At 60.7% G+C, this 57,671-nt stretch carries 39 protein-coding genes and 3 pseudogenes (1 of these 42 running past the window's edge); 15 read left to right on the top strand and 27 right to left on the bottom strand.

Annotated features, from left to right (window positions below; translation table 11 throughout):
• The 10 genes from E4O98_RS19600 to E4O98_RS19555 form a co-directional block, all read right to left on the bottom strand.
• Positions 1 to 1,121 carry the 5' portion of an AMP-binding protein gene (locus E4O98_RS19600; protein ID WP_248131428.1) on the bottom strand. The gene continues 583 nt to the left of window position 1, outside the view, so only the first 1,121 of its 1,704 coding nucleotides appear in the window; it begins with the start codon at positions 1,119 to 1,121; the stop codon falls past the left edge of the window.
• A gap of 31 nt (positions 1,122 to 1,152) precedes the next feature.
• A complete protein-coding gene (locus E4O98_RS19595; protein ID WP_078821204.1) occupies positions 1,153 to 2,451 on the bottom strand; it encodes an acetyl-CoA C-acetyltransferase in 1,299 nt (432 codons plus the stop codon).
• The gene (locus E4O98_RS19590) at positions 2,451 to 3,338 is read right to left on the bottom strand and encodes a MaoC/PaaZ C-terminal domain-containing protein (RefSeq protein ID WP_032880814.1); all 888 of its coding nucleotides are present in this window, start codon (positions 3,336 to 3,338) and stop codon (positions 2,451 to 2,453) included. The genes E4O98_RS19595 and E4O98_RS19590 overlap by 1 nt, the downstream gene beginning before the upstream one ends.
• Before the next feature lie 4 nt (positions 3,339 to 3,342).
• On the bottom strand, positions 3,343 to 4,686 hold the full coding sequence (locus E4O98_RS19585; RefSeq protein WP_248136038.1) for a 3-oxoacyl-ACP reductase: 1,344 nt from the start codon (positions 4,684 to 4,686) through the stop codon (positions 3,343 to 3,345).
• 79 nt (positions 4,687 to 4,765) lie between these two features.
• Positions 4,766 to 7,291: an acyl-CoA dehydrogenase gene (locus tag E4O98_RS19580; RefSeq protein ID WP_248136035.1), complete on the bottom strand. Its 2,526-nt coding sequence runs from the start codon at positions 7,289 to 7,291 to the stop codon at positions 4,766 to 4,768.
• Positions 7,292 to 7,520: 229 nt separating this feature from the next.
• Positions 7,521 to 8,972 (bottom strand): outer membrane protein transport protein, encoded by a 1,452-nt coding sequence (locus tag E4O98_RS19575; protein ID WP_248136033.1) that lies wholly within the window; start codon positions 8,970 to 8,972, stop codon positions 7,521 to 7,523.
• Positions 8,973 to 9,092: 120 nt separating this feature from the next.
• Entirely contained in the window at positions 9,093 to 9,596 is a 504-nt protein-coding gene (gene praB / locus E4O98_RS19570) for an alkane oxidation protein activator PraB (RefSeq protein WP_228308462.1), read from the bottom strand.
• A gap of 134 nt (positions 9,597 to 9,730) precedes the next feature.
• Positions 9,731 to 10,225 (bottom strand): alkane oxidation protein activator PraA, encoded by a 495-nt coding sequence (gene praA, locus E4O98_RS19565; RefSeq protein WP_078821199.1) that lies wholly within the window; start codon positions 10,223 to 10,225, stop codon positions 9,731 to 9,733.
• Positions 10,226 to 10,350: 125 nt separating this feature from the next.
• A complete protein-coding gene (locus tag E4O98_RS19560) occupies positions 10,351 to 11,631 on the bottom strand; it encodes an alkane 1-monooxygenase (RefSeq protein WP_032880808.1) in 1,281 nt (426 codons plus the stop codon).
• A gap of 308 nt (positions 11,632 to 11,939) precedes the next feature.
• Positions 11,940 to 12,938 (bottom strand): alpha/beta hydrolase, encoded by a 999-nt coding sequence (locus E4O98_RS19555; protein ID WP_032881324.1) that lies wholly within the window; start codon positions 12,936 to 12,938, stop codon positions 11,940 to 11,942.
• Positions 12,939 to 13,229: 291 nt separating this feature from the next.
• On the opposite strand from E4O98_RS19555, the gene E4O98_RS19550 reads away from it, so the two are divergent.
• The 3 genes from E4O98_RS19550 to E4O98_RS19540 are packed head-to-tail and all read left to right on the top strand — an operon-like array spanning position 13,230 to position 16,513.
• Complete coding sequence (locus tag E4O98_RS19550; protein WP_248136031.1) at positions 13,230 to 14,768, top strand: NAD(P)/FAD-dependent oxidoreductase; 1,539 nt, start codon at positions 13,230 to 13,232, stop codon at positions 14,766 to 14,768.
• Positions 14,765 to 15,655 carry an SDR family NAD(P)-dependent oxidoreductase gene (locus E4O98_RS19545; protein WP_248136028.1) on the top strand — a complete coding sequence of 297 codons (891 nt, stop codon included), beginning with the start codon at positions 14,765 to 14,767 and terminating at the stop codon, positions 15,653 to 15,655. The genes E4O98_RS19550 and E4O98_RS19545 overlap by 4 nt, the downstream gene beginning before the upstream one ends.
• A 15-nt stretch (positions 15,656 to 15,670) precedes the next feature.
• A complete protein-coding gene (locus tag E4O98_RS19540; RefSeq protein WP_248136026.1) occupies positions 15,671 to 16,513 on the top strand; it encodes a metal-dependent hydrolase in 843 nt (280 codons plus the stop codon).
• A 28-nt stretch (positions 16,514 to 16,541) separates the two neighbouring features.
• Here the strand turns inward: E4O98_RS19540 and E4O98_RS19535 are convergent, their stop codons facing one another.
• Positions 16,542 to 19,178 carry a glucosidase gene (locus E4O98_RS19535; RefSeq protein ID WP_216091256.1) on the bottom strand — a complete coding sequence of 879 codons (2,637 nt, stop codon included), beginning with the start codon at positions 19,176 to 19,178 and terminating at the stop codon, positions 16,542 to 16,544.
• A 239-nt stretch (positions 19,179 to 19,417) separates the two neighbouring features.
• Here E4O98_RS19535 and E4O98_RS19530 point away from each other — a divergent pair, with 239 nt between their 5' ends.
• Positions 19,418 to 20,794 (top strand): VOC family protein, encoded by a 1,377-nt coding sequence (locus tag E4O98_RS19530; protein WP_005787810.1) that lies wholly within the window; start codon positions 19,418 to 19,420, stop codon positions 20,792 to 20,794.
• A gap of 139 nt (positions 20,795 to 20,933) precedes the next feature.
• Here E4O98_RS19530 and E4O98_RS19525 read toward each other — a convergent pair whose 3' ends face one another.
• On the bottom strand, positions 20,934 to 21,158 hold the full coding sequence (locus tag E4O98_RS19525) for a DUF465 domain-containing protein (protein WP_032880801.1): 225 nt from the start codon (positions 21,156 to 21,158) through the stop codon (positions 20,934 to 20,936).
• A gap of 175 nt (positions 21,159 to 21,333) precedes the next feature.
• Between E4O98_RS19525 and tkt the strand changes: the two genes are divergently transcribed.
• Entirely contained in the window at positions 21,334 to 23,391 is a 2,058-nt protein-coding gene (gene tkt / locus E4O98_RS19520; protein ID WP_248136024.1) for a transketolase, read from the top strand.
• Positions 23,392 to 23,449: 58 nt separating this feature from the next.
• On the opposite strand, the gene uvrA is transcribed toward tkt, so the two are convergent.
• The 6 genes and pseudogenes from uvrA to lexA all read right to left on the bottom strand — a co-directional run bounded on the left by uvrA (position 23,450) and on the right by lexA (position 33,527).
• On the bottom strand, positions 23,450 to 25,969 hold the full coding sequence (gene uvrA, locus E4O98_RS19515; RefSeq protein ID WP_248136022.1) for an excinuclease ABC subunit UvrA: 2,520 nt from the start codon (positions 25,967 to 25,969) through the stop codon (positions 23,450 to 23,452).
• Positions 25,966 to 27,677: pseudogene (locus E4O98_RS19510) on the bottom strand (ATP-binding protein). The gene uvrA and the pseudogene E4O98_RS19510 overlap by 4 nt, the downstream one beginning before the upstream one ends.
• 101 nt (positions 27,678 to 27,778) lie before the next feature.
• Positions 27,779 to 30,850: an error-prone DNA polymerase gene (locus E4O98_RS19505; RefSeq protein ID WP_223018841.1), complete on the bottom strand. Its 3,072-nt coding sequence runs from the start codon at positions 30,848 to 30,850 to the stop codon at positions 27,779 to 27,781.
• A gap of 22 nt (positions 30,851 to 30,872) precedes the next feature.
• The gene (locus tag E4O98_RS19500; protein WP_032880794.1) at positions 30,873 to 32,288 is read right to left on the bottom strand and encodes a DNA polymerase Y family protein; all 1,416 of its coding nucleotides are present in this window, start codon (positions 32,286 to 32,288) and stop codon (positions 30,873 to 30,875) included.
• A gap of 7 nt (positions 32,289 to 32,295) precedes the next feature.
• Positions 32,296 to 32,910, bottom strand: coding sequence for a translesion DNA synthesis-associated protein ImuA (gene imuA / locus E4O98_RS19495; RefSeq protein WP_032880793.1), 615 nt, complete (start codon positions 32,908 to 32,910; stop codon positions 32,296 to 32,298).
• The gene (gene lexA / locus E4O98_RS19490) at positions 32,910 to 33,527 is read right to left on the bottom strand and encodes a transcriptional repressor LexA (RefSeq protein WP_216091251.1); all 618 of its coding nucleotides are present in this window, start codon (positions 33,525 to 33,527) and stop codon (positions 32,910 to 32,912) included. Before lexA ends, imuA begins: the two co-directional genes overlap by 1 nt.
• Positions 33,528 to 33,636: 109 nt before the next feature.
• Between lexA and E4O98_RS19485 the strand changes: the two are divergent.
• Positions 33,637 to 33,826 (top strand): annotated as a pseudogene (locus tag E4O98_RS19485) (alpha/beta hydrolase); the annotation flags it as partial.
• A 191-nt stretch (positions 33,827 to 34,017) separates the two neighbouring features.
• Here E4O98_RS19485 and E4O98_RS19480 read toward each other — a convergent pair.
• Complete coding sequence (locus tag E4O98_RS19480; protein WP_032880790.1) at positions 34,018 to 35,178, bottom strand: alpha-hydroxy acid oxidase; 1,161 nt, start codon at positions 35,176 to 35,178, stop codon at positions 34,018 to 34,020.
• Positions 35,179 to 35,298: 120 nt separating this feature from the next.
• On the opposite strand from E4O98_RS19480, the gene E4O98_RS19475 reads away from it, so the two are divergent.
• Positions 35,299 to 36,081 (top strand): DeoR/GlpR family DNA-binding transcription regulator, encoded by a 783-nt coding sequence (locus E4O98_RS19475; protein ID WP_032880789.1) that lies wholly within the window; start codon positions 35,299 to 35,301, stop codon positions 36,079 to 36,081.
• A gap of 8 nt (positions 36,082 to 36,089) precedes the next feature.
• On the opposite strand, the gene acpP is transcribed toward E4O98_RS19475, so the two are convergent.
• From acpP to E4O98_RS19460, 3 genes are all read right to left on the bottom strand, one after another.
• Complete coding sequence (acpP, locus tag E4O98_RS19470; protein WP_228308470.1) at positions 36,090 to 36,329, bottom strand: acyl carrier protein; 240 nt, start codon at positions 36,327 to 36,329, stop codon at positions 36,090 to 36,092.
• A 303-nt stretch (positions 36,330 to 36,632) separates the two neighbouring features.
• Positions 36,633 to 37,064 (bottom strand): hypothetical protein, encoded by a 432-nt coding sequence (locus E4O98_RS19465; RefSeq protein ID WP_032880787.1) that lies wholly within the window; start codon positions 37,062 to 37,064, stop codon positions 36,633 to 36,635.
• 2 nt (positions 37,065 to 37,066) lie between these two features.
• Positions 37,067 to 37,276, bottom strand: coding sequence for a hypothetical protein (locus tag E4O98_RS19460; protein ID WP_032880786.1), 210 nt, complete (start codon positions 37,274 to 37,276; stop codon positions 37,067 to 37,069).
• A 197-nt stretch (positions 37,277 to 37,473) separates the two neighbouring features.
• Here E4O98_RS19460 and E4O98_RS19455 point away from each other — a divergent pair, with 197 nt between their 5' ends.
• The gene (locus E4O98_RS19455) at positions 37,474 to 37,977 is read left to right on the top strand and encodes a DUF4142 domain-containing protein (protein WP_248136020.1); all 504 of its coding nucleotides are present in this window, start codon (positions 37,474 to 37,476) and stop codon (positions 37,975 to 37,977) included.
• A 27-nt stretch (positions 37,978 to 38,004) separates the two neighbouring features.
• Positions 38,005 to 38,565, top strand: a complete 561-nt coding sequence (locus E4O98_RS19450; RefSeq protein ID WP_148853903.1) for a type 1 glutamine amidotransferase domain-containing protein — start codon at positions 38,005 to 38,007, stop codon at positions 38,563 to 38,565.
• A 60-nt stretch (positions 38,566 to 38,625) separates the two neighbouring features.
• Here the strand turns inward: E4O98_RS19450 and E4O98_RS19445 are convergent, their stop codons facing one another.
• On the bottom strand, positions 38,626 to 38,832 hold the full coding sequence (locus tag E4O98_RS19445; protein WP_005788888.1) for a hypothetical protein: 207 nt from the start codon (positions 38,830 to 38,832) through the stop codon (positions 38,626 to 38,628).
• Positions 38,833 to 39,119: 287 nt separating this feature from the next.
• Here E4O98_RS19445 and E4O98_RS19440 point away from each other — a divergent pair, with 287 nt between their 5' ends.
• From E4O98_RS19440 to E4O98_RS19425, 4 genes and pseudogenes are all read left to right on the top strand, one after another.
• Positions 39,120 to 39,596: a hemerythrin domain-containing protein gene (locus tag E4O98_RS19440; protein ID WP_032880783.1), complete on the top strand. Its 477-nt coding sequence runs from the start codon at positions 39,120 to 39,122 to the stop codon at positions 39,594 to 39,596.
• A gap of 177 nt (positions 39,597 to 39,773) precedes the next feature.
• A complete protein-coding gene (locus tag E4O98_RS19435; protein ID WP_248136018.1) occupies positions 39,774 to 42,383 on the top strand; it encodes a Tc toxin subunit A in 2,610 nt (869 codons plus the stop codon).
• 34 nt (positions 42,384 to 42,417) lie between these two features.
• The gene (locus E4O98_RS19430) at positions 42,418 to 47,133 is read left to right on the top strand and encodes a neuraminidase-like domain-containing protein (RefSeq protein WP_248136016.1); all 4,716 of its coding nucleotides are present in this window, start codon (positions 42,418 to 42,420) and stop codon (positions 47,131 to 47,133) included.
• Positions 47,130 to 51,572, top strand: a pseudogene (locus E4O98_RS19425) (SpvB/TcaC N-terminal domain-containing protein). The gene E4O98_RS19430 and the pseudogene E4O98_RS19425 overlap by 4 nt, the downstream one beginning before the upstream one ends.
• Before the next feature lie 51 nt (positions 51,573 to 51,623).
• On the opposite strand, the gene E4O98_RS19420 reads toward E4O98_RS19425, so the two are convergent.
• The 4 genes from E4O98_RS19420 to E4O98_RS19405 all read right to left on the bottom strand — a co-directional run bounded on the left by E4O98_RS19420 (position 51,624) and on the right by E4O98_RS19405 (position 56,328).
• On the bottom strand, positions 51,624 to 54,518 hold the full coding sequence (locus tag E4O98_RS19420; protein WP_248136014.1) for an RHS repeat-associated core domain-containing protein: 2,895 nt from the start codon (positions 54,516 to 54,518) through the stop codon (positions 51,624 to 51,626).
• 115 nt (positions 54,519 to 54,633) lie between these two features.
• Positions 54,634 to 55,185, bottom strand: a complete 552-nt coding sequence (locus E4O98_RS19415; RefSeq protein WP_032880778.1) for a cytochrome b — start codon at positions 55,183 to 55,185, stop codon at positions 54,634 to 54,636.
• Between the two features lie 151 nt (positions 55,186 to 55,336).
• The gene (locus E4O98_RS19410) at positions 55,337 to 55,882 is read right to left on the bottom strand and encodes a putative natural product biosynthesis protein (RefSeq protein ID WP_148853897.1); all 546 of its coding nucleotides are present in this window, start codon (positions 55,880 to 55,882) and stop codon (positions 55,337 to 55,339) included.
• A 62-nt stretch (positions 55,883 to 55,944) separates the two neighbouring features.
• Positions 55,945 to 56,328 carry a DUF2946 domain-containing protein gene (locus tag E4O98_RS19405; protein WP_005788904.1) on the bottom strand — a complete coding sequence of 128 codons (384 nt, stop codon included), beginning with the start codon at positions 56,326 to 56,328 and terminating at the stop codon, positions 55,945 to 55,947.
• Positions 56,329 to 56,508: 180 nt separating this feature from the next.
• Here E4O98_RS19405 and E4O98_RS19400 point away from each other — a divergent pair, with 180 nt between their 5' ends.
• A complete protein-coding gene (locus tag E4O98_RS19400; protein WP_032880776.1) occupies positions 56,509 to 57,117 on the top strand; it encodes an SCO family protein in 609 nt (202 codons plus the stop codon).
• The gene (locus tag E4O98_RS19395; RefSeq protein WP_032880775.1) at positions 57,117 to 57,599 is read left to right on the top strand and encodes a copper chaperone PCu(A)C; all 483 of its coding nucleotides are present in this window, start codon (positions 57,117 to 57,119) and stop codon (positions 57,597 to 57,599) included. Before E4O98_RS19400 ends, E4O98_RS19395 begins: the two co-directional genes overlap by 1 nt.
• The last annotated feature ends 72 nt before the right edge of the window (positions 57,600 to 57,671 follow it).

Here is a 57,671-nt window from a genome sequence, read left to right as displayed (position 1 = left end):
GGCGAACACTCGGTCAGCCCGTAGCCTTCGATGATCGGCAGCCCGGTCACCTCCTTCCAGCGCTTGGCCACCGCGGTGTGGGTGGCCATACCGCCGGCGATCACCAAGCGCAGGTCGGAAAAATCCCGCGAGCAGAATTCCTTGTTCTCCAGCAAGCCATTAAACAGCGTGTTAACCCCGGCAATCCCGTTGAAGCGCTCTTTGCGCAGGATCATCTGCACCCGCTTCACGTCCCTCGGGTTGGCGATGAGGATATTGCGCCCGCCCAGGCACATGAACATCAGGCAATTCACGGTCAGCGAAAAGATGTGGTAAAGCGGCAGCAGGGTCACATTGGTTTCCTGCTTGTGCTGGTCCAGTTGGTCGCCGACCCAGGCCTTGGCTTGCAGCAGGTTGGCAATGATATTGCGATGGCTGAGCATCACGCCCTTGGCATCGCCGGTAGTGCCGCCGGTGTACTGCAGGAAGGCCAGTTCATCGCGATCCAACGCAACCGGCAAGTGGTGCAACCCCCTGCCCTGTTCAAGCACCTGCTTGAAGCGCAGCGCGCCGGGCAGCTTGAAAGCCGGCACCTGCTTCTGCACGCGGCGCAGGATAAAGTTCATCGCCGCGCCCTTGAAGGTCCCCAGCAAATCACCGATAGCCGCGAGCACCACGCGCTTGACGCTGCTGCCGGCCATGGCTTTTTCCAGGGTGTGGGCGAAGTTCTCGAAGATCACCACGGTTTCGGCGCCGCTGTCCTTAAGCAAGTGCTTGAGTTCATGGGCGGTGTACAACGGGTTGACGTTGACCACCACGGCACCGGCCAGGATCGTGCCCAACAGGCAGATCGGGTATTGCAAGCAGTTGGGCATCATCAGCGCCACGCGGTCGCCCTTCTTTACGCCCTGGCCCTGTAACCAAGCGGCAAAGGCGATGCCCTGAACCCGCCAGTCGGCGTAGGTCATTTCGGTGCCGATGCTGACGTAGGCCACCCGCTCGCTGAATTTTTCAAGATGCTCCAGGAACACTTCACGCAGCGACGGATACTCCTCGATCCCGGTCTCGATATCGGCTGGAACGCCGGGCAGGTAAGTGTTCAACCAGATACGTTCGGTGTGTTCCAGGCTGATAGCGTTCATGGCAGTGTCCTTATTGTTGTTTTTAAAAGCGTTACTTTTCGACGATGGCGGTAATGCCCAATCCACCCGCCGCACAGATCGAGATCAGGCCGCGGCCACCACCGCGTTCATGGATCGCCTTGGCCAGCGCCGCCAATTGCCGACCGCCAGTGGCCGCGAACGGATGGCCGCAGCCCAGTGAGCCACCGTTGACGTTCATCTTGCTGCGCTCGATGGTGCCCAAGGGCGTCTCAAGGCCGAGCCGCTCGCGGCAATATTCAGGGTCTTCCCACGCTTTGAGCGTACACAGCACCTGGGCGGCAAACGCTTCGTGTATCTCGAATAAATCAAAGTCGGCAAAACTCAAGCCTTCCCGTTGCAACATGCGCGGCACGGCGTAGGCCGGTGCCATCAGCAGGCCCTCGGTGCCGTCGACAAAATTTACCGCCGCCGTCTCACCCGTGCGCAAGTAGGCCAGCACCGGCCAGCCATTGGCGGTGGCCCATTCTTCACTGGCAAGCAGCACCACCGAAGCGCCATCGGTCAAGGGCGTGGAGTTGCCGGCAGTGAGGGTGCCGTTCTGGCGGTCGAATACCGGCGACAGGCCCGCCAGTTTCTCCAGGCTGATATCGGCACGCAGGTTATTGTCGCGGGCCAGGCCGCGATGGGGACTGATCAGGTCGTCGAAAAAACCGCGGTTGTAGGCCGCGTCCAATCGTTGGTGGCTGGTAAGGGTCAACTCGTCCTGGGCCAGGCGCTTGATCTGCCAGCGCTTGGCCATTTCTTCGCAGTGTTCGCCCATGGACAGCCCCGTACGCGGCTCGCCATTGCGCGGCAGCAGCGGCTTGAACAACATCGACGGGCGCACGTTGAGGAGTTGCTTGAGCTTGTCGCCCATGCCCTTGGCGCGATTGGCCGCAAGCAAGGTATGGCGCAAGGATTCGTTGATGCCGATAGGCGCGTCGGAGGTGGTGTCGGCGCCACCGGCAATGCCGACTTCGATCTGGCCCAGAGCGATTTTATTCGCCACCAGCAGCGCAGCTTCAAGCCCGGTGCCGCAGGCTTGCTGCACATCATAGGCCGGGGTTTGCGGCGACAGTGTGGTGGACAACAGCGCTTCACGGGCCAGGTTGAAATCCCGCGAATGCTTGATCACTGCCCCGGCGGCAAATTCGCCCAGGCGTTGGCCATGCAGGTTGTAACGGTCGACCAGGCCCTGGAGAGCGGCGACCAGCAGATCCTGGTTGCTGTCATGGGCATACACCGTGTTGGAGCGAGCAAACGGAATGCGATTGCCGCCGATAATCGCCACGCGGCGAGTTGGCGCCGGGTTGAAGCTGTAGTCACTCATCACTGGTTCTCTTTCCAAATAAACAGCCCGCGCATATGGGGTTTGTCCCCGGCGAAATTGCGCACTTCGAACTCACGGCGTGGGCCAGTCACCGGGTGGCTCCACAGGGCGACCTGGCCAGGCAGGAAAATCGGCAACTTGAAATCGCAATGCGCTTGCGCCTGCTCCAGGCCACCGGGCGGTTGTTGCGCCGCCAATGCACGGCCCAGCGTCCACATGCCATGGGCGATGGCACGGCGAAAACCAAAAAGCCTGGCCCCAATGACCGAGGTGTGAATCGGATTGAAATCCCCCGAGACCTTGGCAAAGCGTCGCCCCAGGTCGGCGGGAAGCACCCAGCGCTGGGTGCGCAACAAGCCTTCCTCCTGCAATGGCAATGGGTCATTCCATGGCTCACCCACGGGGTTGTTGACGTTACGGCGCAGGTACAGGCTGTCGCTTTCCCACACCAGCGCGCCCGCACTGAAGGCACGGGTGGCGATACTCAATGCCTGCCCCTTGGGATGCGCGACCCAGCGCTCGCAGTACACCTCCACGCGCAACGCCTGGCCCTGGTGCAGGCGCTGGTGCTGACGAATACGATTGGCCAGATGCACCATGCCGCTGGCCGGGTACGGGAAGCTTGGCCGGGTCAGCAGCATCAAGTGCAAGGGAAAGGCCAATACATGGGGGTAGGACAGCGGCACGCCCTGTTCGGGACGAAAGCCACAGGCCCGTGCGTAAGCGGCGATACCCGCGGGGGAAAGCGCCACCGCAGCGCGCACCAGGCACGCCGTGGGTAACAGCGGCGCACCGTCGAGCTTGGGCTTGCGCATAGCGCGCATACCGTCGAGCAGCAACTGCGTGCGCGACGGCGGCGGGTCGATAATCTGCGTCACATAGTCCATCGCTTCAGGCTCCCAACAGGCTTTGGCCACACACTCGCACGACCTGGCCATTCACTCCGCCCGACGCAGGATGAGCGAGCCAGGCGATAGTCTCGGCCACATCAATAGGCTGCCCGCCCTGAGACAATGAATTCATGCGCCGCCCCGCCTCACGGATCATCAACGGGATCTTCGCGGTCATCTGGGTCTCGATAAAGCCGGGCGCCACCGCATTCACTGTGACCTGCCGGGCCGCCGCACGCGGTGCCAGACCTTGCACCAGGCCAATCACGCCCGCCTTGGAGGTGGCATAGTTGCTTTGCCCCAGGTTGCCGGCAATCCCTGAAATCGACGACACGCAGATGATGCGCCCACCGGCGTTTATGCCCTGGTTGTCGAGCAAGGCTTCACTGAGCTGCAACGGTGCCTGCAGGTTGACCGCCATCACGCTGCGCCAGGCGGCTTCGGTCATCTTGGCGATGGTCTTGTCACGGGTGATCCCGGCGTTGTGCACCACCACATCAAAGCCACCGTATTGGCTGACATGGGCTTGCAACAGCGCGGCGGTGTCGGCGGCGGTGATGTCCAGGGGCAACGACGACCCGCCGACGCTGGCGGCGGCCTGTTGCAAAGCTTGCTGGGCCTGGGGCACGTCCACGCACACCACATGGGCGCCGTCACGCGCCAGCACCTGGGCGATGGCCAGGCCGATGCCTCGGGAAGCACCGGTGACCAAGGCACGGCGACCGGCGAAGGGTTTGTCCCAATTGACGGTGGTGTTGCCATCCACAGGTCTTTCCAGGCGCACCACCTGCCCCGAGACATAGGCAGAGCGGCGTGAGAGGAAGAAGCGCAAACTGCTGTCCAATGCCTCCTCGGCACCCGGCGCCACATACAACAATTGTACGGTGATCGCCCGACGCAGCTCCTTGGCCAGCGAGCGCACCAAGCCCTCCAGAGCACGCTGAGCGATGGCCTGGGGCAAGTCCTTGCTGTGTTCCGGCGCAGTGCCGAGCACCACCACTCGGCCATGTTGACCGAGGCGCTTGGCGTTGGCGTGGAAGAACAGGTAGAGCTCGTCCAACTGTTGCAGATCGACCACGCCACTGGCATCAAACACTGCGCCTTGCACCTTGACCGTGGACGGCGCCTTGAGGGTTGCCGCCGTGGCGGCGACGGTGTCGGTGGCGCTGAAAATACGCTGCACCGACGCCGCCAGGCGCCCTGCCCCGGCGATGATCACCGGGTTGGCCAGCCCGGCCTGGCCGCTGCGATGACGCTGCAGCGGCAAGGGTTGCGGCAAGCCAATAGCCTGGGCCAGGCGACGGCCCCAGGGGGAGTTGACGAATGAAAGGTAGTTGTCACTCATGGTAAGCACTCACTCACGCCACACATTTGCCTTGTAAACCCAATCAAATGTGGGAGGGGGCAAGCCCCCTCCCACACTGTCAATTCACCGGGGCGTTTTCGCTTTGGCTGCTGCGCCGTTTGGCGGCCGGTTCGAGCGCCTGCTTGCGCTGCTGCAACGCCTCCAGCAAACCAAAATCCTGGGGGAAGTCATCCACCTGGATACCGTGATCGGCGTATTCCACATAGCGGCCCAGCAAGGCGTCCTCGTCGTCGCTGATCAAGTCCAGCGCCCGCGCCTTGACGCGCCATTCGGTAAAGGCCGTGGCCGAAATCGGCAGCGGGCCAAGCAAACCTTGCTTGATGGCGGGTTTAAGCCGAGCCTCGATCGACTCCACCTGTGGCAGTAAACGAAAGCCCAATTCGCCGTAGGCCAGCTTGTCGATTTCCGGGCGCGGGATGTAGGAATTGGCCAGCAAGCGGTCGCGGGTTTCCCCTGGGGTTTGCACCACATCGGCCACTTGCGCCAACAGACGATCCGACGGTTTGTGCAGGGGAATGCCAAACGGAAAACTCAACGCGCGCACCACCCTCGCCGCTGGTTTCGACGGGTAGTTGTCGAGCACCTCAGCCAAGGCTTCATGGGCGCGCAGCAACGCGTCCTGCGCCGCCCAATGCACCAGCGGCAGATCTGCCTGGGGCCGGCCGTCGTCCTCGAAACGCTTGAGCACGCACGACAGGATGTACAGCTGCGACAGAATATCCCCCAAACGCCCGGTGATACTTTCCTTGCGCTTGAGGGCACCCCCAAGCACGCCCATGGAAATGTCCGAGATCAACGCCAGCACCACCGACAGCCGATTGGCCTGACGGTAGTAGGACGCCAGCGCCGGGTCGGTCTTGGCAGGCGCGGCAAGCAGGCGCCCGCCAGTCAGGGAATGCACCGCTGCGCGGACGGTGTTGGCCAGTACAAAACTCACATGGCCGAACATCGCGCTGTCGAAGTCTTCCAGCGCCTTGCGCCGGTCCGGGTTGCGCGCCGCTTCCATTTCGCGCAACACATAGGGGTGGCAACGAATCAGGCCCTGACCAAAGATGATCAGGCAGCGGGTCATGATGTTGGCGCCTTCCACCGTAATGGCGATGGGGCTTTGCTGATAGGCACGGGCGAGGAAGTTATTGGGCCCCATGCAGATACCCTTGCCGGCAACAATGTCCATGCCGTCGTTGACGATGATGCGCGCGCGCTCAGTGACGTGGTATTTGGCAATGGCCGAGATCACCGAAGGTTTCTCGCCGGCATCCAGGGACGCTACCGACACCTTGCGCACCGCGTCGCAGGCATACAGGTGCCCGGCCATGCGCGCCAACGGAGCCTGCACCCCTTCGAACTTGCCGATGGGCAAGCCGAACTGCTTGCGCATCGCCGCATAGGCTGTAGTGCCGCGCACGGCGACCTTGCCCAGGCCAACGTTAGCCGAAGGCAGGGAAATCGCCCGGCCCGCGGCCAGGCACTCCATCAACATGCGCCAGCCGTTACCGACTTGTTCACGGCCGCCAATCACCCACTCCAGTGGAATGAATACGTCCTTGCCGGTGGTAGGACCGTTCTGGAACACCGCATTCAGCGGCCAGTGACGACGACCGCTGTTCACCCCTGGGTGAGAAGTCGGGATCAGCGCACAGGTAATTCCCAGGGAACCGGCCGCGCCAAGCAGGCCGTCCGGGTCTTCGGCGCGAAATGCCAGGCCCAATACCGTGGCAATCGGGCCAAGGGTGATGTAACGCTTGTCCCAGGTCACTTTGAAACCCAGCACTTCTTCGCCTTCGTGCAGACCTTTGCAGACAATGCCCAGGTCCGGGATCGCACCCGCGTCAGAGCCGGCATACGGGCTGGTCAAGGCAAAACACGGGATGTCTTCGCCCCGCGCCAGGCGCGGCAGGTAGTAATTGCGCTGGGCGTCGGTGCCGTAATGCAGCAGCAATTCGGCCGGGCCCAGGGAGTTGGGCACCATCACCGAAATCGCCGCCGCCGAGCAGCGAGTCGACAGCTTCATCACCACCTGGGAGTGGGCGTAGTGGGAGAAGCCTTTGCCTCCGTACTGCTTGGGAATAATCATGCCGAGGAACCCGGCGTCCTTGGTGTATTGCCAGCCTTCGGGGGACATGTCCTGCCAGACTTGGGTGGTTTCCCAGTCGTTGGCAATGTCGCACAGGGTTTCGACCTCATTGTCGAGAAAGGCTTGCTCCTCCGCACTCAGGCTGGCCGGCGCGGCTTGCAACAGGCGCTGCCAGTTGGGCTTGCCGCTGAACAGCTCGGCATCCCACCACACAGTGCCGGACTCGATGGCCGCACGCTCGGTGTCGGACATCGCCGGCATGATCGTGCGAAACAGGCCTAGGGCCTTGCTGGTCAACAGCGTGCGGCGCAGGGGTTTGAGCGCCAGCACCAGGGCCGGCAACACCACCAGTACCGCCGCGACGGCGGTGCCCAGGCCGGCCACGACGTTGAACAGGTAACCCGCTGCCAGCCAAACCAGGCCAGTGACCAGCCACAGGGTAGCGGCGGCTTGTCGATACGCCAGGGCAATCGCTGCTGCGAAACCCACCAATAACCAGATAAGCATAGGGATACCTCTACTTGATTCGAGATGTGGCCAAAGCACAGGCAGGTCGAGCTGCGCGGCGGCGTAAAACCACACTACAAACTTGAATGACTAAATTCAAATTTTGTTTTGAAATTTTTATTTAGTCATTGAGCGCAATAATTTGAGGCCGAACGAAGGCCTCAAAACAGTTATCAAAATCGTTGAGCAGCGAGCACCAGATGCTCTGGTACTCGCTGTCAGGATGGGCTCAGAACTTGTACGTGGCTGACAGGCTGACAATATCGCCTGAGGACTCGGCCTTGCCGTCAAGCCTGCCACCGCCCAGTCGGTCTACGTTCTGGGTCTTGATGTTGACCTTCTCGACAAATTGATGCGAGTACGCGGCGTCCAGAGTCAAGCCAGGAACGGCTTTGATATCGTAGCCCGCACCCAAAGAGAGAAAATAACGGTCACCGTCAGGAATACGCGGATCGCGCGTCGAATTGCGGGTTGGCGTTTGGTCATAGGCCACACCAGCGCGCAAGGTCAGCTCGTCCGTTGCCTTGAAATCTCCCCCCACCGAGTACATCCACGCATCTTTGTAGTTATAGGGAATGGCGACGATAGTCGAACCCTGAGACTTGAGCGTGAGGTCCTTGAAGGACGACCACTGGGTCCACATGGCGCTGACACCCAAGGTCCAGCGGTCGTTGAACTGGTGCACCCAGTCGAGCGCCGCGGTGGCTGGAATATCCAACTGAGTACTGGCATGGGCGCCACCGGGGTACAGCGTCAGGCCCGGATAAGCCGTTTCGACCAGCGTCTTGCCGTTACCGAAGATCGTATCGTCAGTCATCAGGCCATTGTTCAAGGCATCAGCCCGGACGCTGTATTTGCCTGTCAGCTTGTTTTTGATTTTGGCGTGATAGTTAAGGCCCAGCGAGTCTCGATCAGTCGGCTTCCAGACAACACCGGTAAACCAGCCAGTGGAGATGTTATCGACCTTCACCCGCATCAGCGCGGTGCCGACGCCCGCCGGAAATGCCCCGTTACCCAAGCCTGGTGAGACTGACGCGGCCGAAAACAGGTCAACATTCTGGCTGACGAAGCCTTGACTGCGCTGAACGATAAGGCCCCCGCCGATGGAGAAGTCGTCACGCACCTTGAAGGATAAGGAGCCCGTCAGACCGACGGTCTCGATTTTGGTGTCCACGGCGAAGTCGCGAAACTTGGAGTTTTCATTCCAGGTGGTGCGCATACCTTGCGGCACGACCTGACTGAGGCCGAATGCAAAGCGGTCACCGATTGGAATAACGAGGAAGCCGGTAGGCAACCAGGCGGTGAAACCACCCTGGCCGCCATCGTTGTTATTGAGTGCTGCAGTGCTGGGGTCAAAGCTGCCATCAGGCATTACCGCCGTATTACTGACCGGGTTACCGGTGTAATCATAGGCTTGGCCGCTGTATTTGATTTTGACCCGGGCATAGTCAACGGTCTGTTGAACCACGGACTGGTCGACGAACGCCATGGCCGCCGGGTTGTTGTAGGCAGAGCTTGGATCATTCTTGAACAGAGAGCCGCCGCCGAATGCCCGGCCCCAGCCTGGAGCACCATAAGTCGGCGTGGAGAAACCACCCGCCTGCACGGACGCAGTCGTCATCAAGCCTCCCAATATTGCAAGCCCCAGCAGTGTTTGAGCCTGTTGTTTCTTACTGATCATGCGGCACTCCTTATTATTATGCGCTCCCGGCATGGCCGGCTTTCCACGTCAGCCGGCACCTCTGGCGAGGTACCGGCCTTTCAGCGGGTGATCAACCCTTTATCCAGCAACAAGCAGCCGTTATGGATTGACGGTCAGGCCAGCAGCAGTGGTGGTCAGCGAGACCACGTTGCAGCCACCGCTCAGAGCCTGGTTGGCAGCCGTAAGCGTGTGAGTCGCAGCATTCCAGGCCACGCTGATAGTGGATGGACCGCAGTCGGTACCTGGGATTACGATGGTCTTTTTAATGGTGTAACCAACGTTCTCTACTTGGCCGGTAGTGCCCGACAAGGCCGTCAGCTTCCAGCCTGGCGACGGGATGCTTTTCAAGGTGGGCAATGCACACAGGCCACCGCCGGTCAGCGAGGCATTGTTGATAGTTGCAACGCCGCCGCTGACATTGCCGCTGAAGGTAATGCCACAGGTCACAGAGCCCCCGAACGACGACGGTGACTGCACCACGATGGAGCCTGCGGTCGTGGTGAAAGGGCCTTCCGGGCTGATTGAAGCCGCATTGGCCATCGAAGCAGCACCCATGCAAACAGCCAGGGCAGTCAACGACACGAGAGTTTTCAAGCTTTTCATTGTTTTTCCTCACATGTTATGGCGATTCATTTCGCCAGGGGTAATGGCCATGATCGAGAGGTCACGGTGAAACTGCAGAACTTCCCTTTCCAGCCAAATTTCAATGCATTTACCGCTGCAACAGTTGGAACGGTTTATTCGACCACTTTGAAGTTGGGCGGCATCTTGATGGATACCGTGTTGATCTTGCAGTCTTCGCCAATAGCAACATTGGCGGCTTCCAACTTGCCGGTGGCGTTATCCCAAGTACCGTCGGCGGTTGAAGGGCCGCACTTGCCGCCCAGGCCAAAGGCGTGCACATCGACGCTGATCCTGGACATCGAGCCACTCTTTGTATCTTTGGCGACCAGCACCCAGGGCAAATTGATCGCTTCGACACGACTGCATTTGAGGCCACCGTCAAACTCGACTTTATCGACATTCACCGATGAGCCATCGGCCGCGACCTTGCCGGCCACCTTGATCGTGCAGTCGGCGCTGATCAGCTTGCCTTTGGAAAAGCTGATGGGCCCTTGAGCCGTGAAGGCACTGCCGGCAGGTTCGATACGGGCAGCCTGGGCCTGGTGATAAACAATCAGGCCCATCGCTGCCAGCAGGATATGGGCGGTGAACTTGGCAGAACTTTGCATGGTGTACGTCCTTCCCTTGAAATTATTTTTGTAGGGTCAAACCACGTTCTTGCACCTGATACTGGGGGCGACAAGGACCTGCGCGATACACAGATCCCGAGTACGCCTGTACTGCTTACTTCATCTCAAAACGGCTTGGCGCTGTTGCTGTACTTCTCCAGATACTTCAAACGCTGTGACGGTTGAAGATTGGTCAGGGTGATATCCCCGGCATAATGATTGAGTACCCGATGGTCCATACGACGTCGCCACAAGTAAGGCACATAGGCCCAGACAATCATGCTCGCGTAACCATACGGAAGTTGCGGTGACTCATCGAAGTGGCGCAACGACTGATAACTGCGCGTGGGGTTGGCATGGTGATCGGAATGCCGCTGAAGTTGGAACAGGAAGATATTGGTGACAATCCGGTTACTGTTCCATGAATGGCGTGGCGAGCAGCGTTCGTAACGGCCATTGGGCAACTTCTGGCGCTTGAGGCCGTAATGCTCGACGTAGTTCACCACTTCCAGCAACGAGAACCCGTAGATGCCCTGGATGATCAGGAACGGAATCACCGCCGCGCCCAACCAGGCAATCATCGCGCCCCACAACACCACGCTGTACATCCAGGCACTGAGCACGGCGTTCTTCCAGTGCAAGGCCGGCAAACCGAGTTTGCGCAGGCGTTCGCGCTCCAGGTTCCAGGCCGACACGGCGCTGAACCACACCGAACGCGGCAGGAATGCCCAAAAACTTTCCCCCAGCCGCGAACTGGCGGGATCTTCCGGGGTGGCGACCCGAACGTGATGGCCGCGGTTATGTTCGGTGTAGAAGTGCCCGTAGAACGTCGGCGCCAGGGTGACCTTGGCCAGGAACACTTCCAGGGGCTTGGGTTTGTGCCCCAGTTCATGGGCGGTGTTGATCGCGATGCCCGTGGCAGCGCCGGTGGACATTGCCATACCCAGGTAAGTGAACACGCTGATGTGGCCATGCAGTTCAGTGCGTGCGGTGACGAATGCAGCAGCCTTGGCCAGCCAGCTCGACGGCTCAAGTGTGGCCGTGGCGTTCAGCAGGCCGCCGTTGATGATCCAGTCGATGCCACCGGCGGCCAGCCAGCCGGTGATAATCACTGAAGAGATCACAAACAGCACGCCGGTGTAGACGATCCAGCGATAGTAACGTTGGGATTCAAGGTTGCTGACGGCAGATTCAGGCGGGTTGCTGACATCTTCGCCGAGCAGGCCGTCGATCAGGGGGATCAAGCCGAAGATCACCAGCACACCCACCCACCACAATTGCTGTACGCCGGTGCCGATCGCCAGGGCGCCGGAGAGCAAGGGGGTTGCCAGTGGCATGATGCCGAGCCACCACAGGTGGCGCTTTGCGTCGGTCCAGACGTGCGGGGCGGCCAGGGTCTGATTCATGGCAACCTCCGTACACATTCAGTGTGCATTGGGGCAGCAAACAGGTTTACGGAGCGCTGACTGCCCCGAGAAATCAACCATGCGATAAAAGGCGTTTTTTTCATTATTTTATTCGCTCTTAGGCATTTCAAAAATAATTTCAAATTACACATTGAAATAATTTTTTTAAATAAATAGCGCGGAATCGTTAGGTCGTCAACTAGTTTCTCCCGCCCTTTTTACCGTGACCGGGCAGTCTCTTTTTCAGCCGTCTGGTGAGGTGTCTAGGACAGGCATCAACGCCTTTGAACCGCGAGTCGGGTGCACCCTTATCTACTCGCCAGAGCCTTGGGAGGGTGCAACAGCCGGATGCCTGCCCCGGGCCTGACGCGCTTGGCGACCTGCTCCACCAGCGCCACCACTCGCTCTGTCGCGGTGATCGGCAACATATGCCCACAGCCTTCGACCACTTGCATTTTCAGCCCTGGCACCTTGCTCGCCAGGGCCTGGCCGTGTTTCTGAAAGTCGAGCACCTTGTCGCGGGTGCCATAGATCAGCCCGATGGGCAAGGTCAGTTGCGGGTAGCGCTTGACCATGTCGGGCAGGTGGTCGTTGACCCGGTTGATTTCGGTGGACGCGGCATAGAAGTTGTCTGGACGCATGCCCAGCAGCCCGCCGCCCCGGGTGGCGAAGTCCGGCGGTGCGGCATCGGGGCCGAAGACGCCTTTGACCACTGCATTTTTACTCAGCAGGCCAACGGGCATCGTCAGGGTGTGGGCCATCCAGCGTCGCAGCCAGGCCGGGCGCACCGATAATGACAGGAACACCAGCGGCAACATGCGTTGCGGGTGAGTCAAAGGCGCTACCAGTACCAACCCGGATACCGCATGGGGATGGTCGAGGGCCAGCGCCAGAGCAACCGCGCCACCCAGGGAATGGCCCAGCACCAACGGCTTGCCCAGGTCGAGCGTGTCGATAAAGGCCGCGATTTGTCGGGCCTGGCCCGGTAAGTCTGCGGCCGTGCCGCTGTGTCGGCTGGAATAGCCGGACCCCGGCCGGTCAAGGGTGATCACGCGAAAATGCTCTCGCAACTGACCGGACAAGGCATACGTGAGGTTACGGCTGCTGCCCATCAGCCCGTGGATCATCACCAGCGGCGGGCCCTTGCCCTCTTCGACATAATGAAAGCGCTCGCCATCCACCTCGACGAAACGCCCGTTGATCGGAACCCGCGCTTCAATGCGCCGCGTCATCCAGGCACTCAAGCCCCATAACGCCGCGCTGGCGCCGGCCAGCACACCCGCAGCGACAACCCATTCCACAGCCATAGCTCGGTCCTCTGCTTCCCTGCTGCTGGCGACCCGACCGGAATTGATCAGGGCCTCAGCCATCGTCCACCCCTTGGACCTGGACGCCCTGCATACCACGCTCGTCCGTCGGACAAATCGCACATGCGGAACAAGGTCCTAGCGTAGGCGAAATTTTCAGGTAGATTATTTAAAATCTTTTTTTAAAATAATTAATTCAATTTTCCTTTGCAATGGTGTTCTATCTAAAAGACAAAACAAAAAGAGGAGCACATCCGATGCCCACCCGCTTTCTATCTATGAGGCACGCCCATGACTGCCCACAGTGATTCAATTGACATTGCCATCATTGGCTCGGGATTCGCTGGCCTGTGTATGGCGATCAAGCTCAAGGAGGCCGGGCTCACCGACTTCTTCATCGCCGAACAGGCCGAGACCCTCGGCGGTACCTGGCGCGATAACCACTACCCGGGTTGCGCCTGTGACGTGCAGTCCCATGTGTATTCATTTTCCTTTGCGCCTAACCCGAACTGGTCGCGACAGTTCGCGACACAACCTGAGATCCGCGCCTATCTGGAACACTGCGCCACACGTTTTGAGCTGGCGCCCTACCTGCGTTTTGGCATGGCCCTGCAACGTGCGGTGTTTGATGAGCAACAGCAGCGCTGGCACCTGAGCTTCAGCAATGGCCGCCAAGTCAGCGCACGGGTGCTGGTCTCGGCCATGGGCGGGCTGTCTCGCCCGGCGCTGCCGGATATCCCGGGGCTGGACAGCTTCAAGGGCAAGCGTTTTCACTCCCAGCAGTGGGACCATGACTACTCTTTGAAAGGCAAGCGCGTGGCCGTGATCGGCACCGGCGCCAGTGCCATCCAGTTCGTGCCGCAGATCGCGCCACAGGTGGCGCACCTGGACCTGTTCCAGCGCACGCCGCCCTGGATCATGCCCAAACCGGACCGGCCGATTTCAACGCTTGAACGCTGGCTGTTCAAACACTTGCCGTTCACCCAAAAGCTGGTGCGCGGCGCGTTTTATTGGGCACTGGAAGGCCGGGTGGTGGGTTTTGCCTTGCACCCACGCCTGATGAAGATGGTGCAGAAAATCGCCCTGCGTCATCTGCGCAAACAAGTGGCCCGCCCTTCCCTGCGCAAGACGCTGACGCCGGACTACACCATCGGCTGCAAGCGCGTGCTGATCTCCAATGACTACTACCCGGCGCTGTCGCGCAGTAATGTCGAGGTGGTCACCGACAGGGTGCTGCGCATCGAAGCTGACGGTGTGATCACCGCCGACGGGATCAAGCATCCCGCTGACTGCCTGATCTTCGGCACCGGCTTCCAGGCCAGCGACCCCTTGCCGCGAGACTGCATCATCGGCCGCGACGGCATCGACCTGATGGACGCCTGGAGCGACGGCGCCCATGCCTTCAAAGGCACCACCGTGCCGGGCTATCCCAACCTGTTTCTGATCGTCGGACCCAACACCGGCCTGGGGCATAACTCGATGATCCTGATGATCGAAGCTCAGGTCACCTACATCCTCGATGCCTTGAAACATATGCGGCTCCAGCGCATTGCCACGGTCGAGGTCAAACCCGCCGTAGAACACGCCTACAACCACCAGTTGCAGGACAAGCTCAAGCGCACCATCTGGAACACCGGCGGCTGCCAGAGCTGGTACCTGGACCCACGCACCGGCAAGAACACCACGCTGTGGCCCGGTTCTACCTGGCGTTTCAAACAGCTCACCCGTCACTTTGCGCTCAAGGACTACGTCGCCAGCCCGTTGCCGGCGCCCGCTCTGCCACGTCCCGTACCAGCCCCTCACTCCGCAACAGAAGGCAGCCTGTCATGAAGTCATTCAATGGCCGCGTTGCGGCGATCACCGGTGCAGCCTCCGGCATGGGCCGCGCATTGGCTTTAGCCTTGGCACGCGAAGGCTGCCACCTGGCCTTGGCCGACAAGAACAGCCAGGGGTTGGAACAGACCTTGGAGCTGATCCGCACATCGACCTTGTCCCCCGTGACCGTTACCACGCAGGTGCTGGACGTCTCTGACCGCCAAGCCATGCAGGATTGGGCTGCACGCTGTGCCGCGGAACATGGCCAGGTCAACCTGGTGTTCAACAATGCCGGGGTGGCGCTGTCGAGTACCGTCGAAGGCGTGGACTACGCCGACCTGGAATGGATCGTCGGCATCAACTTCTGGGGCGTGGTGCATGGCACCAAGGCGTTCCTGCCGTATCTCAAGGCCAGCGGCGAAGGCCACATAGTCAATACTTCCAGCGTGTTCGGCCTGTTCGCCCAACCCGGCATGAGCGGTTACAACGCCACCAAGTTTGCTGTGCGCGGGTTCACCGAGGCTCTGCGCCAGGAACTCGACCTGCAACGCTGCGGCGTATCGGCCACCTGTGTGCACCCCGGTGGTATTCGTACTGATATCTGCCGCAGCAGCCGCATCGACGCGAACATGACCGGTTTTCTCATCCACAGCGAACAACAGGCCCGCGCCGATTTCGAAAAGCTGTTCATTACCGACGCCGACCAGGCCGCCAAAGTAATCCTGCAAGGTGTACGCAAAAACAAGCGCCGTGTGCTGATCGGCCGCGACGCCTATTTTCTCGACCTGCTCGCCCGTTGCCTGCCGTCGGCCTATCAGGCACTGGTGGTGTTTGCCAGCAAACGCATGGCGCCCAAGCCGCGCACACAGGTCTTTGAAACCAACGACCAGTCCCATCTCTGAACAGGAGGACGCAGCATGTTGCCGATCCGTCGCGATATCCGTTTTGCCTTGCCTGCCGAGCGCATCAAAGACTGGCATGAACAAGGGCCGGTGATCAGCCACTTCTTCAACGCCCTGTCGTTGCTGTTTCCCCAGGGCGAGCTGTTTTTCATGGACAGCGTGCGCCACTACCGCGGGCAGATCGACGATCCCGAACTGAAAAAGGAAATCCAGGGTTTCATAGGCCAGGAGGCCATGCACAGCCGCGAACATGTGGCCTATAACGACCTGCTGCAAGCGGCGGGCTTGCCGGCGCACACCCTCGACCGACGCCTGAAGTTCTTCCTCGACTTGCAGAAGAAACACCTGCCGCCGTCGTTCAACCTGGCGGTGACCATCGCCCTTGAGCACTACACTGCGATGCTGGCGGAAATCCTGTTGAGCGACCCCTCGCGCTTTGGTGATTCACTCAAGGGTTACCAGCAGATGTGGTATTGGCACGCCTTGGAAGAAACCGAACATAAAGCCGTAGCCTTCGATGTATGGAACCAGGTAATCAAACCCGGCCCCGCACGCTACCTGCTGCGCACCGGCACCATGCTGACCACCACCGTCATGTTCTGGCTAGTGGTGCTGGACTTCCACGTGCGGCTGCTGATTGCCGACCGCAGCTCGGGCGGCACGGTGAAGGGGCTGTGGCGCATGGTCAAGTACTTGTACGGCCCCAAGGGCGTATTCCCGCGGATGCTCAGGCCGTGGCTGCATTATTTCAAACCGGGGTTTCACCCTTGGGAACATGACAACCGCGCACGCCTGGCGGGCATAGATAGCTTGCTTGAAGAGATCGAGCGCACGCGGCGCGGCGCCAAAGGGGTGTAGATACCGATACCTATGCGCGCCATGGGTGCTAGACCTTTGGCTGCAGCAGCAAGGCGACCAGGGCGCTCCACCCCGTCTGGTGCGACGCCCCCAACCCTCGCCCTGTCTCGCCATGAAAGTATTCATGAAACAACACCAGATCGCGGCTGGCCGGGTCCGCCTCCAGCTGCGCATACCCTGCCATGGATGGCCGCAGGCCATTTTCATCGCGCAGGAATAATCCGGTCAGGCGCTGGCTGAGGCTGTCGGCCACGTCTTCCAGCGACGCCAGATAGCCGCTGCCTGTGGGGTATTCCACTGAGAAGTTATCCGCGTAGTAGCGGTGAAATTCGCGCAGCGATTCGATCAGCATGTAGTTCACCGGCATCCACAGCGGCCCGCGCCAATTGGAGTTGCCGCCGTACAGGCGAGAGTCGGATTCGCCGGGCTGGTAACTGGCGCACAGGGTGTCGCCATTCATCTTCAGCGCCAGGGGTTGCTCTGCAAAGGTCTTGGACAAGGCGCGCACACCGAAGGTCGACAAGAACTCCTGGTCATCCAACATGCGGCGCAGCAAATCCTTGGTACGCTCGCCACGCAGCAACGCCAACAACAGGCGATTGCCCTGCCCCGGTTCGTTCCAGCGCGAGACCAGTTTGGCCAGGTCGGGCCGGTGATGCATAAACCCCAGCAGACGCTCGCGCAGGCCTTCCAAGCCTTCATGTTCGCGCTGTTCCAGCACCAGCACAGCGAACAGCGGCATCAGGCCGACGATAGACCGCAAACGCACCGGTTCGCTCTGGCCGTCGGGACGGTGCAGTACGTCGTAGAAGAACAGGTCCTGCTCATCCCACAAGCCTTCGGCACTGTCATCGACGCGGTTGATGGCGCCGGCGATATACAGGAAGTGCTCGAAAAACTTTACCGCAATGTCCACGTACACGGCGTTGCGCTTGGCCAGCTCCAGCCCGATGCGCATCAGATCCAGGGCATAGGCCGCGACCCAGGCAGTGCCATCGGCCTGGTCCAACTGGTAACCCGGCGGCAGCGTGGCCGAGCGGTCGAACAAGGCGATATTGTCCAGGCCCAGAAAACCACCCTGGAACAGGTTGCGGCCTTCAGCGTCCTTGCGGTTGACCCACCAGGAAAAATTCAGCAGCAGCTTGTGGAAGATCCGCTCCAGAAAGTCCATATCGCCCACGCCGGTCAGCGCCTTGTCTTGCTGATACACGCGCCAGCTGGCCCAGGCATGCACTGGCGGGTTGGCATCGTCGAAGCGCCATTCGTAGGCGGGCAATTGGCCGTTGGGGTGCATGAAACGGTCTTTAACCAGCAACAGCAGCTGTTGCTTGGCGTAGCCGGGATCGATCAGCGCCATGGCCACCGCCTGGAAGCCTTGGTCCCAGGAGGCGTACCACGGGTATTCCCAGGTATCGGGCATGGACAGGATGTCGAAGTTGGACAGGTGGCGCCAATGGGTATTACGGATATGCAAACGCTCGGGCGGCGGCGCAGGCTGGGCCGGATCACCGTCGAGCCACTGGTTGACGTCGAAATAGTACAACTGCTTGGACCACAGCAAGCCGGCCAGGGCCTGGCGCTGCACATTGCGCGCATCGTCATTGGCGATACCCTGTTGCAGGGCTGCGTAGAAGTCATCGGCCTCGCGGCGGCGCTGTTCGAACAACTTGCGTGCGTTGACCTCGGGGGCGTCCAGAGGGGCAAAGCGCAGATAGAGGCTTTTGCTTTCCAGGCCCGCTAATTCAAGACTGAATCGCGCCGCCACCTTGGTGCCCGCGTCACCGCGAATGGCCCCTTGATCACCCTCCACCACGTAATCGTTGATGCCATCCTTGAACGGCCCGGACGTCGGCTGCCCGCCCAGTTTGGCGAAGTTGCTCTCGTTTTCGCAGAACAACCATTGCCACCCATCCTGGCCCCAGGCGGTGAGCTGGCGATCGTCCATCTCATGATGACGGGCGAGCACGCGGTCGCCGTCCAGCGTCAACCTGGGTTTGGGCGCATCAAAGGTCCAGCTCCAGTCATTGCGCGCCCACAACTGGGGCAGCACCTGCAGACGTGTCGGCTGCTCCGAGCGGTTGTGCACGGTGACACGCATGAAAATATCGTCGGGCTGGTGCTTGGCGTATTCGACGCTGATGTCGCAGTAACGGTTGTCTTCAAACACGCCGGTATCAAGGATTTCATACTCGGTATCGCCCAGCCCACGGCGAGCGTTTTCAGCGATCAGGTCGGCATAGGGAAAGGCGGCATGGGGGTATTTGTAGAGCATGCGCATGTAGGCATGGCTCGGTACGCCATCGACGAAAAAGTACAGTTCCTTGACGTCTTCACCGTGGTTGCCTTCAGCGTTATTGAGGCCGAACAGGCGCTCCTTGAGGATCGCATCCCGTTCGTTCCACAGCGCCAGGCCCAGGCACCAGCGTTGTGCCTTGTCGCTGAAACCGGCCAGGCCGTCCTCGCCCCAGCGATAAGCGCGGCTGCGCGCCTGCTCATGGGGGAAGTAGGCCCAGGCGTCGCCATCGGCGCTGTAGTCTTCGCGCACGGTGCCCCACTGGCGTTCGCTCAAGTACGGGCCCCACTCACGCCAACGCTCGGCATCTTGCGTCGCCAGGCGCTGGCCTTCAATCGTGTCAAGCAGGCGGTTTGCGGGTACGGCCGTCATTGAGTCCTCCATCACCTACACAGTGAGGCGCAGTGTAGAACCCAATGGTGCCCGGTTGCACATGAAGACTCACAGCACCAGGCGTTGACAAGCCGCTGGGGCTGGGTTTGCTCCTGTTCATGGCATCTCATTCATTTGCAGAATGAAGTCCAGAAGAATCTTCGTTTGCAAGCCGGCCTGCGCCTCAACAAAATCGGGCAAAGGTCATTTTGCTCGCCACAGCCATCAGGAATTTTTCTATGCACGCCACTGCACATGTCAGCCCCGATGAGATCCGCAAGGGCTTTTCCAAGGCCATGTCCGACATGTACCGCGATGAAGTACCTCTGTACGGCGCGCTGCTGGAACTGGTGGCCCAAACCAATGCGCGCGTACTCGACAGCCAACCTGAGCTGGTGCAGCAGTTGCAGCGTACCGGAGAAATCCAGCGCCTGGACATGGAGCGCCATGGCGCCATCCGCCTGGGCACTGCCGCAGAACTGGCGACCATCAGCCGCCTGTTCGCGGTCATGGGCATGCAACCGGTGGGCTACTACGACCTCACCCCCGCCGGTGTGCCGGTGCATTCCACGGCCTTTCGCGCCGTGCATGAGCACGCGCTGCAAACCAGCCCGTTCCGGGTGTTCACCTCGCTGCTGCGCCTAGAGCTGATCGAAAACCTGGAGCTGCGCGCTTTCGCCGAAAGTGCCCTGGCCAAGCGCTCGATCTTCACCCCCGGCGCCCTGGCGCTGATCGAACAGGCCGAAACACAGGGCGGCTTGAATGCCCGCGACGCCCAGGCTTTCATCGACGAGGCGCTGGAGACGTTCCGCTGGCATAACACCGCCACCGTGACAGGCGCGCAATACGAGCAACTGAGCAACCAGCACCGCCTGATCGCCGACGTGGTCGCCTTCAGGGGCCCGCATATCAACCATCTCACGCCACGCACCCTGGACATCGACCAGGTACAGGCCGCCATGCCCGGCAAAGGCATTACGCCCAAAGCCGTGATCGAAGGCCCACCACGGCGCCATTGCCCGATCCTGCTGCGCCAGACCAGCTTCAAGGCGCTCGACGAACCGATCGCGTTCACCGACGCCCACGGCAGCCACAGCGCACGCTTTGGCGAAATCGAACAACGCGGTGTAGCGCTCACGCCTAAAGGCCGCGCCCTGTACGACCAACTGCTGAACGCCGCCCGCGATGAACTCGGCGCGTTCCCCAACGAGGCCAACGCCGAGCGTTATGTGCAATTGATGGAACGGCACTTTACGGCGTTCCCGGATACCCCCGCACAGATGCGCGAGCAGGGCCTGGCGTACTTTCGTTACTTCGTTACCGCAAAAGGCCTGGCGGCACGCGGCCAGCCCGAGCAGCCGCGAACGTTGCAAGCGCTGGTCAACGCCGATCACGTGGCGGTGGAGCCATTGGTGTATGAGGATTTTCTGCCGGTCAGTGCGGCGGGGATTTTCCAGTCAAACCTGGGGGATGCGGCGCAGAGTCATTACGCGGCCAACGCCAACCAGGCGCAATTCGAACAGGCGCTGGGGCGCAAGACGATTGATGAGTTGCAGCTTTACGGCGAGACGCAGCAGCGCTCCATTGATGAATGCCTGGGCACACTGCTGGCCTGAAATAGGGTGTCCTCCCCGGCTCAGCGGCACAATCCTTGCGCCGCAACAGTCCCCAGAGCCGGGTGGACGGGGCGCATCATAAAGACACAGTCCTGCGATGTCCCGCATACAAATCTGAACAAATATTGCCGTTTTGCGCCTAGCCTAATCGCCCGGCGATTTCGTCCTTGATCAGCAGCCGTTTCTTCTTCAGGTTTTCCACTTTCTCATCGCTGGCACTGGCTTTTTCCGCCTCCAGCACATTCGCGTCGGCATCGTCATATTGAGTGAGCAGCGAATCCAGCCGTTTGTCGTCCGCCCTGCGCTTGTGAACGTCTTCCTTGCTGACACCCAAGTCCTCATACAGGTCGTGTTTCACTGGCATGGCGTACCTCCACAAATTGATCAATGGTCTACGCCCTTGAAGCTAGCCCATTCCAATGGGTCTTGTCATGTTTGAGGTCAATACAGTCCCGTTCGTCGTGCAGCATGCGATGGGATCAAACCTTTGCCGTGCCCTGCCCTCCACTGTAGATCGCCACCCGAGGGAGACAGGTTTCATGAATCACGCTGCCACTGCTGCCGACACTCAATGCATCAACACGCTTCGCACCCTGGCCATGGACGCTGTACAGAAGGCCAATTCGGGGCATCCGGGCACGCCCATGGGCCTGGCGCCGGTGGGTTATACGTTGTGGAGTCGCTTCCTGCGTTATCACCCCGAACATCCCGATTGGCCTAACCGTGACCGTTTTGTGTTGTCAGTGGGGCATGCGTCGATGCTGCTGTATTCGCTGTTGCATCTGGCCGGTGTGGTGGAGATTGACGCCCACGGCCAGCGCTCCGGCCAGCCGGCCATCAGCCTCGACGATATCAAGCAGTTCCGGCAGATGGGTTCCAAGACCCCAGGCCACCCCGAATACCGCATGACCACCGGCGTGGAAACCACCACCGGCCCGCTCGGCCAGGGCTGCGCCAACAGCGTGGGCATGGCCATGGCCCAGCGTTGGCTGGCCGAGCGCTTCAACCGCGACGGCCAGGTACTGTTCGACTACGACGTCTACACCCTGTGTGGTGACGGCGACATGATGGAAGGCATCAGCAGCGAGGCGGCCTCGATGGCCGGCCACTTGAAGCTGGATAACCTGTGCTGGATCTACGACAACAACACCATCAGCATCGAGGGCCACACTGAACTGGCCTTCAGCGAAGACGTGATCAAGCGCTTCCAGGCCTACGGCTGGCACACCCAGCACGTCACCGACGCCAATGACTTGCAGGCGTTGAGCGTGGCGCTGGAAACCTTCAAGGCCAATACCGGCGCGCCGACCCTGATCGTGGTCGACAGCGTGATCGGCTATGGCTCGCCGCACAAACACAACACCGCCGCCGCCCACGGCGAGCCTCTGGGCGAAGACGAGATTCGCCTGACCAAGGCTGCCTATGGCTGGCCGCAGGATTCGAACTTCCTGGTGCCCGACGAAGCCCGCACGGTACTGCGCGATGCCCTCTACGAACGCGCCGAACCGCTGTTCGCCGAATGGAACCAGACCCTGGCATCCCTCGACCCGCAACGGGCCGATGAACTGCACCGAATGCGCGCCGGCGAAATGCCCGAGCAATGGCAGGCGCACCTGCCCAGCTTCGCCGCCGATGCCAAGGGCGTCGCCAGCCGGGCCTCCGGCGGCGAGGTATTGAATGCCTTCGCCCAACAGATCCCCTGGTTGCTGGGCGGCTCGGCGGATCTGTCGCCGTCGACCAAAACCAACCTGACGTTCGACGGCGCCGGGCGCTTCAGCGCCGATGACTACAGCGGGCGAAACCTGCACTTCGGCATCCGCGAGCACGCCATGGGCGCAATTGCCAATGGCATGGCGTTGTCCTACCTGCGCCCGTACACCTCGACCTTCCTGGTGTTCAGCGACTATATGAAGCCACCGATCCGCCTGGCGGCGATCATGGAATTGCCGGTGATTTTCGTGTTTACCCATGACTCCATCGGCGTGGGTGAAGACGGGCCGACGCACCAACCGATCGAACACCTGACCCAACTGCGCGCCACGCCAGGGCTGCTGACTCTGCGCCCGGGCGACGCCAATGAAACCCTGGAGTTGTGGAAGGTGGCCCTGGCGCAAACCCATCGGCCAAGCTGCGTGGTGCTGTCGCGCCAGGCGCTGCCAACCCTGGACCGCACCCAGTATGCGTGCGCCTCCGGTGCGGCCAAAGGTGCCTATGTGCTGGCCGCTGCGGATAAGCCTGAAGTCATTCTGATCGCGACAGGCAGTGAGGTCAGCCTGGCGGTGGCTGCCTACGAGCAACTCAAGGGCGAAGGCGTGGCCGCGCAAGTGGTATCGATGCCGAGTTGGGAGTTGTTTGAAGGCCAGGATCAAGCCTACCGCGACGGCGTCTTGCCGCCTGCGATAAAAGCGCGGGTGGTGGTGGAACAGGCGGGGCCCCTGGGTTGGGATCGCTATGTCGGGCAAACCGGTGCCAAGGTGGTGATGAACAGCTTTGGCGCGTCGGCGCCATTGGCCAAGTTGCAGGAGAAGTTCGGGTTTACCGTGGAGAATGTGGTGAAGCTGGCCAAGGAGCAGATCCAGCATAACCTCACTGACTAGCGCTTGGCTTAATGTGGGAGGGGGCTTGCTCCCTCCCACATTTGGTCATCAACAACTGCTAGATCAGCGCCTGGGTTAGATAAGGCGCGGTTCGGCTGTGCTTGCTTTTGGCAACCTTGTGCGGCGTACCACACGCCACCACCTTCCCGCCCAGGTCCCCTGCCCCCGGCCCGATATCAATGACCCAGTCACTCTGGGCCACCACGCGCATCTCATGCTCGACCACAACCACGGTATGCCCCGCATCGACCAGTTGATTCAACTGGCTGAGCAAGCGGTCGACATCCTTGGGGTGCAAGCCGGTGGTCGGCTCGTCGAGCACATACAACGTAGCGCCGCGGGCGTTGCGTTGCAGTTCGCTGGCGAGCTTGATGCGCTGGGCTTCACCGCCGGACAGTTCGGTGGCCGGCTGGCCAAGGCGCAGATAGCCCAGGCCGATATCGCGCAGCACCTGCAACGAGCGCAGTACGCCAGGCTGCTCGGCAAAGACTTCCACTGCCTGCTCGACCGTCAAGCCCAGTACCTGGGCGATGTTCAAACCCTGCCATTTGATCGCCAAGGTCTCGGGGTTGTAACGCGCACCGTGGCAAGTGGGGCACGGCGCGTACACGCTGGGCATAAACAGCAGCTCAACGCTGACAAAGCCTTCACCCTCGCAGTTCGGGCACCGGCCCTTGGCGACATTGAACGAAAACTGCCCGGCGTCGTAAGCGCGTTTCTTGGCCGCCGGCGTAGCGGCGAACAGCTTGCGCACGTTGTCGAACAGCCCGGTGTAGGTCGCCAGGTTAGAGCGCGGCGTGCGGCCGATAGGTTTCTGGTCCACCTGCACCAGGCGGCGAATGTGTACCAGCCCGGCACTGATGCGCCCGCCACTGGCTTGCGGTGCGGCGTCTTCCAGGCTTGGCTCGTCGTCATTTTCCAGCACGCGCCCAAGGCCCGTGGCCACCAGTTCCAGCAACGCCTGGCTGACCAGGCTGGATTTGCCCGAGCCGGAAATACCGGTTACCGCAGTAAAGCAGCCCAGCGGGAATTCCACCTTCAGGTCATCGAGGTTATTGCGCGTCACCCCTTCGAGCTTCAGCCAGGCAGTGGGCTCGCGCCGCGCCACGTTGGCCGGGCGCTGTGGAGCAAACAGGTATTCACGGGTCTGCGACGCCTCGATAGCCTCCAACCCCGCAGGCGGCCCACTGTACAGCACCTGCCCGCCATGTTCACCGGCTGCCGGGCCCACGTCGATCAACCAGTCGGCGCGGCGCATGGTTTCCAGGTCGTGCTCCACTACAAACAATGAATTGCCCGCGGCCTTCAAGCGCTCAAGCGCACTGAACAACGCTTCGCCATCCGCCGGATGCAGGCCCGCCGAGGGCTCGTCCAGCACATAGATGACGCCGAACAGCTGTGAGCCCAACTGGGTCGCCAGGCGCAAACGCTGCAACTCTCCGGAGGACAAGGTCGGCGTGCTGCGTTCCAGCGACAGATAGCCCAGGCCCAACTCGATCAGGGTGTTCACCCGCTCGAGCAAGTCCTGGGCGATGCGTTGGGCTGCCAGGCGCTTTTCCACCGACAATTTCATCTTGTCCTGCCCCGCCGCCACCGGCCGCAGCAATTGGGCCAATTGCGCCAGGGACAGTTGCGACAACTCTCCAATATCCACCCCGGCAAACTTCACCGACAGTGCCGCCTGGGTCAGGCGCTTGCCGTGGCATAACGGGCAGGCACTGCCTTGCATGAACTGCGACACACGCTTTTTCATGAGCGCGCTTTGGGTATGGGCGAAGGTGTGCAGGATGTAGCGCCGTGCGCCGCTGAAAGTGCCCTGGTAGCTGGGTTCGAGCTTGCGTTTCAACGCATCGCGGGTCTGCTGCGGGGTAAAGCCGGCGTATACCGGCACGGTGGGGGTTTCTTCGGTGAACAGGATCCAGTCGCGCTGTTTTTTCGGCAGGTCACGCCAGGGGATGTCAACGTCATAGCCCAGGGTCACAAGGATGTCGCGCAAGTTCTGGCCCTGCCAGGCCAGCGGCCAGGACGCCACCGCACGCTGGCGGATGGTCAAGGACGGATCGGGCACCATCAGCGCTTCGGTCACTTCATACACGCGGCCCAAGCCATGGCATTGCGGGCACGCGCCCTGGGGCAGGTTCGGGGAAAAGTCCTCGGCATACAGCATGGCCTGCCCCGGCGGGTAGCTGCCGGCGCGTGAATACAGCATACGGATCAAGCTCGACAGCGTGGTGACGCTGCCCACCGAAGAGCGCGCACTCGGCGTGCCGCGTTGCTGTTGCAGGGCCACCGCCGGCGGCAAGCCCTCGATGCTGTCCACATCCGGCACGCCCACCTGGTCGATCAAGCGTCGCGCATAGGGCGCCACCGATTCGAAATAGCGACGTTGCGCCTCGGCATACACGGTGGAAAACGCCAGGGACGATTTGCCGGAGCCGGATACCCCGGTAAACACCACCAGGGCATCGCGTGGAATATCCACATCGACGTTACGCAGATTATGTTCACGGGCGCCACGCACCCTGACAAAGCCCGGTTGCTGGGCGGTAACCGCAGGGATGTTGCGCTGTGATGTCATGGGCAACCTTGTCTTGCACTGAGCACCCTGCGCACGCGTTGAGTCAGGGCCTCGGGGCTGTAGGGTTTGCTCAGCAAGTGGATGTCGGCGCCGAGCAAATGATTGGAGGACAGGATGTCGCGGGTGTGGCCGGAGGTGAACAGCACCGCCACCGGCGGGTTCTGCGTACGCGCCCAAGTGGCCAGGTCAGTGCTCTTGACCCGGCCTGGCATCACCACGTCGGTGAAGATCAGGTCCGGCGCTGCGCCGCGCTGCAACACCTGCATCGCGCGGTCGCCATCTTCGGCGGTCAGTACGGTATAACCTGACTGCTGCAGCAACTCGACCACCGTCAGGCGCACGCCTTCGTTGTCCTCGACCACCAGGATGGTTTCCTGGCCGCCACCTTGCGGGTCCACGTCACTGTAGTCGTCGAGGCACTCGGGCTCCAGGCTGTGGGGGAAGTACATCTGCACCAGTGAGCCCTTGCCCTCCTCGCTCCACATATCCACATGCCCGCCGCTTTGGCGCACAAAACCAAACACCATGCTCAACCCCAGACCGGTGCCGTAGCCTTCGCGTTTGGTGGTAAAGAAGGGTTCGAAGGCGCGCTTGAGGGTGGCCTGGGACATGCCCACACCGGTGTCGGCCACCGCCAGGCGCACATACTCGCCAGGCTTGATGCTTTTGCCGATGCAATCGTCAGGGTTGAGGATGACGTTTTCCCCGGTGATCCGAATCACCCCTCGCCCTGCATGGCATCCCGGGCGTTGATTGCCAGGTTGAGCAACGCGTTCTCCAGCTGGTTGCGGTCGACATTGATGCACTAGGAGTCCTGGGGTAATTGCACGTCGATATGGATGGTTTCCCCCAGCGCCCGTTGCAGCAACTCGCCCAGGCCGGCATAGATGCGCTGCGGGTTGTACACCGCGGGTGATAACGGTTGGCGACGGGCAAACGCCAGCAATTGCGATGACAACTTGGCCCCACGCTCGACTGCCGCGATGGCCGCGGTCACGCGACGTTGCACCTGGCAATTGTCCGGCTCATGCCGGGCAAGCAAATGCAGATTGCCGGCGATCACTTGCAGCAGGTTATTGAAGTCATGGGCCACGCCCCCGGTCAGGCCGCCAATCGCTTCCAGCTTTTGTGACTGGCGCAACTGGTCTTCGGCGGCAGAGCGCGCCTGCACCTCGGCGGCCACGCGTTGCTCCAGATTATGGGTAAGCTCCTGGCGCACCCGCTCGGACTTCACCAGCTCGGTGGTTTCCACCACAATCGCCAGCACGCCGGCCGGCTGCTGGTTGTCACCCGCCACCGGGCTGTAGTAGAGGTCCAGCCACACGCTTTCCGGTCGGCCGTGACGCGACAACACCAGTTCCTTGTTATTGAACGACAAGGTACCGCCCGCCAGGCACGTATCCACCACATGCCGATTGAACTCGGCCACTTCCGGCCAGCCCAGTTCCACCGGCGTGCCCAACAGGTAAGGATGGCGCCCGCCGGCAAATGCCGAATAGCTGTCGTTGTAGATCATGTACCCCGCCCGCCCCCACAGCATCACCATCGGTACGGGTGAGGCCAGCATCATTTGCACGGTGCAAGCCAGGCTTGTGGACCACTGATCCAAAGGGCCAAGGTCGGTAGTTGACCAGTCAAAGGTGCGTATCCGCTGAGCCATTTCGCCGGCCCAGCCTTCACAGCCGTGGGGGTTGGATAAAAATTGCATCATTGGGCTCTGTGCGCAGGAGAGGACGATCGCAAGTTTTGGAGCGCGCCGACGGTGGATGGTTTCATCTTGTGTACGCTGGAATGCAGAAACCACTGAACTCAATGAAAATCCCGGCTGCGCACCACCATGCCATCCAACAGCGGCGTCAAATCGGTCAGGCGCCCTGCGATCAAATGCCGCACCTCGCCCACCGCCTCCCAGCGCCCATCCACCTTGAGCAGGCGCGACCCCACCAGCGCACGGCGCTGGCGCTCGGCCAGGTCGCGCCAGACCACTACATTGAGGTTGCCGAATTCATCTTCGAGGGTGACAAAGGTCACGCCACTGGCCGTACCAGGGCGCTGGCGACCGGTCACCAACCCGGCGATGCTCACATTGCGCCCATGCTCCACCGCCAGCAACTCTTGGGAACTGCGGCAGCGTCGCTTGCGCAGCTCGGCGCGCAACAAGGCCAAGGGGTGCGGCCCAAGGGTGGTGCCCAGCGTGGCGTAATCGGCTTGCAGGTCCTCGCCTACGCTGGGCGCGGGTAATGCCACCACGGTTTCATCCTGACCTGGCTGGCCGGCAAACAAGCCGAGCTGCTTGTGCACACCGGCCACGTCCCAGCGCGCCTGGTGTCGGTTGCCGGCCAGGGCGCGCAATGCACCGGCATCCGCCAGCAGCGCCTGGGCCCGGGCATCCAGGCCGGCGCGTGCGTCCAGGTCGGCGATGTCGCTGAACGGTTGCCGGTGGCGTGCGGCTTCGATACGCCGCCCGTCGTCCTCGCGAAACCCCGAGATCATGCGCAAGCCCATACGAATCGCCGGTTGCTGGCCATCGATGGGCTCCAGGCTGCAATCCCAGTCACTGGCCTGCACATCCACCGGGCGAATCTGCAAGCGATGGCGCCGGGCGTCCTGCAGAATCTGGTCCGGGCTGTAGAAACCCATGGGCCAGCTATTGATCAGGGCGCAGGCAAAGGCCGCCGGTTCATGGCATTTGAGCCAGCAACTGGCGTAGGTCAACAGGGCAAAACTGGCCGCGTGGGACTCGGGGAAACCATAGCTGCCAAAGCCTTTGATCTGCTCGAAAATCTGCGCGGCAAAGGCTTCGGTGTAGCCGTTGCCCAGCATACCGTCGCGCAGGCGCTTCTGGTGCGGCTCCAGGCCGCCGTGACGTTTCCAGGCGGCCATGGAGCGGCGCAACTGGTCGGCCTCGCCAGGGCTGTAGTCGGCGGCGACCATCGCGATCTGCATCACTTGTTCCTGGAACAAAGGGATACCCAGGGTGCGTTTAAGCACGGCCTCCAATTCGGGTGAAGGATAGGTTTCTGCTTCCTCTTTGTTTCTGCGGCGCAAATACGGATGCACCATGCCGCCCTGAATCGGCCCAGGGCGCACGATGGCGACTTCGATCACCAGGTCATAGAACGTTTGCGGCTTGAGCCTGGGCAACATCGACATCTGCGCCCGCGATTCGATCTGGAACACGCCGATGGTGTCAGCCTTGCTGATCATGGCGTAGGTCGCCGGATCCTCCTTTGGGATGCCTGCCAGGCTCAAATCCAGGTTGCGATGCCGACGCAACAAATCGAAACAGCGGCGGATTGCGCTGAGCATACCGAGGGCGAGGATATCCACCTTGAGCAGGCCGACGGCGTCGAGGTCATCCTTGTCCCACTGGATGATGGTGCGCTCGGCCATGGCCGCATTTTCCACTGGCACCAGGGTGTCCAGCGGGTATTCGGAAATCACGAAACCGCCGGGGTGCTGGGACAGGTGCCGGGGAAAGCCGATCAGTTGCCGGGTGAGCGTCAACACGCGGCGCAGCAGTGGGCTGTCCGGATCGAAACCGCTTTCACGCAGACGTTCAAGAGGTGGCGCGTCATCACTCCAGCGCCCGCAGCAGTCGGCCAACGCGTTGATCTGGTCTGGTGGCAGCCCGAGGGCCTTGGCTACATCGCGCACTGCGCCGGCGGCGTGGTAGCTGCTGACCACCGCCGTCAACGCTGCACGATTGCGGCCGTAGCGCTGGAATACGTATTGCAGCACTTCTTCGCGGCGCTCGTGCTCGAAGTCTACGTCGATGTCCGGCGGTTCATTGCGCTCTTTGGAAAGGAAGCGCTCGAACAGCAAGTCGCTCAAGCTCGGGTTGATTTCGGTGATACCCAAGGCAAAACACACCGCCGAATTGGCCGCCGAGCCACGGCCCTGACACAGGATCGAGCGGCTGCGGGCGAAGCGCACGATGTCGTGCACCGTGAGGAAATAACTTTCGTAGCCCAACTCGCTGATCAGCAGCAGCTCCTTGTCGATCTGCTGCAAGGTCTTGGCATCGACGCCCTCGGGCCAGCGCCGGGCAATGCCTTCTTCGGTCACCGCACGCAACCAGGAGGCGGCGTCATGACCTGTCGGCACCAGTTCGCGTGGGTAGTGATAGCGCAACTGGCTGAGGTCGAAGGTACAACGCCGCGCAATCGCCAGGGTTTCGTCAAGCAGCGCTTGCGGGTACAGCGCGGTCAGGGCATCGAGGCTGCGCAAGTGCCGCTCGCCATTGGGATGCAACAAGGTACCGGCGTCGGCCACCGCGACGTGATGGCGGATGGCGGTCATGGTGTCTTGCAGGGCACGGCGGCCACGAGCATGCATGTGCACATCGCCGCAAGCCACCGCCGGGATCTGCAACCGGGCGGCCAGGTCCAGGCGCTGCTCCAGGTGACGCCCATCGTCCTGGCCGCAATGCAACTGCACTGCCAGCCACAGGCGCCCGTTGAAAGTGCGGCACAGCCATTGGATCGAGGCCTGGGTGTCATGGTCCTGCGCCACCCACAGCGCCAACAGGCCGGGCAATGGTTGCTCGAAGTCTTCCTGCAGCAGGCGGTAACGGCCTTTTTCAGCACGGCGACGGGCCAGGGTGATCAGACGGCACAGATGCTGGTAGCCGTTGAGGTCTTGCACCAGCAGCACCAGTTTGGGGCCGTTTTCGATGCGCACTTCACTGCCGATAATCAGCGGCAAATCCACCGCTTTCGCTGCTTGCCAGGCCCGTACGATGCCCGACAAGGTGCATTCATCAGTGATTGCCAGGGCGCTGTAGCCCTGGTGTTTGGCCCGCTGGAACAACTCCAGTGCACTGGAGGCACCGCGCTGGAAGCTGAAGTTGGACAGACAATGCAGTTCGGCGTAACTCATGCGCTACTCGCCCCTACAGAGCTCATGCAAACCAGCCTTGCAGCCACAGTCCATCGCTGCACCCCACATTGCGGTAGGCCCAGCCTTGCTGGCCGGCGCGGGTCTGGATCAGGTAATAGTCGCGGCGGATATCGGCGCCATCCCACCAGCCGGATTCGATGCGCTCCGGGCCCATCAGAATGTGCACGCCCTGCTCGGCCAGCAGCGTCGGTTCGGACAGCAACCAGCCGGGGCGCCGCACCTTGTTCAAGCTCGGGCATGGACGGCTGTCGGTCGCGGCTTGCCAGGCGCATTCGGGACGATGGTCAGCGTGAAAGCGCAGGCCCTGCACCGCCTCATCCCCCAGGCGCGCACGCAAGCGTTCGCGCAATTGTTCCCACGGCAGGGTTTGCTGCGGGCGGTCGTCGAACAGGTCCTGGCGCTGGGGCACGAACACCGGCAAGTCCTCGGCCACCAGACGCAAACCGCGCACCGGCGAGGTGACCTGGACCTGTTCCAGGCGGCCACGGGCCAGTTCGAACAGCATCAAAGGCTCACGCTCGGCACTGAGCAAGCCCACCTTGATCACGCTGTCGGGCGCCTGGGCATGTTCCAGGTGCAGGTCAAAGCGCTGCACGCCACTGTCGCGCCCGCAAAGGAAGGCCGACAAGTCGCCGGTCAAGCGCCGCAATGGAAACAGCAAGGCCTGGTGGGATTGCACATCGAAGTTCAACTCGATGCGCGCCTCGAACTGGTCCGGCGGCTGATAGAACGCCAGGGCCAAGGGGCGTTGCCCGCTCAGGGCGTCGAGGTGCTTGAGCAGGCTGGCGTCAAAGCGTCGCGCCAGGGTATGCCGCGGCAATGCCTGCACCTGGGCCAGGGTGCGCAGGCCCATGCGTGACAAGGCGGTGGCGGCCTGCGGGTCAAGACCGGCGCGGTCGACAGGCAGTGGCGCCAGGGCCTGCATCAAGGCGTTGTCATCGGCCACGGCCAGGCCATCGTAAAGGTTTGCCAACACCCGCGCCGCCGCCGGATTGGGCGCTGCGACGATGCGGTGACGAAAGCCAAGGTCGGTCAACTCCTTGCGCAAGCGCGCCTCGAACTGCGACCAGGGCCCGAACAGGCCCAGGCTCGATTCGATCTCGAACAACAAGGCGCGCGGGTAATACAGGCTGACCTGGGAACTGAAACGGTAGGCCCAGGCGGCAAGCAACTGCTGCAAGCGCTCGATTTCCAGAGGGTCGTATTCCACACAGGCAAAGCCCTTGGCCAGGGCATGGGCTGCCGTCAACGATTGACCAGGGCGCAAGCCCAGGGCACGGGCGGCGGCGTTGACGGTTTGCAGCACACGCCGCTGCGGCGTGCCGGCCAGCAGTGCCAGAGGCTGGTCAGGTTCGGGATGCACACGCTGCGCCCCGTCCAGCGCCAATTGCGGGAATACGATACAGACCCAACGCATGGCAACCTCAATGCCCCGCCAGGGCAATCGGTGCCGGATGGGCCAACCCGCCCCGGCACTTGAGCACGCGCACTTGTGCAGGCTTTGCCTCGACCGCCAGGCGCAAGGCCGCGGGCGAGGCATTGACCGCCTCATTCAAGGAGCGCCAGGCAAATGCCAGGGTCTGTCCGGTTTCCGCCGCCACCTGCAAGCGCCGCAAGGCCCGATCATCGGCCTTGCGCGGCCAGCACAACACCGCACCGCAACTGCCGGAGCGCAGGCATTGTTCCACCGCCCACAGCGCATCGCGCTCCTGGGCCTGGATAATGGAAAGCTGACGCACATCTACCCCGGCGCTCTGCCAGGCATGGGGATACGGCGTATAGGGCGGCGCCACCAGCACAATGCGCTCACCCAGGGCCGACAAGCGTGCCAGGGTTGGCAGCACCAGTTGCAATTCGCCCACCCCGTCCTTGGCCATGAGGATTTCACTCAAGGCCGCTTCCGGCCAGCCGCCAGTGGGCAGCACCGCATCCAGCGCCGCCAGCCCCGTGGGGTGCACGCTGGCCGGTGGTGCGGCGGGCCGGCCCTTCCAGACTCGCCCGCCATTGAACAGCGAGTCCAGGGCAACCACGGCGCCCATCAGCCTTGCCTCACCAGGCCACAGAACACCCCTTCGATGGCCAGGTCCTGGTCGGGGCCGACCACAATGGGTTGATATGCCGGGTTGCGCGGCAATAAACGCACCCGCTCGCCGCTACGCTCAAAACGCTTGATGGTGACCTCACCATCCAGACGCGCCACCACAATCTGCCCGTTCAAGGCTTCGGCACTGCGACGTACGCCCACCAGGTCGCCGTCGAGAATGCCATCTTCGATCATCGAATCGCCCTGTACTCGCAGCAGGTAGTCAGGGGTCTTGGCGAAAGTGGCCGGATCCAGTTGCAAGTGGCTGTGCACGTCCGCATCGGCACCGATGGGCCGGCCAGCCGCCACGCGGCCAAGTACCGGGACATCCAGCCACTCGGGACGCGCGGGTTGATTGAGCAAACGAATGCCACGGGCCTGGTTGGGGTTGACCTCAATGAAGCCGGCTTCGGTCAAGGCCACCACATGCTTGCGGGCGACGCTGCGCGAGGCAAAGCCGAACGCCTCGGCGATCTCGGCGAGGCTGGGGGGCTGGCCTTGGTGCGCGATGCGCTCGCGAATGAAGGTCAGGATGGCGGTACGGCGGGGAGTCAGGTTGGTCATGGAGTACATTTGTACTCCTGTAGGAAATTTCTGACAATAACCGTCAGTCGGCGATCAACTGCCTGGTCATCACCGCATAAATATCTACACAACTTTGTAGCTACCGCACGTAACCACGCGCTTCAGCCAGCAACTATTTGAAGCCGCCCAGCAACCCCAAGCAATTGTTATTGGTGCCCGTTGCCAGCCATAACAACAGCATGAGCCTGGCCGCTCGCAACTATGGCAAGGCGCTGGAAAACCTGATGCGCACGCAGATACCCGCCCGGGTAGTGACACACTCCACAGGGCGCGACAACGCGTCATAAATACACTTTTCGACACTGGGTTCGCGTTTGGCTGTCAAGCGCAAACCCTGCCCATACTGGCCCGAAACACAAGTTGATCAAATAATGATCTTCACGCAAATCGCCAACGCAGCCGGGCCTTCGCAAAGTTATCCACAGAGATACCCACGGTTTTCGTGGACAACTCTTTTTATATTTTTACGTTTTTTTGCTCAGGCAGCACTTTCAGGAAAGGTGCCAGGCAGCAAAATTTCGCGGTTCACATCGCGTATATCGTTATAGCCACACAGCGCCATCGACACGTCCAACTCACGGGCGATGATATCGAGCGCCTTGGTCACGCCCGCCTCACCCATCGCCCCCAGGCCATACAAGTGCGGGCGACCGATCATGGTGCCCCTGGCGCCCAACGCCATGGCCTTGAGCACGTCCTGGCCGGAACGAATACCACCGTCGAGCCACACTTCAATACGGTTGCCTACGGCCTCAACAATGGCGGGCAACTGGCTGATACTCGACGGCGCGCCATCGAGTTGCCGACCACCGTGGTTGCTCACCACCAACGCATCCGCGCCGGAGTCGGCCGCCAGGCGCGCATCCTCCACGTCAAGGATGCCCTTGATGATCAACTTGCCGCCCCAGCACCGCTTGATCCACTCCACATCGTCCCAACTCAGGCGCGGGTCAAATTGCTGGGCAGTCCAGGACGACAGCGAACTCATGTCGGCCACGCCCTTCACATGCCCGACGATATTGCCGAAGCCACGCCGCTGGGTGCCGAGCATACCCATGACCCAGCGCGGTTTGGTCATCATGTTGAGGATATTGGGCAGGGTCAGTTTGGGCGGCGCCGACAAGCCGTTGATCAAGTCCTTGTGGCGTTGCCCCAGGATCTGCAAATCCAGCGTCAGCACCAGCGCATCCACCCCGGCAGCCTTGGCGCGTTCGATCAGTTGCTCGATAAACCCACGGTCGCGCATCACATAAAGCTGGAACCAGAATGGCTGGCCGACATGCTCGGCAATGTCTTCCAGCGAGCAAATACTCATGGTCGACAAGGTGTAGCGCAGGCCGAACGCCGCAGCGGCTCGTGCGGTCAGGATCTCGCCATCGGCATGTTGCATACCTGCCAGGCCGGTAGGTGCCAGGGCCACGGGCATGGCCATGTCCTGGCCAATCATGCTGGCGCGGATCGAACGCTCATCAATATTGCGCGCCACGCGCTGGCGGAACTTGATGCGCGCAAAATCGCTTTCATTGGCGCGGTAGGTGCTCTCAGTCCAGGAGCCGGAATCGGCGTAGTCGTAGAACATCCGGGGCACACGTTTTTGCGCCAGCTTGCGTAAGTCTTCGATGGTTGTGATCAACGACATCGGGTCACCTCTCCCTGAACTGAACACAGAGAGTAACCGGCCATCGCCCACGCAACCAGCCGTTGCGTTTCTCGAAGCTGATGACTAATCTCGCATAAACCCGCAATAAAGCGCATAAACATGCATAACGTTCATCAAGCCATTGACCTGCCTTCCCTGCGTAAACAAAAGATCCTGTTGTTGCTCGAACGCGACGGCAAGGTCACGGCTTCCGAGCTGGTCGAGCATTTCGCCGTGTCCCAGGACACCATCCGCCGCGACCTCGGCGAACTCGCCGCCGCCGGTTTATTGCAGCGCGTACACGGCGGTGCCCTGCCTCGTCCCAAGGACACCGGCAAGGATTTCTTCACTCGTGTCGGCGAAACCACCGAAGTCAAACGCCACCTCGCGCGCCTGGCGGCCGAGCGAGTTGAAGACGGCCAGATCGTGCTGTTCGATTCCGGCTCCACCACCCTGCAGATCGCCCAGTCACTGCCGCAGGCGATCCACCTGACGGTGGTCACCCCATCGCCGATGATCGCCATCGCCCTGGCGGACCATCCGCATGTAACGCTGATCCTGGCCGGAGGCCAACTCAACCCTGCCACCCTGTCAACCGGCGGGCATGAAGCGCTGCGCCTGATCCAGAGCATCAAGGCCGACCTGCTGTTTACCGGCGTGTGCGCACTGCATCCGCAAGTGGGCATTACCTCGCTGCATTTTGCCGAAGTGGCAGTCAAGCAAGCCTTGATCGACAGCGCGTCCCAAGTGGTTGCAGTGACAACCTCAGACAAACTCGGTGCAGTGGAACCGTTTGTGGTGGCGCCGTGCAGCCGTATTCATACGCTGATTACCGAGTGGGATGCGCCGGGGGTGGAGGCATATGAGCAATCAGGCGTGGAAGTGCTGCGGGTGGAGATCTGATTGCAGCATTAGCGATTAGCCATATTCGTCATGAGATTGATCGCATCTTGGACCGTGGTAATTTTATTGCTGTCTTTGTCCCGAATTTCGAAGCCAAACTCATCCTCCAAAGCCATGACGAGTTCAACAAGTGTTATAGAGTCGGCACCCAGATCGTCAATGAAAGATGCTTCGTTTCTAACCTGGGCTACATCAACCGCTAACTGCTCACTCACTATTTTTCTGAGACGTTGCTCTATATCAGCCATTTTTGCATACCCTTGCTCAACGTTATCGAAACCCAGCCGTTTGAGGCAGGCGTGTAAACGCCTTTAAAGATAAGCACAGGTAAAAAAGCTTCTACTGTCAGAATTGACAGTCAGCTATATCGGTTCGCAATAAGCAATGACTGTGTATCCACAGATATCGTTCGATGCTTAGAAACCTGCCGTTTTAGACCTAGTAAAGGGTTAAGCCCTGACGGCGGGTCACTTATAAAAAAAGCCCGACAGTGCCACCACTTGGCACCTCGCCCAAGCTCCAACCAGTGCAGCCCACATACAGCGTTGGCATCAAAACAACACATCCGCCGCGTCGCGCATGAAAATCTCGATGGTCTTGGGACCTACGCCATCAAATTCACCCAAGCGTTGTTCAAACGCCTGGCGATCTTCGCTGGCCTGCCGAATCCCGGTAATCTTGCCGCCGTAATCGGCATTGAGCCGGGCACTCAGGTCCAACAGGCGCTGCGCCGTGGTTTCGTCATACCGCACGTAATGCGCCCGCCCCAACATCGCCACTAACTCCCGCGATGTACAGTGCTGCAATTTGCGCGGCGTATCACGCCCCTCCTCCTCAACGATCACCTTGTAAGCCTGGGCAGCGATGGGCGCCTGGATGCGTTTGCCCATCAGGAAGCTGGCGATGAACCACTTGAACAGACTGGCGTCATCATCGGGTTTTAGCTCGATGCCCAACTGGGCAGCGCTGATGGAGCGGGCCATGCTCAATGCCCTTTGTCGAGCTTCTCGTTGATCGCATCCGTCTGGCGTTCAATGTCCTTGATCGAGGTGGGTGTCACCACTTTGTCGATGGTTTCGGTCTTCGGGTTCGCACGCTCCAGCGTCTGCCCTTTCAGACCTTCAGCCTTACCCTTCTGCGCGTCTTCAGAGCTGACGGGGTCGGGGGTTTTATCGGCGCTCTTGTGTTCGTTCACAGTGCAATCTCCTGCCTATAACGGCCTTCCAAACAGTGGCGGCCTTATGCAGCAGAACACGCTGAATTTGAATTGGTTCAAGGAAATTGCCACACCTGACCTTTGGGCAAACACGCGCAAAAAAAATTAAACCTTTTGCTCGCCCCCCCGCTCAACACTTGGGTACGGCATCGCGCCATTTCCTGAGGAGAGACACCATGACAACTCGACTGATGAAACAAATGGGCCTGACGTTCGCACTCGTTGCCGGCTCGATTTCGACCGCTATGGCGGCCACGTCCAACGACTTTGTCGACAACGCCGCCGAGGGCGGTATTACCGAGGTGGAAGCCGGCAAGCTGGCGCTGGAAAAAAGCAGCTCGACAGACGTAAAAACCTTTGCGCAGCATATGGTGACCGACCATACCAAAGCCAACAACGAGCTGATGGCCTTGGCAAAAAAACTCGATATCGAGGTTCCGGATGACGCCGCCCTGACCGACAAGGCGAAGAAAGCGATTCTGGAAATGCGCGACGAATCGTTCGACAAGGCCTACGCCAACAACCAGGTGGCCGCCCATGAAAAAACCGTAGAACTGTTCAAGAAAGAAGCGGCCTCTTCGGACAATGCCGAGCTGAAGGCTTTCGCCACCAAGACGCTGCCAACCCTTGAAGCTCACTTGAAAATGGCCAAGGAACTGCAAAGCAAATACGCCAAATAATCAACCTGACACCGGAGGCATCTGAGTATGAGTTCGCAACTCACGGGTAAGAAAATCCTCGTCATCACGTCCAACACCGGAATCGAGCGCGACGAGCTGCTCAAACCCCTGGAAACCCTGCGTGGCTATGGCGCGACGGTGACGCACGCCTCCAGCAAGGGCGGCACTACCCAGACCTTTGTCGGCGATACCGAAAAGGACGGGACAGTTGAGTCCGATGTGCAATTGTCTGATGTGGTCGGCAGCAACTTCGATGCATTGGTCATCCCGGGCGGGACGGTGAATGCCGACACTTTGCGTCAGGATGCCGCGGCGCTGCGCTTGATCAACGAGTTCGCTAAGGCCGGCAAGACCATCGCAGCGATCTGCCACGGCCCGTGGGCGCTGATCGACGCAGGCGTGGTCAAGGGCAAAACCCTGACCTCGTACAAAAGCGTACGCATCGACTTGGAAAACGCTGGCGCTGCGGGCGTAGTGGATGCTGAGGTCAAGGAATGCAAAGCCAATGGCTGGACCTTGATCACCTCACGGACGCCGGACGATTTGCCGGCGTTCAATGAGGCGATTGCCAGAGCTGTGGCCGGCTGATCATGGCTAACGAATGACAACAGGCGCCCATGGGCGCCTGTTTTTATATGGCTCACCGACTCAGCTCTTGCGATGCTCAGCCATCTCGCGCTTGGGGCCGAACATCGCCCATGCGATCAACCCCAACAGCGGCACGAAAACCAGTACCACCACCCACAGTCCCTTGGTCTCCCAGCCACCGGTACTGCGCAAGACGATATTGATCGCCCACAGTTCCAAGAGCAGCAGAATCACTGCCAATATGATCCAGATATATTCTATTTGCATGATTCACCTCCTGAGGTCTAAAGGTTAGGTCAAGCAGATCGCTCAAGGGTTCCATTAGAATTTTCAGGAACGCTCACGCGAGCCCGGCACGTGACCGGCAGGAGTGCGTTGTGCAATCTCGAAAGGGCCAGACCATGCAAGCTGCACGACGAACCCGCCCATATAAATCCCTATCTATTTGATTTAAATAGTTATTTAACCCTGAATAAAGTTGGTACGGCTGATGCAATTCCCTCACTACGAGGCGTGCGTTTCGACATGCCCGACAACTACCCGTGAGGTTGCACATGAATGCCATCGACCTGCTTAAAGCCGACCATGAACGCGTCAAGACCCTGCTGACCCAACTAAGCGAGTCCACCGAGCGCGGGGTTAAAAAGCGCACCGAGTTGCTAGCCAAGCTCGAGATGGAAATCACCCTGCACACCAAGCTCGAAGAAGAAATCCTTTATCCCGCTTTTAGAAAAGCCGGTGGCAAGGAGCAAGACATCATGTACCACGAGGCCAAGGAAGAGCACCGTACCGTCGACTCGCTGGTGCTGCCCGACCTGAAGCAGACCGAACCCTCCTCCACCGAATTTTCAGGCCGTGTGAAAGTGGTCAAGGAACTGCTTGAGCACCACATCGAAGAGGAAGAAACGGAGATGTTTCCCCAGGCGAAAAAACTGCTGGGCAAGGCAATACTTGAAGAGCTGGGGGCCGAAATGGAGGCGATGAAAGCGGCCTACAAAAAGGCCTCGACCAACAAACCCCTCGCGGCCTGATAGACCCGCAAATGAAAGCTCAAGCGACGGCCCCACGGGGTCTGTCGCGCTATCGAGCTTCACCAGTGATTTCTCCTCGCCTACTCGGCGACCCGGCCGACCGAGCCGGCCTGGACGCCCATGTTAGCGTGCCGTTGCCCATGGCATTGGCACTGGGCTTTCAGGAGATTCACCAAAATGGACACGCATTCGCCCACCTACACCAGGCTCTTCAAGGAAGACTGGGAGCTGCTTTGCTCAGCTTCCTCCATGGCTGCCGTCGATTCACCGGCAGCCTATCTAAAGGCGCTGTATTTATTTGCCCAGGTGCTTGAAGACAGCGGAAAAGGCCGAGCCGGCAAAGTCACCCTGGACCAGCGGCGACCTGAGCTCAAGGCATTGCCCATCGACGAACACAGCCTGACGGCTGTGATCCCCCAACTGTCGATCATTAATGAAACCCTCACTCACCAGATCGACACATACCTTGGAAAGACCACCGGTGAAAACCGTGGACGCTCGCTGGATACGGTGCTTGGTCTTCAACGTTTTCCGTTCGCACTGCCGTTTGAACGAGCCCATCGGCAATGCTGGCTCAGCTTGTCCGCAGGCAAGCCGCAACTGGGTGAACTCAGCTATCGCATCAGTCTGAAGCTGCCCATTACCCAACGCGCTCAGAACGCCTACGGCGTCGTCAGGCACGCGGCCTATGAAGCACAGCGATTGCTGTGCGGCTTGAGCCCTGCACAGCAAAACTTGTTGACGGAACCGTTTCTGGAAAACTCGGGGAATGTGCACGCCACTGAGTTTTTCGCGCGGCACTATGGCCTCCAGGAGGAGTCGCTCAGAAAAACGCCCCATTGGCTGCACCAAACCGCTCTGACTCGCGACCAGGCCCAGGCATTACTGGCATGTGGCAGGTACCTGCCGGTGCTCTCGGGCAATGTATCTGCCGCCGCACTGCCAAGGCCGACGCCCGAGCTGCAGACACATGAACGGGCAGCCTACGTGAACGGCCCAATAACCAGCAATGCCGAGACGCGGCAACCGCTGTCCATAGAGCACACAGGACTGCAAAACACCTCATGGAACCGCTACCAGCGCCTGCACCGAATGATTCGCCTGCAACGCTGGACGCAACTGCCGTTTGAGGATCTGGACGCGCTGTTGATCAGCGTTGTGCGACGTGAGCAGGATGCTGATCCGCATCAGCCCTGCAACGACAATACCCTGCGGGCGCTGGGTGTCTACCGCTACCTGGAGCGGCGTCATGGCCTGCCACTTGAAGAGTTTGCGGCGATGCTGGATGAGCTTCCTGTGTGGGCGTCGGGCAATCGCCTGTCGCTGTATGACCAGGTGTTCAACCACGCTTCAATGCCCGGCGAGACACTGCGGGTGGATGTGCCAAATCTGGCGCTGCATGAAGCGCTGCCGGACAACCTGCGACATCGGCTGTGTGCCGGTCTGAACCTTGGGGACACCCCCGACGCCTTGCATTGGCTGATCGGACAGGCGCGCCAATACCTGCCTTCGCCTTGCCCGACGCTGACGTTCTATAGCGCCCTGTACCGCCAGGCCCGGATCGCACGGTTGTTCGGGTTATCGGTGCTCGACAGTCATCACGTGGCGGCACTGCTCGGCGGTACGGATTACACAGTCCAACTGGTCAACCCCTCCCTACGCAGCTCCGGCGTCAATGCACCGCCAGACATGCTCGATATGCTGATGCAAATGGATTGGCTGCTCGGTTGGCTCAAGGACGCGCGCCAATCGGTTGATCAACTTCGCCGTCGTTTAGTCCTGGAGGAAGACGCACAGCCGGCCCAGGTCCAGGCGTACCTCACCCAGCTTGATGACTTGGTGCAATTGACCCGACAGGGGCTGCTGGCGCAAGAAGACATCGCTGACCTTACGCTGCCCCAGCCCGAACCTGACACCAGGGCCGCGCCTATTCCCTGGCATGCCCTCATCGTCCAGGGCCTGCTGCACAGCCACCCCCAGCTCAAGCCGCCAGCTCCCAGCGAACTGCCCAAGGCACTTGTGCAACTCATTGAAGCTCGAACCCTGAGCCTGGACCCGACCCGCAACGCTACCCTGCACGCTGATGCCAAACACGCAGTGACCAAGAAGCTCGGCGAGTTCTATCGGCAGCTGCAGCCTTTGAAGGAAAAAATCGATGCGCTGTTCGGCGCCCCCTCGCATTTGCCTGGCGATCCGGCACTGTACCTGCAATCGCGCAAGCTCGCCGCCCGACAGATTGCCCGTGCGGCTACCGCCCAATCGCCCCTTGACCTAGTCAAACATCTGCTGCTGCTGTTGCCGGACGCCGAAGTGTTATTGGAGCTGACGGTGAGCCGCCAGACCCTGCACACCTTTTTGCTCCACCCGCACTGGTTGAGCCAGGAGCAGACGCAAGGCTCGCTGCTCAAGCTGACACTGAACACGCTGTACCTGCTGCAGCGCTTTGCCCACTGCCTCGACACCTATGGGCTTGCCCAACACAGCGTTCTCGATTACCTGCAACGCGCCAACACACCCTCTGCGGCAGACGTCGACACCTCGGCCAGCCCACGACTGGCCGCCCTGCTCAAGTGGGACGCCGGCGAGATCGAGCATCTGGTCGACCATCTCCCGAACAAACAGGTAAAAACCCTGGCCGACCTGGACTGGATCCTGCGTTGCCACCAAACCGTCAGACTCACCGGGCTCTGTGCCAAAACCCTGCTCAAGGCGACCGACCTGCACGCCACATTGATGAATGAGGACTGGAAACACGTCGGTTCGGCATTGATCACTACCGCCCCATAACACCGCTTTGTTGCGACCGGATCAAGGAACGACCATGTCTGCCCCCATCACCCAATACCTCAACGAACAGCTGCGCGACGCGATGCTGGCGTTCTACATGAACACCGTACTGCCCGAAGATCCCACCGTGCAGGCACTGCAACTGGCCGACACCTTCAAGCGCGTCGACGATGTCTACACCTACTGGCTGCTCGACCCCCAGGTCAGCCACGCGGTGCCCACTACTCGTATTGCCAGCGCGATTGCCAGCCTTCAGCAGTACATCAACGCCATCTACCTGGGCCTGGAACCCGGCTACGAAAAAACAGGCATGAGCCATGCCCAGCAGACCGAATGGCGAGACACCTTGCTGACCTACTCGCTGTGGCGTGCCAACCAACAACTTCGCCAGTACCCGGCCAGTTACCTGAGCCCCACCCTGCGCCACGACAAGAGCGACAGTTTCAGACAACTGGAAGACGAGTTGAACCAGTTCCGGACCGAGCCGGCATCGCTATTGAAGGCTGTCCACGGTTACCTCAATCGCTTCGAAGAACTCGCCAATATCAGAACCCTCAATGGCTATATCGATGGCGACAAGGACAGCTTCGCCAGCAGCGCCTATTACTTCATTGGCAAATCCAGCTCTGAAAACACCTATTACTGGCGCACGCTGGCTATGTCTGAGCGCCCAGCCGAGGGCACCGCTCCCAACCCAACGGCCTGGTCGGGATGGAAAAAAATCCATCTGTCCATCGACGACAATGTTCCCGAACAGACGATCCGCCCAGTGGTGTTCAATGGCCGTCTTTTCCTGGTGTGGGCCCAATGTATCAATCCGATGTCCTCCACCAAAGACATCACCCCGTTTGGACGCGGCGACGTTGAATCCGACAAGGACTACCAGCAACGCCTGGATACCCGGATACAAAGTACCTACCTGCAGTTCCGGCTGTACTTCTCGTTCAAAAAGCTCGATGACAGCTGGAGCACGCCGCAACTGTGCATCCAGGAATACAACATCGCCAAAGACCTCGACGAGTTGAGTTCAGAGGACTTGATGAGTGCCACCCATACGATTGCCGTTGTAGACGCGAACACCCACGCACCGTCGCTGTTTCTGGGCCTCATCGCCAATCCGGACGCTCCAGCACCCGCGCAGAACAACGGTACCCATAGAAACTTTTACCAAGCCATTCGCGTGGACGAACACTTCAACACCCATTGGCTTGAGAGCATCGGTAGCACCCGCAAGACGCGCCTGTGGCTCGATGAGTCTCACCTGGAACTGGCGGGGCGCTACCTGGCCATGTTTGCACACCACAACCATGCCAGGTTTCAGTTCAGGGCTACGAAAACCGCGCAGGTAAACGTGGAGGCTTTAACCCATGACGCGCCTCATGGCGCTGTCAACGGCTGGAATTATGCAGGCCACCAGAACAAGATCCGTGCGCTGACGAGCGCCGATATCAAGTTCAATACCACGACCTCGATACTGGAGGTGACGACCAGGCTCGCAGAAGGCTTCGAGCCGCATCGCACCCTGATCTTCAACTACGACAACGACCTGGTCACGTTTACCCTGACCTTGAGTACAAACGGCGTGCCCCAGGCAAATGAAACACTGAAGTTGAGCGCCACCTCACAGATCCATCTCAAGAGCGCCGTGCTCATTGAAGTGTCCTCCGTGCAAATAGGGCTGAGCCTCAAATGCCAGAAAACCGGAGTCGAGCAGGCTGACTTTATTCGCAATCAAAGTAATGAACCGTTCAGTCTTGCCCTACCACCGAAAAAAAATGCCAGCCCCCACACAGATTCCGTCACCCTGGACCTGGACGGGGCATACATTTCACGCGAAGCCTTCGAGTATTTTTCCAACGCCCCGGATTCTGCTTACCTCGTTTCGCTGACATTCCATGAAGATCACGGCTCGCCACCGGACCATAAGCACGACTTGTTCATCGGCACTGTCACGCTCTACCAAAAACAACGTCTGTACAGACCCGTACTGATGTATATGAAACAAGCCGATGCTGCTTTGCCGGAAACCCTGAACAGGAACAATACCGTGCTGGTCGGGCAGGCCGAACACTCGCGCCGCAACCTGCGCGATGCCTTCCCGGAACTGTCCATAAAGCATTTTTTTGACGTGCCGATCGAGTTCGCGCCGCAGACGATGAGACCTTATGGCGAGGACCCCGGCAATCCTCCCCCGACCTCATTGACCCTTATCCACGGCGTGTTGATACTGGAAAGCGATGTGCGCTATCCCTCGCCTACCATTCTGGGCTATGCGCTGAAAACTGCCACATTCACCCTCGGCACCCATAGCAATCCTCCTGTCATCCCGCTGGCCCCGCGCATTCGTCGTCTCACATCGGCGCCTTATGGCACGGCGGAGTTCATCGATTTCGACGGCAGCGCCATCGAGTACGGCGTTACGCCTAAGCACAAACGCGCGCCCATTCGTACCAATACCTGCGTCGCGAGCCTGCTGACAAAAACCGCAGGGGCTGATGTGCATCACCTGTTCTCCTTGCCAACGGACGCCTGGCGTGAGCCACCGCTGGCGGGCGAAAAGAATTACAGCCTGCTGGACTTCCAGGGTGCCCATGGCGCGTATTACTGGGAGCTGTTTCTTTACCTGCCCTGGTTGTTGGCGCACCGTTTGAACCTGGAACAGCAATATGCCGACGCCGAAGTCTGGATACGTTTTCTTTTCGATCCTGCTCACCAGTCTGCCCATTGGCGTCAGCCGATGCTGTTGGCCGACACTACGCCACAACCCAGCCAGACCTTGCTCTGCGCTCATCGACTGGCCAAAAGCAGCCCCGTGCATTTTCGCCAGGCGCTGTACCTGTTGTATGTCGATATCCTGCTTAATCGCGGTGACGCGGCCTACCGGGAAATGAGCCGCGACAGTCTGGCCGAGGCCAAGCTGTGGTACATCCGCGCTAAAGGATTGCTGGGGCTGCGCCCACCGCTCAACGCTGTTGATCCCTGGGTGACCACGACCCTGGACAAACTGCAAAGTCCCTCGTCACTTGGCATGACGCCGGTGCCTGCCGGCACAGCACGGCTGTGCCGATCCCTGAGCCCGGACCTGCTGATGCGCTGGGACAAGGTTGATGCGCGCCTGTACAACCTTCGCCATCACCTTGACCTGACCGGCAAGCCCATGAGCCTGCCGCTCTACGCCGCCACGCTGACACCCCAGGCGTTGCTGGCCGCCTACCAGCAAGGCACCGGCGGCGCCGGCGTGCAGGCAACCCTGCGCACTGCGCACGCCGGGCACTATCGCTTCCAGGTGGTGCTGGGGCACGCGTTGCAGGCCGTCGATAACCTGATCCAGTTGGGAGTGACCTTGCTGTCACTGTGGGAGCGCAAGGAGCAGGCTCACTCTGTAGAATCCCAGCAACAACAGGCCTGGGAACTGGCAAGGTTAGCCGTCGAGCAACAAGCCCAGGCCGTGCAGGTCGATACCAGAAACAGGCATGCCCTGCTGGCCGGGCGTCGCATCGTCGAGGCCCGGGTGGCCTTCTTCGAGCAGCAACTCAAGGTCGGCATCAGCCCGGCAGAAGCCCAGGCCACCCAGGCGTATCAGGACAGCGCACACTGGGAAACGGCAGCCGCGGTTGCTCAAGCCGGCGCGGGCCTGGCGATGCTGATACCGAATATTTTCGGCACCTCCAATGGCGGCGTGCGTTACGAAGGTGCCTTTCACGCGCTGCAAGCCATGTCCCAAGGCATGGCCAACGAACAGCGCGCCAACGCCGCCCACCTCGACCGCTCCGACCTGTTCGCCCGCCGCGCCGCCGAATGGGGCAATGCCCTGGAGCAGGCGCGCCTGGAACTGGCCCAGGTCGATGCACAACTGCTGGCCTACACCGAACAAGAGCAACATACCCGCCTGCAATTGCGCCTGGCCCAAACCTCGTTCACCCAGGCGCGAACCTTGTATGACCTACTGGGTAAACGCTTTACCAACGCTCAGCTCTATCAATGGCTCAACGGCCAGCTTTCGACGTTCTACTACCAGGCGTATGACGCCACCCTGTCCCTGTGCCTGGCCGCCGAGGCGTGCTGGCAAGAGGAGCGCGCGGAGTGGGACAAACACTTCATTCAAACCGGGCTCTGGGTTCGCCAATACCGTGGCCTCAGCGCCGGCGAAGCCCTTAAACAGAATTTGCTGAGCATGAGCAGTGCCTACGCCACCCAGAACGAACGCCTGCTGGAGATCACCAAAACCGTGTCGTTGCGTCAGCTTCACGACCAAGACGCTTCAGCCACAGGCGATAAACCCTGGGCAACGCTTAAAGCCGAACTGCTGACTAACGGTACGCTGAGCTTCGAACTGACCCGCAAGCTGTTCGACGACGATTACCCTGGCCACTACCTGCGACGGATCAAAAGCGTCAGTGTCTCGCTGCCTGCCACCCTGGGGCCCTACGAAGACATCAAGGCCCTCCTGACCCAGACCGGCAATACCACGCAGCTTGCGCCCACCTCTGATAAACCCGAGGTTGCAGTAAAGAAAGACTGGCGCGCCAGGCAGGAAATCGCCCTGTCCAACGGGCTCAACGACAGCGGCCTGTTTACTTTGAACTTCGACGGTGACGAACGTTATCTGCCGTTCGAATACACCGGCGCCATTTCCACCTGGCAACTGAGCTTCCCCAACCATACGCGGCAAGGGGACCTGCTCAAATCCTTGACCGATATCATCGTGCACCTGCGTTACACCGCCAGGAACAGCGGAGGCCTGCGATGAGCATGCAGTCATCCGATTTTTTGCAGCCGGCAATCCCTGCCCTGCCCAAGGGCGGCGGTGCCATCCAGGGCCCTGGCGTCAGTTGGGGGCCTGTCGGCTCACGGGGCGAGGCGTGCCTGGACGTGCCTTTGCCGATTTCGCCCGGACGCGGTTTCGCCCCTGCGTTGAGCCTCGGGTATCGCAGCTCACAAGGCAATGGCCCGTTCGGACTCGGCTGGACACTGTCGGCGGGCGCGATCAGCCGTGATACACGCAAGGGTATCCCGGCCTACGGCGAAGATGACCGTTTCGTCAGCCCCCAGGGTGTCGAGCTGATCCCGGAGCGTGACGCCCATGGCGAGATTCACGCCACCGCTTGCGACCAGTACAACGGCCTGCCCCTGGGTGAAGCACATCGGGTAGTGCGCTATGTACCCATCGTCGAGGGCAGGTTCGATCGGATCGAACATTGGTCATCCTCAAGTGATACTGCCGGGTTCTGGCTGGTACAGGGTGCGGACGGCTGCGTACATCTGTTCGGCAAAACCCTGATCGCTCGCTGCACAGACCCGGAGGACAGCCGCCATGTGGCCCAATGGCTGTTGCAGGAAAGCCTCAATCCCCTGGGAGAGCAGATTTATTACCACTACAAGCCAGAAGACCAGCGCGCTCCAATCACCAGGGATTACCGTGCGCAGCGTTACCTGGCCAGGGTGTGCTACGGCAACCTGCGACACTGCGAACACTTGGCGCTTTGGAATACCGATGTGCTCGCCGAGAAACAATGGCACTTCGAGCTGCTGCTCGACTATGGCGAACGCCACATCGAGCTGAGCCAGGTGCCGACCTACGCCGAGCAACAGCCGTGGCTCTCGCGCAACGACCCGTTCTGCAATTACGCCTACGGTTTTGAACTCGGCACCCAGCGGCTTTGCCGGCAAGTCCTGATGTTTCATTACTTCCCGGATGAGCCGAGCATGGGCGCCGACCCGGTGCTGACCCGGCGACTGCTGCTGGAACACACCGACCGTCACGCCGCAGGCAGTTGCTTGAATGCCTTGCACAACCAGGCATATGACGCTCAGGGAACGGCCAGCGCCTGGCCGCCCCTGGAACTGGCCTATAGCGCCTTCAAGCCGGTACTGGAACCCGCCCGCTACCAGCCGTTCGACGGCATGGCGGGTGTCAACGATGGGCAACACTATCAACTGGTGGACCTGCGCAACGACGGTCTGCCGGGCATCCTGCACCGTACCGACAAAAGTTGGTATTACCGCGAACCGCTCAGGGCTGCGCGTGCGACCGGCCTCGATGCGGTGACCTATGGGCCATGGCAGGCATTGCCACGCATTCCCGTCGCCGACACTGCCCAGGCCACCCGTCAGGCCCTGGCAGACCTTAATGGTGACGGGCACCTCGAATGGGTGGTGGCCCAACCGGGCATGAGCGGTTTTTTCACCCTCGATACGCAGCAACAATGGTCAAGTTTTACGCCGTTCGCGGCGATACCCCAGGAGTTTTTCCATCCCCACGGGCAATTCGCTGACCTGATGGGCAGCGGCCGCCTGGACCTTGCGTTGATCGGCAATCACAGCGTGCGTTTGTATGCCCATCATCAGGGCGAGGGGTATGGCGCCGGCCTCCAAGTGCCCTACGAGCACGCCGACGAGGGTCTGCCCACGCTCAGCCATACATCGACCGAACTGGTCGCCTTCTGCGACCCGTTGGGCAGCGGTCAACAGCACTTGGTGCGTATTCGCCATAATGAAATCAGATGCTGGCCAAACCTGGGCCGCGGACGCTTCGGCAAGGGGTTCATGTTTGCGGCATTGCCGTTCGACTACGCCAGCTTCGACGCCGCCAATATCCGCCTGGCTGACCTCGACGGTTCAGGCGCGGTGGACCTGATTTACCTGCAGCCCGAACAACTGCTGATTCTCATGAACCGCGCCGGCAGCGGGCTGATGCCGCCCGTGACGTTGCCCTGGCCAGACGGCGTGCTCCACGACGCGACGTGTCAGGTCAGTTTCGCCGACCTTCAAGGCCTGGGCTGTTCCAGCCTGATCCTGAGCGTGCCGCACATCAAACCCCGGCATTGGCGCTTCGACTTTGTCCGCCGAAAACCTTATTTGTTGACGGCAACCCTCAACAACATGGGAGCGGCCACCCAACTGAGTTACCGCAGCAGTGCCCAGGAATGGCTCGACGAAAAACACCAGCGCCAGTCATCGGGGAAAGCCTCAGTCAGCAGCCTGCCCTTCCCCGTGCCGGTGGTTCGGCATCAGCGGCAAACAGACCAGGTCAGCGGCAATCGGCTGACCCAGTATTTTCGCTACCGTGAAGCCTGTCACGACAGCGTTGAGCGCCGGTTCATCGGCTTCGGCCTGGTGCTGGAAAGCGATATGCCGCCGTCCGCCAATACCGCATCGGGGATACTGACCAAGCGCTGGTTCAATACACTTGAGCTTTCGCGAGAGGGGTTTTATGCAGGGGATCGGCATGCGCCTGTGGTGGGGCCGACCCTGCTGAGCCAGTTGGAGACCGGGCGCACTCTGGACACCCTGATTGCCAACCCGCAGGCATCGACCTGGCATCAAGTGCGGCGTGCGCTGGCCGGTAGCCTGTTGCGCGAGGAGGTCTACGCCGCCGCCGATCAACCGCCGAACGGCGTGCCCTACTCGGTGCAGCAGCAACGTTATCTGGTACGCCTTATAAGCCCGTCGCGAAAGGCTGGCGAACCGGCGACACTGCTGCCTTTGCTGCTGGAATCGATCACCTGTCACTACGAGCGCCAACAGGATGATCCGCGCTGTCGGCACCTGTTGAATCTGCGCTGGGACACCTACGCAAGCCTTGTGCACAGCGTGGTGGTCGATTATGCCCGCCGCAAGAGCGCCACTGACGCCGCGCCGTCCGGCCAACCCCATGAGTAGCAGTGGTGGCGTGCGGCGCACGACCCGGCACAACAGGCTTACTACCTCAACGAAACCCTCGCCCGCTTCATTCACCTGGACGCACCGCAACGCTGGCGCCTGCAACTGCCTTACCAGCAGCGCAGCAACGTACTGACGCTACCCAGGCAAGCATGGCCGCACGGGCAGATCGGCTATGAACAATTCGTCGCCGAGGACGCGTCCAACCCCTTGAGGCCGGGTGACCAGCGCCAACTCGGCGGGCTGTCGGTGCAGCACTATTGCCTGGCGGAGCACACCACGCCGTTACCGCCCGGAACCGCGAGTTTCCAGGCTTTGCCCGCTTACGTCGAAGTGGCTGAACTCGATGCGCCGGCATTGAGTGTCTATCAGGACCCACAGATCACCGCCACCTTGACCGAACAACATTATCGCCCGATGTCCGCGTTTCTCTCGGCGATTGCAGGGCAGGACGATGCAATGACACTTTGGTCGGTCGGCCGCGGCTATAACCGTTACGCGCAACCTGAAGGGTTCTACCGGCCTCGTCGCCACCAGGCCAGCATGAGCCACGCCGCGACGCAGACCGAATACGATGCCTACTGGCTACACGTGATCAAGGTTCAGTCAGCGGACGGCTGCTCGACCCAGGCCGACTACGACTACCGGATCGGCCTGCCGGTGACAGTCACCGACGCACAGCGCACCCGGCAGTACGCGCAATACGATGCCCGCGGACATCTGATTGCCACTGGCCTTGGGGGTGAGGAACAGGGCGCGCCTGTCGGCTATGACAACTGGCAATCCGTCACCCGCGCCCTCGACAGCGGCCCGACACAAGCGCTGGCCGATCCTGCCACGGCCCTTAACAATGCCCAGAGCGCCTGCTTTTATGACGTGTTCAGTTGGATGGGCCGCATCCCGCCTGCCAGTGTGCAGGGGCACTGGGTGAGCAGCGGTTACCTGCTGCCCAGCGGGCACATTCGGGCCTCAGCGCTGTCGCGCATCAACCACCTGCCCAGCCAGCAGCCCCATCATCAAACGCTCATAAGCCTGATCAAGACCGCCCGTCGAGTACCGGTGCACGCCGTGGTGCTGCATGACGACCACTGGCAGGGAACGCCAGGTGAGGCCGATCGGCAGATCCACGTAGCCCTCGCCTTCAGTGATGGTTTTGGTCGCGTGCGGCAAACCCAGGAGCAGGCACAATCAGGCCCCGCGTTTGAGGTCGACCACGCAGGGACATTAAGCGAGGGCGCCGATCAAGTCGAAGCCAGTCGCCGTTGGCGCATCAGTGGGCGCGTCGAATACGACAACCGAGGTGGCGTGGCGCGGACCTGGCGGCCTTACTTCGCCGACCGTGCCGGGTACATCGATGACGAGGCATTCAACGCCTCACGCCCCAGCGAGCGACAGGTGCATGATGCTCTGGGGCGCACTGTAAGTGTGCTCAACGCCAATGGCGGCCTGCGGCGCCAAACGTATTGGGCCTGGTACACCGTAAGCGAGGACGAAAACGACACCGAGGAGGACAATCCTGCCGATTAGCAGCACTGAAGGCCGTTGCCGAGGCAGCGGCCTTCAAGACAAAAGAACGCGTCACCCTCGGTGTGGATTCATCACCCTGACAGCCCGATAGTGAAAGCCACTGACGTGCTGAATCAATAGCCGATACGCACCGCGACCGCGCTGGCCGCGATACCCCGGCAAATCAAAGCCTCGGATATTATTTCCGTAAGCGTGCCCTCTTTCCATGGCCCATTCTCTGGATGCCAGCCTGTTGAGGACGTCCCTGATAATTCCCCCATCACGCCCACGCAACTCGTTCAGAATATTTGATTCGTCGATCACAAGGCGTTCCGGCGCTCGACCGGAAGAAGGCCCTGGGCGTTCAGCTGCCGTCACCTCTTCAACTGCGCCAGAACCTCGTCGCCCCGCACTTGCGGCTTTTGTCAGCGGGCGTACTTCGGTAGCTGTCAGCCCGGCTGCCGGCAGTGGGCCAACCCTTTCATGTCGCGGAGGGCGCAGCGTCATCGCTTCAAATCCCAGTCTTTTTAACTCCCGATTCGGGTTTTTGTGTGATTGGGCAGCTTTCAAAGCCGCGTGCTTGCCCTGACCGGGTCCGGTGTAGGCATAAATGCCACCGTAATCATCAGGTATCAATCCGTAGGCGTAGCTCCCACTGTCGGATTTGTTCACTCGGAACTGATGAAGAAAATCCGCAAACGCAGTGATCTCCTCCTCGCTGGGGTTGGCCCCTTGCAATATATTCCGGGCATTTTCCATGGCCAGTTCTCGATAAACTGCACTGCGCTCGTTTTCCCAGCTCCTGTCAGTTCTTACCTGCTGGCGAACCCACAACGTTGCGCCCACAACTGCCATCATGAATCCCGCGATAGCTATCTGCGCGGCTTGGCTTGCGTCCAGGCCAATGGCTGGCCCAGCCAACACCGCCATGATAATGATGATGACTACTTCAACCAGGGGATTGCGCTGCAAGCCATTGTCATCCACGTAGCCGACAGGGTTGTTCCCGACCATGGCGTACAGGTTCAACCCATCCACATCCCCCGCCGGATCTGCACTTATCCACCGCATCAACCAGGGTGCGTAATACCTGAACCCGTAGTAATACAGGCCGCTGGCGTCTCGCTCCTTGCCCGAGTAACGCCGGTTTTTATAGCTTGCTTCAAGCGCATTCTTCGCGGCCCACCAGGCGGTCGCACCGAACGGGTAATAACTTTCCTGGCTCAGCAAGGCTGCCTTTTCGTCAAGCTCCAAGGTACTGCTGCCCAGGTGATCGCAGAGGCTGAAGCGCAGTTGCTCGTCCACCATGCCCTCGGGGCGCCCCTGTTGCCATTGCAACCCTCTGACCGCAGTGCGCCCGGCCTGAGCAAGCAGCACATTGCGCCATTCACCCGAGGTGCCCTGGCGATGCAGCTCCAGGCCCGGTAGATACAGCACTTCATGGGTATGGGTCTGTGAGCCGGCGTGTGCCACTCGGCGTTTGCTGACCCGCTGGCCGGCGCCGTCGTACACATAGACCTCATCGTCATGTTCGCCGCTGTCACGCAGCACTTGCGCAACACGAACCAATTGGTTGCGCACACTCCAGGTCAGCGCCTGCCCACGCGCCAGTTCCTTGAGGTTGCCGGCCTGATCAAAGCGATTGCCCAGGCCGGGCGCCGTCGCCCCCTCCCGCTCGATCACGCTGTGGTTACTGTGTTCACCTGCGCGCATGTGCTGGGTAAAGCCGCTGCCGGAGGAAGGAACATGGCGCATCTGCGTCAGGTTGCCGGCCGGGTCGTAGGCGTAGTGTCGGGTGTAGTTGCGCCAGAGATTGTCGTCCGTGGCCCCGAACGTGACCCTGCCCGGCAGCGCGGATGTGCCGGCGCTACGGGAGTTTTCCCGGCCAGTGGCCTTGATCAATCGTGACAGGCTGTCGTACTCGAACGTACTGACCGCCGCCACCTGAACGTTAGTCGCCCACCGCGTCGGCTGCGCCGCGTCGTGGATGCGCAGCACGTTGCCGACCCGGTCGTAGCGGTATGAAAGGTCTTGCAGGAGCCTACCCGGCGTGTTTTTGAGGTGGGCGCTCAAGCGCATCAAACGGCCATCGGCATCGGCGTACTCGGCCACGCTGACGACGCCATTGCCCGTGCGTTCGGCCAACACCTGCGCCGAGGCGTTGAAGGTGCGCTGATCCACCAAGGTCTTGCGCGCTCCGCTCTTGAAGACTATTTCGCTGTGGGTCAACAAGCCGTCTACGCCGTAACGCGATTGCTGACGATTGCCGAGGGCATCGACCTGTTCCAGCACCTGGCCCAGCGCGCCGTACCGCCAGGTGGTCGTGAATGCCTCAGCCTGCAAGTGTGCGTCGCGTTCACTCTCCGCCAGCGGCCAGTCGGACGCAGTGTATTGTGCGCGCAAACGCCGGGTTTGCACCGTGACGCTGCCCTGTACGTTGTAATGATCGAAGAACAGCGTACCGGCTGGATCATCGTGGCGGATCAAGCGGCCACAGCGATTACGTGCCGCCTCCCGAGACGTCATGCCGGCGTAGGTCATGCGCTCCACGCAGCGCTCTGCCGCTTCGTCTGCGGCACGCTCAAACACCGCCACGGGGCGTAGCAACTGATCGTACTCAAACCGCTGCCGGGCGCCACGGCTGTCCCATTGCTGCACGACCTGACCAGCGCTGCCAGGCAGCATGACCTGGCTACCGGCATCCACACTATCGGTGCTCAGGGGTAGCCCGGTGAGGCTATGGCGATGGGACAGATTGGGCGGCACAGCGTCGTCAAGGCCGTGCAGGTCAGATAGCCTGGGGTCCCATTGTTGTTGCAGGAAGCCCCGGGCGCCGAATACCTGGCGTGTGACATACTCCAGAGGTTGCTGTTGTAGCGTGTTGCGGTGGTAAGCCACGCTACGCACGGTCAACCCTCGCGGGTCGAAAACCGTCAGTGACGGGGTGTTTTGGTGCAAGGAAGGCATAAGCGGATAAACCTGAAAACCAATGGTTCACAAAGCCTAGTCATCCGCTCGAAGGTCGCATGGCAGCGCACCACGCTGTGAAGCGTGCGGGCCTTCCGAATCTCTCGTCAGCGCTTCAAGCCCGACGACTGAACATGCGTCGCAATACCTGAGGCTCGCCTCGCAGCGAATGCACAAGCACCGCGCCGATATGCCCGACAATCAATACCAGCATCGTCCACCCCAGTTCGCTGTGGAAGTCGCGGCCCAGATCAATCATCCACTGCACCTTTTCGCCTTCCAGGCCCTCCATGATCGTCAGGCCAAACGCCGAAAATTCGCGACCGGAGCCGTACTGGCGCAGCAGCCCGATCACGGGGATCAGCAACATCAGCGCATACAGCGCGCCATGCCCGATCGATGACCAGCGGTTCACGCTTGGAGGACGACGGTGCCGGTGCAACAGGTTCCAACTGGTCCGCAGTATCAGCAGCACCAGCAATAACAACCCTGTGGGCTTGTGATAGGGCCACAGCAGTTTGTCCACCGTAGAGTCGGAAGCCAGGTAGTGGGCCACCGCCGTGCAATAGATCCAGGTGAAAACCAGGGCCATCAACCAGTGCAGCGCCCGACTGACAACATCGTAGTGATCACTGGGCAAAGGGGTTGTCTCGAACATCTTCTTCATCGCAGCCTCTTGTGTTTTTGGCGTCGAACGTGAACATCGCACTCTTGCGGGTAAAAAAATACCGTTCCCATCAGCAGTATGAAAAAACAGTTTCATCCTACAAAAAGTTCGCGTTTCTTACGTCGCCTCACGTCATAGTTCGACCAGCACTTCAAGGCACCGGTTGCCAGCCGCTGAAGCCGGCCTGGCGGGTCAACGGGCACCAGGCAAAATCCCCTGCCGGGGCAGGCAACACCTGGCGTTCGATATCAGCCAGCGGCCTGCCCTTCCAATCGATAACCCGTGTGTCTTGCCAGGCCAGAACCACGCCCTGGGCCTGGCTTTGATCGGTCGTCACCCAGCACGCCGCCGCGGCAGCCATAAAGGTTTCTATCGGCTCGTTATCTATTTGCGCACGGTACATCGAGCCCAGCAGCCAGCGGCAGACGTTCAGATGGTAGGTCCAATCCAACGGCGGCTGATTGCGATAGGCCCAGGTCATAAAGCTGCGGAACAGGTTCAGCCCCTCCGGCGGGTCAAGCTTGAGCAATGCCGGGCAGATATCGAACAAGGTGTGCCAATGGGGTAACAGGCGTGCATCCAGGTGCACAAAGCAACGGGCATTACTCGGGTAGTCGGGCAGCGCGGGCTCCGCGCACAGGCGACGGGACGCCTTGCTGACCAGGCGGCTGGCGCCTGCAGGCAATAGTTGATTCATGGATAGCACCCATAATCGTGACGGCAGAATGCCCCCTGGTCTCAGGAGGCCCAAGGCATACGTCAGAATGCAGGGGAAGCGCGGGGGTTGGCCGAGGGCCAGGAGTAACGCGGTGGCGCCTTGTTGCGCCGCTCATGGCCCGGGCGCGGGGTTTGCCCGAGGCCAAGAAGCCAGGCCAGGCCGATCAGGAATACGATAGCGACGGTAATGGCGTTGCAGACCGGGCAGGCAAAGTAGTTCGAGATGTTGCTGGAACTCGGGTCAGCCAACCCTTTATCGGAAATTGGCAACTGGCCACCCTCCACCGAACAGAACAGCCCACCGATGCCATTGAGCTGCTGGCCCATCATCTGACCGTGCCCCAAACCGCAGGCGAACAGGTTCATCAGCACGCAGAAGTACAGGGCCCAGGCGATCAGCGAACGGTCAGAGTGGCGCAATTTCATGGCGGCGACTCTACCACTGAAGCCGCAAAAGGATGAAGTACGGTGCGCCCCTGTGGCAGAACGTCGCAGATTACGCAGGGTGGCCAGGGTTGATAGACTCTGCACCCTTCTCGTTACTCCTTTTCCAAGCCTGATCGGCCGCTTCACAGCCCTGCAGGCGTTTCACAGGATGCACAGTTGATGAGTACGTTATTCACCCGCCGCAAAGTGCTGACCGGCATGGGCCTGTTGGGCCTGGGCAGCCTGCTGGGCGGCTGTGACTACAGCCCCAAACTGAACTTCAAGTACGGCAAGGACCTCAGTGACAAGATCATGGGCCGTACCTTCAAGCTCAAGAACACCGCCGGCGAAACCGTCACCCTGAGCTCGTACCGTGGCCTGATGCCCGTGGTGTTCTTCGGTTTCACCCAATGCCCAGCGGTCTGCCCGACCGCCCTGGCACGCGCCGCCCAGGCCAAGAAGCTGATGGGCCGCGACGGCAAGATCATGCAGGTGGTGTTCATCACCCTGGACCCGGAACGCGACACCCCCGAGATTCTCGACAAGTACGTCAAGGCCTTCGACCCCAGCTTCGAAGCCCTCTACGGCACCCCGGAAGAAATCGCCGTGGCCGCCAAGGAGTTCGGGATCTTTTATGAAAAGATCCCCGCCGGCGACACCTACACCTTGTCCCACACCGCCACCAGCTTCGTGTTCGACACCCGTGGCAACCTGCGCCTTGGCTTGCAGGCATCCCTTACCGCTCAAGAGTGCGCAGAAGACCTGCTCACCGTCATGGAGGTCTGCTAATGACTACCGCTCAATCCCTGAAACGCTTTGCCTTCGGCCTTACCCTGCTCGGCCTCGCCGCCCACGCCAGCGCCCAGGTGCAAGTGACCGACGCCTGGGTACGCGCCTCCGTACCGGGCCAGCCGTCCAGCGGTGCCTTCATGACCCTCACCGCCGACAGCGACAGCCAACTGCTCAGCGTGGCCTCGCCGGTGGCCAAGGACGTGCAGATCCATGAGATGAGCATGAAGGACGACGTGATGCGCATGGGCCCGGTGGACTCGGTGGCCCTGCCGGCGGGTAAAGCCGTCAAGCTCGACCCCAACGGCTATCACGTCATGCTGATGGGCCTGACCGGCCAGATCAAGGAAGGCGACCAGGTGCCGCTGACCCTTACGGTGAAGGATGCCAAGGGTGAAAAGCAGACCGTTGAGGTGAAGGCCAATGCCCGTGGCCTGGACGGCATGGATCACAGCCAGATGGACCATAGCAAGATGCATTGATTGCCCTGTGTAGGCGGTCCTGTGGGAGGGGGCTTGCTCCCGATGGCGGCCTCAGGGCCGACCAGGATGTTG

The organism is Pseudomonas sp. W2Jun17 (assembly GCF_023127795.1).
In the GTDB taxonomy this organism is placed as follows: Bacteria; Pseudomonadota; Gammaproteobacteria; order Pseudomonadales; family Pseudomonadaceae; genus Aquipseudomonas; species Aquipseudomonas synxantha_A.
The sequence above is the reverse complement of the archived record's forward strand: the minus strand, read 5'-3'. Positions and strand labels throughout refer to the sequence as shown.

Coding starts and splice junctions, on each gene's coding strand:
- E4O98_RS19595 (WP_078821204.1), bottom strand. CDS start 2,451: ATGAGTGACTACAGCTTCAACCCGGCGCCAACTCGCCGCGTGGCGATT.
- E4O98_RS19590 (WP_032880814.1), bottom strand. CDS start 3,338: ATGGACTATGTGACGCAGATTATCGACCCGCCGCCGTCGCGCACGCAG.
- E4O98_RS19585 (WP_248136038.1), bottom strand. CDS start 4,686: ATGAGTGACAACTACCTTTCATTCGTCAACTCCCCCTGGGGCCGTCGC.
- E4O98_RS19580 (WP_248136035.1), bottom strand. CDS start 7,291: ATGCTTATCTGGTTATTGGTGGGTTTCGCAGCAGCGATTGCCCTGGCG.
- E4O98_RS19575 (WP_248136033.1), bottom strand. CDS start 8,972: ATGATCAGTAAGAAACAACAGGCTCAAACACTGCTGGGGCTTGCAATA.
- praB (WP_228308462.1), bottom strand. CDS start 9,596: ATGAAAAGCTTGAAAACTCTCGTGTCGTTGACTGCCCTGGCTGTTTGC.
- praA (WP_078821199.1), bottom strand. CDS start 10,225: ATGCAAAGTTCTGCCAAGTTCACCGCCCATATCCTGCTGGCAGCGATG.
- E4O98_RS19560 (WP_032880808.1), bottom strand. CDS start 11,631: ATGAATCAGACCCTGGCCGCCCCGCACGTCTGGACCGACGCAAAGCGC.
- E4O98_RS19555 (WP_032881324.1), bottom strand. CDS start 12,938: ATGGCTGTGGAATGGGTTGTCGCTGCGGGTGTGCTGGCCGGCGCCAGC.
- E4O98_RS19550 (WP_248136031.1), top strand. CDS start 13,230: ATGACTGCCCACAGTGATTCAATTGACATTGCCATCATTGGCTCGGGA.
- E4O98_RS19545 (WP_248136028.1), top strand. CDS start 14,765: ATGAAGTCATTCAATGGCCGCGTTGCGGCGATCACCGGTGCAGCCTCC.
- E4O98_RS19540 (WP_248136026.1), top strand. CDS start 15,671: ATGTTGCCGATCCGTCGCGATATCCGTTTTGCCTTGCCTGCCGAGCGC.
- E4O98_RS19535 (WP_216091256.1), bottom strand. CDS start 19,178: ATGACGGCCGTACCCGCAAACCGCCTGCTTGACACGATTGAAGGCCAG.
- E4O98_RS19530 (WP_005787810.1), top strand. CDS start 19,418: ATGCACGCCACTGCACATGTCAGCCCCGATGAGATCCGCAAGGGCTTT.
- E4O98_RS19525 (WP_032880801.1), bottom strand. CDS start 21,158: ATGCCAGTGAAACACGACCTGTATGAGGACTTGGGTGTCAGCAAGGAA.
- tkt (WP_248136024.1), top strand. CDS start 21,334: ATGAATCACGCTGCCACTGCTGCCGACACTCAATGCATCAACACGCTT.
- uvrA (WP_248136022.1), bottom strand. CDS start 25,969: ATGACATCACAGCGCAACATCCCTGCGGTTACCGCCCAGCAACCGGGC.
- E4O98_RS19505 (WP_223018841.1), bottom strand. CDS start 30,850: ATGAGTTACGCCGAACTGCATTGTCTGTCCAACTTCAGCTTCCAGCGC.
- E4O98_RS19500 (WP_032880794.1), bottom strand. CDS start 32,288: ATGCGTTGGGTCTGTATCGTATTCCCGCAATTGGCGCTGGACGGGGCG.
- imuA (WP_032880793.1), bottom strand. CDS start 32,910: ATGGGCGCCGTGGTTGCCCTGGACTCGCTGTTCAATGGCGGGCGAGTC.
- lexA (WP_216091251.1), bottom strand. CDS start 33,527: ATGTACTCCATGACCAACCTGACTCCCCGCCGTACCGCCATCCTGACC.
- E4O98_RS19480 (WP_032880790.1), bottom strand. CDS start 35,178: ATGTCGTTGATCACAACCATCGAAGACTTACGCAAGCTGGCGCAAAAA.
- E4O98_RS19475 (WP_032880789.1), top strand. CDS start 35,299: ATGCATAACGTTCATCAAGCCATTGACCTGCCTTCCCTGCGTAAACAA.
- acpP (WP_228308470.1), bottom strand. CDS start 36,329: ATGGCTGATATAGAGCAACGTCTCAGAAAAATAGTGAGTGAGCAGTTA.
- E4O98_RS19465 (WP_032880787.1), bottom strand. CDS start 37,064: ATGGCCCGCTCCATCAGCGCTGCCCAGTTGGGCATCGAGCTAAAACCC.
- E4O98_RS19455 (WP_248136020.1), top strand. CDS start 37,474: ATGACAACTCGACTGATGAAACAAATGGGCCTGACGTTCGCACTCGTT.
- E4O98_RS19450 (WP_148853903.1), top strand. CDS start 38,005: ATGAGTTCGCAACTCACGGGTAAGAAAATCCTCGTCATCACGTCCAAC.
- E4O98_RS19445 (WP_005788888.1), bottom strand. CDS start 38,832: ATGCAAATAGAATATATCTGGATCATATTGGCAGTGATTCTGCTGCTC.
- E4O98_RS19440 (WP_032880783.1), top strand. CDS start 39,120: ATGAATGCCATCGACCTGCTTAAAGCCGACCATGAACGCGTCAAGACC.
- E4O98_RS19435 (WP_248136018.1), top strand. CDS start 39,774: ATGGACACGCATTCGCCCACCTACACCAGGCTCTTCAAGGAAGACTGG.
- E4O98_RS19430 (WP_248136016.1), top strand. CDS start 42,418: ATGTCTGCCCCCATCACCCAATACCTCAACGAACAGCTGCGCGACGCG.
- E4O98_RS19420 (WP_248136014.1), bottom strand. CDS start 54,518: ATGCCTTCCTTGCACCAAAACACCCCGTCACTGACGGTTTTCGACCCG.
- E4O98_RS19415 (WP_032880778.1), bottom strand. CDS start 55,185: ATGAAGAAGATGTTCGAGACAACCCCTTTGCCCAGTGATCACTACGAT.
- E4O98_RS19410 (WP_148853897.1), bottom strand. CDS start 55,882: ATGAATCAACTATTGCCTGCAGGCGCCAGCCGCCTGGTCAGCAAGGCG.
- E4O98_RS19405 (WP_005788904.1), bottom strand. CDS start 56,328: ATGAAATTGCGCCACTCTGACCGTTCGCTGATCGCCTGGGCCCTGTAC.
- E4O98_RS19400 (WP_032880776.1), top strand. CDS start 56,509: ATGAGTACGTTATTCACCCGCCGCAAAGTGCTGACCGGCATGGGCCTG.
- E4O98_RS19395 (WP_032880775.1), top strand. CDS start 57,117: ATGACTACCGCTCAATCCCTGAAACGCTTTGCCTTCGGCCTTACCCTG.